43 protein-coding genes, 3 tRNA genes, 1 riboswitch and 1 other annotated feature (1 of these 48 cut by a window edge) are annotated in these 48,135 nt (G+C 55.2%); of the genes, 30 read left to right on the top strand and 16 right to left on the bottom strand.

The window, feature by feature from the left end:
• Positions 1-10: 10 nt before the first annotated feature.
• Positions 11-264: a sequence feature (23S ribosomal RNA rRNA prediction is too short), on the top strand.
• A gap of 280 nt (positions 265-544) precedes the next feature.
• The 12 genes from COHPA_RS0113305 to COHPA_RS0113250 all read left to right on the top strand — a co-directional run bounded on the left by COHPA_RS0113305 (position 545) and on the right by COHPA_RS0113250 (position 11,747).
• Positions 545-1,720: a putative glycoside hydrolase gene (locus COHPA_RS0113305; protein WP_169733266.1), complete on the top strand. Its 1,176-nt coding sequence runs from the start codon at positions 545-547 to the stop codon at positions 1,718-1,720.
• Positions 1,721-1,871: 151 nt separating this feature from the next.
• On the top strand, positions 1,872-3,329 hold the full coding sequence (gene guaB / locus COHPA_RS0113300; RefSeq protein ID WP_027086649.1) for an IMP dehydrogenase: 1,458 nt from the start codon (positions 1,872-1,874) through the stop codon (positions 3,327-3,329).
• A 137-nt stretch (positions 3,330-3,466) separates the two neighbouring features.
• Positions 3,467-4,828, top strand: coding sequence for a D-alanyl-D-alanine carboxypeptidase family protein (locus COHPA_RS0113295; protein WP_027086648.1), 1,362 nt, complete (start codon positions 3,467-3,469; stop codon positions 4,826-4,828).
• A gap of 84 nt (positions 4,829-4,912) precedes the next feature.
• Entirely contained in the window at positions 4,913-5,794 is an 882-nt protein-coding gene (pdxS, locus tag COHPA_RS0113290) for a pyridoxal 5'-phosphate synthase lyase subunit PdxS (RefSeq protein WP_027086647.1), read from the top strand.
• Between the two features lie 93 nt (positions 5,795-5,887).
• The gene (pdxT, locus tag COHPA_RS0113285) at positions 5,888-6,472 is read left to right on the top strand and encodes a pyridoxal 5'-phosphate synthase glutaminase subunit PdxT (RefSeq protein ID WP_027086646.1); all 585 of its coding nucleotides are present in this window, start codon (positions 5,888-5,890) and stop codon (positions 6,470-6,472) included.
• A gap of 6 nt (positions 6,473-6,478) precedes the next feature.
• Entirely contained in the window at positions 6,479-7,765 is a 1,287-nt protein-coding gene (gene serS, locus COHPA_RS0113280; RefSeq protein WP_027086645.1) for a serine--tRNA ligase, read from the top strand.
• 53 nt (positions 7,766-7,818) lie between these two features.
• Positions 7,819-7,907, top strand: a tRNA-Ser gene (locus COHPA_RS0113275).
• A gap of 862 nt (positions 7,908-8,769) precedes the next feature.
• Positions 8,770-9,117 (top strand): hypothetical protein, encoded by a 348-nt coding sequence (locus tag COHPA_RS0113270; RefSeq protein ID WP_027086644.1) that lies wholly within the window; start codon positions 8,770-8,772, stop codon positions 9,115-9,117.
• Between the two features lie 14 nt (positions 9,118-9,131).
• Complete coding sequence (locus COHPA_RS25840; protein ID WP_169733265.1) at positions 9,132-9,308, top strand: hypothetical protein; 177 nt, start codon at positions 9,132-9,134, stop codon at positions 9,306-9,308.
• A gap of 15 nt (positions 9,309-9,323) precedes the next feature.
• Positions 9,324-9,476, top strand: coding sequence for a small acid-soluble spore protein P (locus COHPA_RS25600; RefSeq protein ID WP_156926662.1), 153 nt, complete (start codon positions 9,324-9,326; stop codon positions 9,474-9,476).
• A gap of 197 nt (positions 9,477-9,673) precedes the next feature.
• The gene (locus COHPA_RS0113255) at positions 9,674-10,519 is read left to right on the top strand and encodes a YitT family protein (protein WP_051421846.1); all 846 of its coding nucleotides are present in this window, start codon (positions 9,674-9,676) and stop codon (positions 10,517-10,519) included.
• Between the two features lie 136 nt (positions 10,520-10,655).
• Positions 10,656-11,747: a hypothetical protein gene (locus COHPA_RS0113250; RefSeq protein ID WP_027086642.1), complete on the top strand. Its 1,092-nt coding sequence runs from the start codon at positions 10,656-10,658 to the stop codon at positions 11,745-11,747.
• Between the two features lie 133 nt (positions 11,748-11,880).
• Here COHPA_RS0113250 and COHPA_RS0113245 read toward each other — a convergent pair.
• Positions 11,881-11,957: transfer RNA gene (locus COHPA_RS0113245), tRNA-Pro, on the bottom strand.
• Positions 11,958-12,246: 289 nt separating this feature from the next.
• Between COHPA_RS0113245 and COHPA_RS0113240 the strand changes: the two genes are divergently transcribed.
• Positions 12,247-13,599, top strand: a complete 1,353-nt coding sequence (locus COHPA_RS0113240) for an Nramp family divalent metal transporter (protein ID WP_027086641.1) — start codon at positions 12,247-12,249, stop codon at positions 13,597-13,599.
• 435 nt (positions 13,600-14,034) lie between these two features.
• Here the strand turns inward: COHPA_RS0113240 and COHPA_RS0113235 are convergent, their stop codons facing one another.
• Positions 14,035-14,754: a YebC/PmpR family DNA-binding transcriptional regulator gene (locus COHPA_RS0113235; RefSeq protein WP_035120839.1), complete on the bottom strand. Its 720-nt coding sequence runs from the start codon at positions 14,752-14,754 to the stop codon at positions 14,035-14,037.
• Positions 14,755-14,943: 189 nt separating this feature from the next.
• On the opposite strand from COHPA_RS0113235, the gene COHPA_RS24475 reads away from it, so the two are divergent.
• Together COHPA_RS24475 and COHPA_RS0113225 are read left to right on the top strand one after the other, a co-directional pair.
• Positions 14,944-16,365, top strand: coding sequence for a chitobiase/beta-hexosaminidase C-terminal domain-containing protein (locus COHPA_RS24475; RefSeq protein WP_027086639.1), 1,422 nt, complete (start codon positions 14,944-14,946; stop codon positions 16,363-16,365).
• Positions 16,366-16,637: 272 nt separating this feature from the next.
• On the top strand, positions 16,638-17,495 hold the full coding sequence (locus tag COHPA_RS0113225) for a hypothetical protein (RefSeq protein WP_027086638.1): 858 nt from the start codon (positions 16,638-16,640) through the stop codon (positions 17,493-17,495).
• A 44-nt stretch (positions 17,496-17,539) separates the two neighbouring features.
• On the opposite strand, the gene COHPA_RS0113220 is transcribed toward COHPA_RS0113225, so the two are convergent.
• Both COHPA_RS0113220 and COHPA_RS0113215 read right to left on the bottom strand, forming a co-directional pair.
• Positions 17,540-18,970, bottom strand: a complete 1,431-nt coding sequence (locus COHPA_RS0113220) for a flotillin family protein (RefSeq protein WP_027086637.1) — start codon at positions 18,968-18,970, stop codon at positions 17,540-17,542.
• Positions 18,971-19,006: 36 nt separating this feature from the next.
• On the bottom strand, positions 19,007-19,507 hold the full coding sequence (locus tag COHPA_RS0113215) for an NfeD family membrane protein (RefSeq protein ID WP_027086636.1): 501 nt from the start codon (positions 19,505-19,507) through the stop codon (positions 19,007-19,009).
• A 267-nt stretch (positions 19,508-19,774) separates the two neighbouring features.
• On the opposite strand from COHPA_RS0113215, the gene COHPA_RS0113210 reads away from it, so the two are divergent.
• Together COHPA_RS0113210 and COHPA_RS0113205 are read left to right on the top strand one after the other, a co-directional pair.
• Positions 19,775-20,314 carry an RNA polymerase sigma factor gene (locus tag COHPA_RS0113210; RefSeq protein WP_027086635.1) on the top strand — a complete coding sequence of 180 codons (540 nt, stop codon included), beginning with the start codon at positions 19,775-19,777 and terminating at the stop codon, positions 20,312-20,314.
• Positions 20,311-21,090 carry a hypothetical protein gene (locus COHPA_RS0113205; RefSeq protein ID WP_027086634.1) on the top strand — a complete coding sequence of 260 codons (780 nt, stop codon included), beginning with the start codon at positions 20,311-20,313 and terminating at the stop codon, positions 21,088-21,090. Before COHPA_RS0113210 ends, COHPA_RS0113205 begins: the two co-directional genes overlap by 4 nt.
• 153 nt (positions 21,091-21,243) lie before the next feature.
• On the opposite strand, the gene COHPA_RS0113200 is transcribed toward COHPA_RS0113205, so the two are convergent.
• Together COHPA_RS0113200 and COHPA_RS0113195 are read right to left on the bottom strand one after the other, a co-directional pair.
• Positions 21,244-21,321 (bottom strand) — tRNA-Arg (locus COHPA_RS0113200).
• A gap of 79 nt (positions 21,322-21,400) precedes the next feature.
• Positions 21,401-22,174 (bottom strand): class I SAM-dependent methyltransferase, encoded by a 774-nt coding sequence (locus tag COHPA_RS0113195; protein WP_027086633.1) that lies wholly within the window; start codon positions 22,172-22,174, stop codon positions 21,401-21,403.
• 116 nt (positions 22,175-22,290) lie between these two features.
• Between COHPA_RS0113195 and COHPA_RS0113190 the strand changes: the two genes are divergently transcribed.
• The gene (locus COHPA_RS0113190) at positions 22,291-23,298 is read left to right on the top strand and encodes a LacI family DNA-binding transcriptional regulator (protein WP_027086632.1); all 1,008 of its coding nucleotides are present in this window, start codon (positions 22,291-22,293) and stop codon (positions 23,296-23,298) included.
• A 48-nt stretch (positions 23,299-23,346) separates the two neighbouring features.
• Here the strand turns inward: COHPA_RS0113190 and COHPA_RS0113185 are convergent, their stop codons facing one another.
• The 4 genes from COHPA_RS0113185 to COHPA_RS0113170 all read right to left on the bottom strand — a co-directional run bounded on the left by COHPA_RS0113185 (position 23,347) and on the right by COHPA_RS0113170 (position 28,717).
• On the bottom strand, positions 23,347-25,908 hold the full coding sequence (locus COHPA_RS0113185; RefSeq protein WP_027086631.1) for an ABC transporter permease: 2,562 nt from the start codon (positions 25,906-25,908) through the stop codon (positions 23,347-23,349).
• Positions 25,905-26,609 (bottom strand): ABC transporter ATP-binding protein, encoded by a 705-nt coding sequence (locus COHPA_RS0113180; protein WP_027086630.1) that lies wholly within the window; start codon positions 26,607-26,609, stop codon positions 25,905-25,907. The genes COHPA_RS0113185 and COHPA_RS0113180 overlap by 4 nt, the downstream gene beginning before the upstream one ends.
• 120 nt (positions 26,610-26,729) lie before the next feature.
• Positions 26,730-28,037 (bottom strand): sensor histidine kinase, encoded by a 1,308-nt coding sequence (locus tag COHPA_RS0113175; RefSeq protein WP_027086629.1) that lies wholly within the window; start codon positions 28,035-28,037, stop codon positions 26,730-26,732.
• Positions 28,025-28,717, bottom strand: a complete 693-nt coding sequence (locus COHPA_RS0113170) for a response regulator transcription factor (protein ID WP_027086628.1) — start codon at positions 28,715-28,717, stop codon at positions 28,025-28,027. Before COHPA_RS0113170 ends, COHPA_RS0113175 begins: the two co-directional genes overlap by 13 nt.
• 239 nt (positions 28,718-28,956) lie before the next feature.
• Here COHPA_RS0113170 and COHPA_RS25155 point away from each other — a divergent pair, with 239 nt between their 5' ends.
• Complete coding sequence (locus tag COHPA_RS25155; protein WP_084760658.1) at positions 28,957-29,202, top strand: aspartyl-phosphate phosphatase Spo0E family protein; 246 nt, start codon at positions 28,957-28,959, stop codon at positions 29,200-29,202.
• Here the strand turns inward: COHPA_RS25155 and tadA are convergent.
• Positions 29,158-29,613, bottom strand: coding sequence for a tRNA adenosine(34) deaminase TadA (gene tadA / locus COHPA_RS0113165; protein WP_027086627.1), 456 nt, complete (start codon positions 29,611-29,613; stop codon positions 29,158-29,160). The two genes, COHPA_RS25155 and tadA, sit on opposite strands and share 45 nt — an antisense overlap.
• Before the next feature lie 824 nt (positions 29,614-30,437).
• Between tadA and COHPA_RS0113160 the strand changes: the two genes are divergently transcribed.
• The 4 genes from COHPA_RS0113160 to cuyB all read left to right on the top strand — a co-directional run bounded on the left by COHPA_RS0113160 (position 30,438) and on the right by cuyB (position 34,851).
• Positions 30,438-31,202, top strand: coding sequence for a hypothetical protein (locus COHPA_RS0113160; RefSeq protein ID WP_027086626.1), 765 nt, complete (start codon positions 30,438-30,440; stop codon positions 31,200-31,202).
• 191 nt (positions 31,203-31,393) lie between these two features.
• Positions 31,394-32,578 carry a carboxylate--amine ligase gene (locus COHPA_RS0113155; RefSeq protein WP_027086625.1) on the top strand — a complete coding sequence of 395 codons (1,185 nt, stop codon included), beginning with the start codon at positions 31,394-31,396 and terminating at the stop codon, positions 32,576-32,578.
• 26 nt (positions 32,579-32,604) lie between these two features.
• Positions 32,605-34,086, top strand: a complete 1,482-nt coding sequence (locus COHPA_RS0113150) for a Mur ligase family protein (protein WP_027086624.1) — start codon at positions 32,605-32,607, stop codon at positions 34,084-34,086.
• A 48-nt stretch (positions 34,087-34,134) separates the two neighbouring features.
• Entirely contained in the window at positions 34,135-34,851 is a 717-nt protein-coding gene (cuyB, locus tag COHPA_RS0113145) for a cysteate racemase (protein WP_027086623.1), read from the top strand.
• A 72-nt stretch (positions 34,852-34,923) separates the two neighbouring features.
• On the opposite strand, the gene COHPA_RS0113140 is transcribed toward cuyB, so the two are convergent.
• On the bottom strand, positions 34,924-35,745 hold the full coding sequence (locus COHPA_RS0113140; protein ID WP_027086622.1) for a flagellar motor protein MotB: 822 nt from the start codon (positions 35,743-35,745) through the stop codon (positions 34,924-34,926).
• Entirely contained in the window at positions 35,726-36,532 is an 807-nt protein-coding gene (motA, locus tag COHPA_RS0113135; protein ID WP_027086621.1) for a flagellar motor stator protein MotA, read from the bottom strand. The genes COHPA_RS0113140 and motA overlap by 20 nt, the downstream gene beginning before the upstream one ends.
• Positions 36,533-36,728: 196 nt before the next feature.
• Positions 36,729-36,917, top strand: a riboswitch (cobalamin riboswitch).
• A gap of 289 nt (positions 36,918-37,206) precedes the next feature.
• On the opposite strand from motA, the gene COHPA_RS24470 reads away from it, so the two are divergent.
• The 7 genes from COHPA_RS24470 to COHPA_RS0113100 all read left to right on the top strand — a co-directional run bounded on the left by COHPA_RS24470 (position 37,207) and on the right by COHPA_RS0113100 (position 46,410).
• A complete protein-coding gene (locus COHPA_RS24470) occupies positions 37,207-39,954 on the top strand; it encodes an S-layer homology domain-containing protein (protein ID WP_211237878.1) in 2,748 nt (915 codons plus the stop codon).
• 43 nt (positions 39,955-39,997) lie between these two features.
• The gene (locus tag COHPA_RS24465) at positions 39,998-40,672 is read left to right on the top strand and encodes a DUF4430 domain-containing protein (RefSeq protein WP_027086619.1); all 675 of its coding nucleotides are present in this window, start codon (positions 39,998-40,000) and stop codon (positions 40,670-40,672) included.
• Positions 40,669-41,562: an energy-coupling factor transporter transmembrane component T gene (locus tag COHPA_RS0113120; RefSeq protein WP_027086618.1), complete on the top strand. Its 894-nt coding sequence runs from the start codon at positions 40,669-40,671 to the stop codon at positions 41,560-41,562. Before COHPA_RS24465 ends, COHPA_RS0113120 begins: the two co-directional genes overlap by 4 nt.
• Positions 41,535-43,340, top strand: coding sequence for an ABC transporter ATP-binding protein (locus COHPA_RS0113115; protein ID WP_027086617.1), 1,806 nt, complete (start codon positions 41,535-41,537; stop codon positions 43,338-43,340). The genes COHPA_RS0113120 and COHPA_RS0113115 overlap by 28 nt, the downstream gene beginning before the upstream one ends.
• Positions 43,337-44,053 (top strand): ECF transporter S component, encoded by a 717-nt coding sequence (locus COHPA_RS0113110; protein ID WP_027086616.1) that lies wholly within the window; start codon positions 43,337-43,339, stop codon positions 44,051-44,053. The genes COHPA_RS0113115 and COHPA_RS0113110 overlap by 4 nt, the downstream gene beginning before the upstream one ends.
• 309 nt (positions 44,054-44,362) lie before the next feature.
• Positions 44,363-44,650 (top strand): 4a-hydroxytetrahydrobiopterin dehydratase, encoded by a 288-nt coding sequence (locus tag COHPA_RS0113105; RefSeq protein ID WP_027086615.1) that lies wholly within the window; start codon positions 44,363-44,365, stop codon positions 44,648-44,650.
• Positions 44,651-44,682: 32 nt separating this feature from the next.
• Positions 44,683-46,410 carry an ABC transporter ATP-binding protein gene (locus tag COHPA_RS0113100; RefSeq protein ID WP_027086614.1) on the top strand — a complete coding sequence of 576 codons (1,728 nt, stop codon included), beginning with the start codon at positions 44,683-44,685 and terminating at the stop codon, positions 46,408-46,410.
• A gap of 137 nt (positions 46,411-46,547) precedes the next feature.
• Here COHPA_RS0113100 and COHPA_RS0113095 read toward each other — a convergent pair whose 3' ends face one another.
• From COHPA_RS0113095 to COHPA_RS0113085, 3 genes are all read right to left on the bottom strand, one after another.
• Positions 46,548-47,129 carry a hypothetical protein gene (locus tag COHPA_RS0113095; RefSeq protein ID WP_027086613.1) on the bottom strand — a complete coding sequence of 194 codons (582 nt, stop codon included), beginning with the start codon at positions 47,127-47,129 and terminating at the stop codon, positions 46,548-46,550.
• A gap of 371 nt (positions 47,130-47,500) precedes the next feature.
• The gene (locus COHPA_RS0113090; RefSeq protein ID WP_027086612.1) at positions 47,501-47,704 is read right to left on the bottom strand and encodes a DUF378 domain-containing protein; all 204 of its coding nucleotides are present in this window, start codon (positions 47,702-47,704) and stop codon (positions 47,501-47,503) included.
• Between the two features lie 96 nt (positions 47,705-47,800).
• Positions 47,801-48,135 carry the 3' portion of a GNAT family N-acetyltransferase gene (locus COHPA_RS0113085; RefSeq protein ID WP_027086611.1) on the bottom strand. Its footprint extends 142 nt past the window's final position, so only the last 335 of its 477 coding nucleotides appear in the window; the start codon falls outside the window, past its right edge; it ends in the stop codon at positions 47,801-47,803.

Genomic DNA, 48,135 nt, shown 5'->3' with positions numbered 1-48,135 from the left:
CTGTCGCGGGCGTAGGAAATTTGAGAGGGGCTGTCCTTAGTACGAGAGGACCGGGATGGACGCACCGCTGGTGTACCAGTTGTTCCGCCAGGAGCACCGCTGGGTAGCCAAGTGCGGAAGGGATAAGCGCTGAAAGCATCTAAGCGCGAAGCCTGCCTCAAGATGAGATTTCCCAATTCGTAAGACCCCTTGAAGAACACGAGGTTGATAGGCTCGGGGTGGAAGCGCGGCAACGTGTGGAGCTGACGAGTACTAATCGGTCGAGGGCTTATCCTAATGACACGGATGGCCAAAATGTTTCAAACTTTCACCAACGCTTTGTTTCGCATCCAGTTTTCAAGGCGCAAGCCTACATATGCACACCTTACCACCGCTACCGGTGGTTTTTTGTTTTTATCTCTCAAGTATGGGTTTCCCCGCCTGCAATCCCACTAACTCCAACTCACAACATCAACCGCCTATGCAAACACTACAAGCAATCTTCACTTGCGGGAGGTGTCATCTACTCGCCATGCGGGAATGCCTAAGAACAACGATAGTAAGCATGGCAATGGTTCTCCTATTGAGCGGCTGCGCGTCCGCGAATACTGATTCTACGCACGAGCTCAAGCTGCCAATGGTCAAACCCGTGCCTCAATCGACGACGTCCAAAGCTCCACAGACGCAGCATGCTGACGATACGGCGATCTCAACTGCCGAGGACTCCGAAAAGGTCATTTTGCGTAGGCCGGCCGAACCGATAAGAGGAATTTACGTTTCGTCTCACGTAGCGCGCAGCAAGCGGATGGACGAGCTTATCGATCTCGTGGACAAGACAGAGCTTAACGCGGTAGTCGTGGACGTTAACAGCGGCATGACTTTAACGGCACTGCCGAAGTCGGCGAAATCCAAGTCGTTCACCATCGCGAAGACTCGCTCCGCAGGGCAGATCGCCAATCTCGTGAAGAAGCTGAAGCAACATCGCATTTACACGATCGCTCGAATCGTTACGTTCAAAAATCCGGAGCTTGCTCGCGCCGTACCTGCATGGAGCATAAAGCGTAAGAACGGCCGCACGTGGACCGACAAGAGCGGTACCCCGTGGATCGACCCCTATCGCCAGGAAGCATGGGAATATCCGCTGAAGATTGCGGAGCATGCGGCCCAAATCGGGTTCGACGAGATCCAGTTCGATTATGTGCGTTTTCCGGAAAACGAGAAGAAAGTCGACCAAGAAGTCGCCTACGCGAATCCCAAGCGTTGGTCCAAAAGCGACGCGATTGGCAAGTTTCTGCACCGGGCATCGATCAGATTGCACAAAGCCGGCGTAAGGGTGTCCGCCGACGTGTTCGGACTTGTCGGTTCCTCGAACGGCGATATGGGCATCGGTCAGAACTGGGCAACCATCGTTAAGGAAGTCGACGTGATCTCGCCGATGGTTTACCCTTCGCACTATTCGGACGGAATTTGGGGAGTGAAGCACCCTGATTTATCGCCTAGGCCGATTATCGCCCACGCTCTTATGGATATTAGTCGAAGGAACGAACAATTGAAGGCGAAAGGAATCGATACGGCTAAAGTGCGGCCATGGCTGCAAAGCTTCTCCGCGTCTTGGCTTCGTGCGCATCAGTCATACGGAACGAAGCAAGTGCGCGAGCAAATTTCGGCTGCTGCGGAGGCCGGTTACCCTTCTTATTTGCTGTGGAATTCATCTAGCAGATATCCGCGACTGAATCGTTGAACGGCAATTATGAAAGCGATGAAAACGCCGAAATGGCGCGGTTTTCCACCGTTCCGATTGTGCTTGACAGTCACAAGTGCCTCTGCTAAGATTGCAGATAATCAATCGGAGACAATATGCCGGACTGCAACCGGCAAGGGGGTAATTATTCGTGTGGCATAATAAATTCGCCAAAGAAGGGCTGACGTTCGACGACGTACTGCTCGTTCCTCGGAAATCTTCCATTCTTCCGCGGGACGTCGACGTATCGACGGTGCTCAGCCCTTCGGTGAAGCTCAACATTCCGTTGATCAGCGCGGGGATGGATACGGTCACGGAATCGGCTTTGGCGATCGCGATTGCGCGTGAGGGCGGTATCGGAATCATTCACAAGAACATGTCGGTAGCTCAGCAAGCCCAGGAAGTCGACCGCGTTAAGCGTTCGGAAAGCGGCGTTATTACGAATCCTTTCTCGCTGACTCCCGAACATCATGTCTACGACGCCGAAGAGCTGATGGGTAAGTACCGCATTTCCGGCGTGCCGATCTGCGACGAGAAGGGCAAACTGGTCGGCATTCTGACGAACCGCGATCTGCGCTTCGTGCACGATTACTCCATTAAGATCAAAGAAGTGATGACGCGCGATAACCTCGTTACCGCTCCCGTGGGAACGACGCTTCAACAAGCGGAAGGCATCCTTCAACAACATAAGATCGAGAAGCTTCCTTTGGTCGATGAGACCAATACGCTTAAAGGACTCATTACGATCAAAGATATCGAGAAAGCGATCCAGTTCCCGAACGCGGCGAAGGATCAGCACGGCCGTTTACTCGTGGGCGCGGCAGTCGGCGTATCCAAGGATACGTTCGAGCGCGCCGAAGCTTTGGTGCATGCAGGCATCGACGTTCTTGTCGTCGACTCCGCTCACGGCCACCATATCGACATCGTGTCGATGGTACGCAAGCTACGCGATAAGTATCCGCAGCTTACGATCGTTGCGGGCAACGTGGCGACGGGAGAAGCGACTAGGGATCTGATCGAAGCAGGCGCATCCGTCGTTAAAGTCGGCATCGGACCCGGCTCGATTTGCACGACGCGCATAATCGCGGGGATCGGCGTGCCGCAGATCACGGCAATCTACGATTGCGCCACGGTTGCGCGAGAATACAACGTTCCGATCATCGCCGACGGCGGGATCAAGTACTCCGGCGAAATTACGAAAGCCATTGCGGCCGGCGCAAGCTGCGTCATGCTCGGAAGCCTGTTCGCAGGTACGGAAGAAAGCCCCGGCGAGTCGGAGATTTACCAAGGACGTCGCTACAAATCCTATCGCGGCATGGGTTCCATCGGCGCGATGAAGGAAGGCAGCAAGGACCGTTACTTCCAGGAGAACGAAAGCAAGCTCGTACCGGAAGGAATCGAGGGCCGCGTTGCTTATAAAGGCCCGCTTAAGGATACGATCCATCAATTGCTCGGCGGACTTCGCTCCGGCATGGGCTATTGCGGAACGGCGACGATCGAAGAACTGAAGAACGACACCGCATTCGTTCGCATCACGGGCGCCGGATTGCGCGAGAGCCATCCGCACGACGTTCAGATTACGAAAGAAGCACCTAACTATTCGTTATAAGACGAGATTCGGTAGTCAAGAATTGGAAGCCGCAGCCGGGTAAAACCGGGACCTGCGGCTTTTTCCTTAATGAAAAACTGTGTTACAATAAAGGCTGCATGAAATGCGAAATTTGGAACGAAAAAGGAGAGAATGCGTTGAATCGCCATCATCTATTGTCAGGAATTACGAAACGATTGTCGAAACGGTTCGCGATATATAGCGTGCTTTCCTCTTTCTTGCTTTTATATGTATTAAGCGCGGGTGCATCGGTCGCTTTCGCGGCGGACGAGGCAGATTCTTTAACGACCGGGGCAGTCCAAGTGAGGGCTAAAGCAGCGATTCTTATCGATGCTTCTTCCGGACAAGTTTTGTACCAATACAATGCCGATGAAGCAAGACCGCCGGCGAGCATGGCTAAAGTCATGACGGAGTATCTGGTCAACAAAGCCGTCAAAGAAGGCAAGCTCTCTTGGGATCAAGAAGTTATCGTGGGAGACAACGCAGCCAAGCAAGATCGCAGAGGCAGCATCATTCTGCTGAACACGGGCGACAAGCATACGGTAAAGCAGCTATATCAGGCGATGGCGATATTCTCGGCCAACGATGCCGCGGTTCAATTGGCGGAGACGATCTCGGGTTCCGAAGCCAACTTCGTCGAGCTGATGAACGAGACGGCCCAGCAACTAGGCATGACCAACACGCACTACGTTAACTCGACGGGGCTCGAGCTTTACATGATGCCGGAAGCATATCGTCCTGCGAGCGGCGAGACGATGATGTCGGCGCGCGACACGGCGACGCTCGCGTACACGATCATTAAAGAATTCCCCGAAATTCTAGATACGGCTAAGATCCCAAGTCTCAAGTTCCGCGAGCGCGACAAAGATCCGATGATCAACTGGAACTGGATGCTCGAATCCAATAAAGCGAATGCTAACTTTAAGAAGTTCGCGTACACCGGCGTTGATGGATTGAAGACCGGTAATACCGACTCCGCGGGCAAATGCTTCGTAGGTACTTCGCTTATTAACGGAACGCGCCTCATATCGGTTGTCATGGGTGTCCCGGGCACGACGCAACAGGGCTACCGCTTCATCGAGACGGCCAAAATGTTCGATTACGGATTTAACGGTTTCGAGAAGCAAACTTTGCTTGAGGCGAAGGCCGTCGTACCTGAATACGAAACGCTCAAGGTGAAGAAAGGCAAGTCCAAGAAGGTTGCCGTCGTTACGGCTACGGACCTGACCCTGCTCGTACCGAAAAATTCGAAGACGGTGCCCGAGCTCGTGGAAGCGAAGAGCGCCCAAGATCCCCTGGTCGCTCCGATCAAGACCGGAGATGTAGTCGGTACCGCGACATATAAATACAAAGACCCTTCAACGATGGAAGATAAGACGGTAACGATCGATTTGATCGCATCCGAAGACGTGGGTAAAGCAAGCTGGTGGCAAGCGCTGTTCCGCGCAATCGGAGATTTCTTCAGAAGCTTGTTCAACGGGATCGTGAACCTGTTCTAATCGCGACATTCCGAGTAAAATGGTTGTATTTAACATAAGGTTCATGTAAAATTAATGGTTAGAATCTTTGGGAGGCATGGAAACATGGAAACGGGTACTTCGAGAGTTAAACGCGGTATGGCCGAAATGCAAAAAGGCGGCGTCATTATGGACGTCATGAGCGCCGAGCAAGCAAAAATCGCCGAAGCGGCGGGCGCTACGGCCGTTATGGCTTTGGAAAGAGTTCCATCCGACATTCGTGCGGCAGGCGGGGTTGCCCGTATGGCAAACCCTGAGCTGGTCGAGCAAGTTATGAAAGTCGTTAGCATTCCGGTAATGGCGAAAGCACGGATCGGCCATTACGTCGAAGCGAAAGTACTGGAATCGCTCGGCGTCGACTACATCGACGAGAGCGAAGTGCTTACGCCTGCTGATGAAGTGTTCCACATCGACAAGACATTGTTCACGATTCCGTTCGTCTGCGGCGCGAAAGACTTGGGCGAAGCGCTTCGCCGTATTCAAGAAGGCGCGTCCATGCTTCGCACGAAAGGCGAGCCGGGAACGGGCAATATCGTTGAAGCGGTTCGTCATATGCGCCTGATCAACGGCCAAATCCGCAAAGTACAGAACTTGTCGAAGGACGAGCTTTATAACGAAGCGAAGGTGCTAGGCGTACCTTACGATTTGCTTCTCAACATCCATGAGACGGGACGTCTCCCGGTCGTTAACTTCGCCGCGGGCGGCGTGGCTACGCCATCGGATGCCGCTCTGATGATGCATCTTGGCGCAGACGGCGTATTCGTAGGCTCCGGTATTTTCAAATCGGACAGCCCTGAGAAGTTCGCTCGCGCGATCGTCGAAGCGACGACGCATTACGAAGACTACGAGCTCATCGCGCGCGTGTCCAAAGATTTGGGCGAGCCGATGAAAGGCATCGATATTTCGAAGCTGCACGCAGCTGATCGGATGCAGGATCGCGGCCTGTAAGCCGCCCGCAACACGAATACCATCGAGCGGCTTCCACTCGGTACCGTAACGGACCGAAGGAAGCCGTTTGAGATTAAGGAGAAGGAATTCAGGATGAGAATCGGCGTATTGGCGCTGCAAGGAGCAGTCGCCGAGCATGTTCGAAGCATAGAATTAGCCGGCGGCGAAGGGGTTGCCATCAAGAGAGCGGAACAGCTGGCGGATATCGACGGGCTGATTATTCCGGGGGGCGAAAGCACGACGATCGGAAAGCTCATGCGAAAGTACGATTTCATGGATGCGATTCGGACGTTCTCGGAGTCCGGCAAGCCGGTATTCGGTACGTGTGCCGGCCTGATCGTATTGGCCGAAAGGCTTGAGGGTGCGGAAGAGCCTCATCTCCGTCTCATGAACATGACGGTCGCCCGCAATGCGTTCGGAAGACAACGGGAGAGCTTCGAGACCGACCTGGACGTCACAGGGATCGAGACGCCGCTTCGTGCCGTGTTTATCCGTGCGCCGCTTATTAAGGAAGTCGGAGAGAACGTCGACGTGCTCTCTACCTATAAAGGGGAGATCGTTACGGCGCGACAGGGCAACCTGCTCGCATCGTCTTATCATCCCGAATTGACGGATGATTACCGGCTCCATTCGTATTTCATCGAGATGGCTCGTCAAGCGGCGGGCGAAAGGGGTTAACGTTACATGCTGGATATTAAACTGCTGCGCAATCATTACGATAAAGTTGCCCAAGCCCTTGAGAGCCGCCAAGCTTCCGTGGAGATTATCGCCGAGTTTCCTAAGCTCGACAGCAGCCGGCGGGAGAAATTGACCGAAAGCGACCAGCTCAAGAACCGCCGCAACGTCGTGTCCCAAGAAGTCGCGAAGCTGAAGAAGAGCGGAGGGAACGCCGACGAGCTCATCGCCGAGATGAAGGAAGTCGGCGACCGGATCAAGCAGCTCGACGAGGAAGTGCGCGAGATCGACGTTGCTCTGGATGCGCTTCTGCTGTCTATTCCGAACGTGCCGCATGAAAGCGTGCCGGTAGGCGCTTCCGAAGAAGACAACGTGGAAGTTCGCAAAGTTGGCGAGCCGCGCGCGTTCGAATTCGATCCGAAGGCGCACTACGATCTCGGCAACGACCTCGGTATTCTGGATTTCGAGGCTGCGGGGAAAGTGACGGGTTCCCGGTTTGTTTTCTACAAAGGGTTGGGCGCGCGTCTGGAACGTGCTCTGATTAACTTCATGATGGACCTTCATGCGGACCAGCACGGTTACGAAGAGGTGCTTCCTCCATATATCGTCAATCGGGACAGCCTTGTTGGGACGGGCCAGCTGCCGAAGTTCGCGGAAGATCTGTTTAAGCTCGAAGGAACGGATTATTTCCTGATTCCGACAGCCGAAGTTCCGGTAACGAACATCCACCGCGACGAGATTCTGTCGGTGGAATCGCTGCCGAAACGATTCGTCGCCTTCAGCGGCTGCTTCCGTTCGGAAGCCGGTGCGGCAGGACGCGATACGCGCGGGCTTATCCGTCAGCACCAGTTCAATAAGGTCGAGCTTGTTCAACTCGTGGCGCCGGATCAATCCTACGATGTACTCGAGCAGCTGACGGGCCACGCGGAACGCGTGCTGCAGCTTCTCGGCTTGCCCTATCGCGTGCTTGCGCTCTGCACCGGAGATATGGGATTCGGTTCTGCGAAGACGTACGACATCGAAGTATGGATTCCGAGCGCCGGAACGTACCGCGAGATCTCGTCCTGTACGAACTTCGAGGACTTTCAAGCCCGCCGCGCGGCGATTCGCTATCGTCCGGAGAGCGGCGCGAAGCCTGAATTCGTGCACACGTTGAACGGTTCCGGTCTTGCGCTAGGCCGCACGGTCGCCGCCATTCTCGAGAACTACCAGCAAGCGGACGGCTCCGTTATCATCCCGGAAGCCCTTCGCCCGTACATGGGTGGAATTGATTGCATAAGCCCCCGCAAGGGTTGAACGCGAATATCGCTTGTGATATGATTACGTGGCAGCATTTTGCTGCCACCTATGGAGAGATACCGAAGCGGTCATAACGGGGCGGTCTTGAAAACCGTTAGGGTGCAAGCCCACGTGGGTTCGAATCCCACTCTCTCCGCCATAAACAAAAAACCAAGCCGATTCCGGAAGGAATCGGTTTTTTGTTTATGGTGAGTGGGATGAGAACGGGTCGTAAAGCGGACATGCCCGGGGGGCATGTTCGTAGACCCAGGGACTCGAATCCCACTCTCTCCGCCATAAACAAAAAACCAAGCCGATTCCGGAAGGAATCGGTTTTTTGTTTATGGCGAGTGGGATGAGAACGGGTCGTAAAGCGGACATGCCGGGGGCATGTTCGTAGACCCAGGGACTCGAATCCCACTCTCTCCGCCGAACAATAGAACCTGCGATAGTACAGGTATTTCATAGAACCGGTGGGGCAATAGATCGATAAGTGCAAATGTGCTGGCAATATCTAGTCGCGCGACTCAAATCGAAGGTTTGGAGGACTAATACCTGCATTTTCGCAGTATCAAGGGTATACGTGCGATTTCGGGTAGGATTAACTGCAGAATTGCAGGTGTGGATCGACACAGCGGGAAGACACAGTGTACGACCCCCCGGTGCTGCGACTCAGTAGGAAGACACAGTGTACGACCCCTCGGTGCTGCGACTCAGTAGGAGGAGAAAGTGTACGACCCCCCGGTGCTGCGACTCAGTAGGAGGAGAAAGTGTACGCCCCCCCGGTGCTGCGACTCAGTAGGAAGAGAAAGTGTACGCCCCCCCGGTGCTGCGAAGGAAGTAGGGGAGGTCCGCCATCCTGTTGGGATCCGACGCACGCCGCATTTGGAGTTAAAAACGCGCACCGGGAAATCCGCGGGAAAAGATTGGCAACGGTGTCATAGCGGTTGAGGTGAGCACGCCGACCGATCCGAATAGGATCGGATTTTTTGTGCCACTCTAACGGAGTGGAGGTGCTCATCATGGTAAGCAATGACGAACTTAACGTCCCGCAAGAGGACCTGGTTCAAGCCTGGCAGCAGACGCTCCCTCAGCGGTTGACGGTCGGGGATAAGGCGCAAGTGACGGCTGACGGCGCGGATCCGCGCGGGCTTAGAGTCCATATCGAGACTGCCGGCCATCAAATGATGGAATTCGACTTCGCGGTCCGGTACGTAGATAGCCGCGAGATCGACATCCAAGTCGTCGATGTCGAGAGAGACGGCCAGACGATCGACGAGCGAGCGGACATCCCGCAACAATTAATCGCCGATTATCGGCGGCATCTGCACGAGACCGCCCAAGCGTTGCATCATTTTACCCATAGCTAAGGAGGGTACCCCGCTTGTCTAACGCGAACGGTTATCCGGACAAAAATTTAAGCAACGTCGTCGAGCAGATGGAGGAACGCCCGGTTGACGCGCATCATGCGCAGCAAATACAGCAGCAAAGGAACGATCATAGACACCAAGCTTCGCTTAACCATGACGGGTCTGTCGAACAATCGAATCCGAAAAGCTAAGGAGGCATGAGCCGCATGAGCAAACCGAAATCGGTAGCCGTCAATCAACCCGATGGCTCTAACAATGCCCACGATATCGATGCCAACCCTTTCCCGAACGCGCCGTTATCCGGCAGCAAGAAAGTGAAGAACGCAAACCATGTGAGCCATCGCAATCCGCAAGGTTAACTTTTATATTCGAAGACCCGGTGAAAATCGAATTTCGCCGGGTCTTCTTGTTGTGTCGGATAAAAGCCAATTGGTATAATAAAATGATGGATTTCTCATTAGACGATAAGGAGGAAATACGCATGACAGCACAGAAACAGAAACTTCCTGTACCGCCGAGACCGCCTACAAAGCCGAAGCAAATCCGCCATCACAAAATGACCCGCTTTGAGCTTTTCCGAAGAATATTTTTCATTATTCTCGGTGCTTGTTTGGTAGGGGTCGCCCTTGAGATTTTCCTCGTTCCGAACCAAATCATCGATGGCGGCATAACGGGTATTTCCATTATGTCCTCGCATCTATCCGGAGTACCGATCGGGATCTTCCTGACGCTGCTCAACCTCCCTTTCCTCGTTATCGGTTATCGTACGATCGGCAAGACTTTTGCCTTATCCACGCTGCTTGGCGTTATCGTGCTCTCGATCGCAACGACACTGTTGCATCCTGTTCAAGCTTTTACGGAAGAAATCTTCTTGGCTGCCGTATTCGGCGGTATTTTCCTCGGTGCCGGTACCGGTATCGTAATCCGCGCGGGCGGATCGCTCGACGGTACGGAAATCGTCGCGATTCTGTTCAGCAAGAAAACTCCGTTCTCCGTGGGCGAAGTCGTTATGTTCATTAACGTATTCATTCTTGGCAGCGCCGGGTTCGTCTATTCATGGGACCGCGCGATGTACTCGTTAATCGCCTATTATATCGCCTTTAAAGTCATCGACCTGACGATCGAAGGGTTGAACGAGTCGAAATCCTGTTGGATCATAAGCGATAACTATAGGGAGATAGGGGACGCGATCGTGGATCGCCTCGGCAGAGGCGTCACTTTCCTGGACGGAGAGGGCGGCTATACGGGAGATCAGAAGAAGGTTATTTTCTGCGTCATTACTCGCTTGGAGGAAGCTAAACTGAAGTCGATCGTGAACGAGCTTGACCCCGTCGCGTTCTTGGCCGTAGGCAACATTCACGATGTTAAAGGCGGACGCTTCAAGAAAAAAGACATTCATTAACATTATTGAGTGGGAATTGAAGGTTTTACTGAGTTTTTAACTTAGAAGGGCTTTTCGCATGTGCGAAATTGATATAGAATTAACTCTGTTCGCATGAATCATCTAGGTTATAACATGGTTGAGAGGGGAAAACATTTTGCTTACAAAAAAATTAGGCTATAGCGTTGTCGCGCTACTGCTGGCCGTCGCTCTCGTGTTGAGCGGATGCACCAAAGACAAGTCGCCTAAAGACGCGCTGCAAGCTTCGTTGTCCACGAATAGCGAGCTAAGCTCCTACTCCTTCAAAGGCAGCATGAAGTTCGAGGAGTTTAACTTGAACCTTGCCGAGATGACCGAAGAGGACACGACTACCATGAATATGTTCAAGAACGCCGAGGTTTCTTGGTCGGGTGCATACCAGAAAGATCCGATGCTCTCCGAGGTGGAACTTAAGCTGGAACTGAAGGGCGATCTCGCGATCAACTTCCAGATTCCGATCATCGCAACCGATAAGAAGCTTTGGGTGAAGGTTCCGAATATCGCCATGCTGCCGATTCCGGAAGAGATGGTCGGCAAATATTTGGAGCTTGACCTCGAGCAGCTTGCCGAGCAAACCGGTCAAGAAATTCCGACATTGGATCCGAAGCAGTCCCAGAAGTTCGTCGAAGATTTGATGAACATCGTATTCAAGCATCTGAATGCTGACGAGTACTTGTCTTCCGTTAAAGCGAAAGACGCGGGAATCCCTAGCGACGTGGACGCGAAGCAAGTCGTTCAAATCCATGTTAAGAAGGCCCAAATCGAGCCTTTCTTGACGACGGTCGTCGAGAAAATCGCTCCGGAAGTGCTTGATCTTATCGCGAACAACAAAGATTATCTTGATATGACCGGCATGACCAAAGAAGACATCGACGCGGCTAAGGAAGGACTCAAATCCGCCGATTCGACTACGATCAAAGAAGGCGTAGCGGAGATGAACAAAGTCGTGAAGAACTTGGACATCGTCGCGAACGTAGGCATCGACAAGAAAGACTATCCGGTATACACGGACGCGTCTGTTAAAGCGGCATTCGATTCGGAAGGCAATACGGGCAGCTTCGCGATCAAAGTGGTATCCCAGCTTGGCGATGTCAACGAGAAAGTGGAGTTCAAATACGGTCAGCCTAAAGCCGAAGAAATCGTGTCGTTCGAGGAAGCGTTCGGCGAGCTGGGCGGTCTGCTCGGCGGCGCAAGCATCGACGATCTGTAAGATTCAAGCCGTTCATACGGACATGATCCTACTAGCGGACCCTCGCCAATCGGCGAGGGTTTTTCATTGTTCCGACTTTGCGAATAAACATAAAAAAACCACGGCATGAATGCCGTGGCGATGCGTGTATGAATGGTCGGGACGACACGATTCGAACATGCGACCCCCTGGTCCCAAACCAGGTGCTCTACCAAGCTGAGCTACGTCCCGATGTCGCGTAATGAGCAGCGAACGAATATGATTATAGCACAGCGCCGGGAAAATGCAAAGTCAGTTATTGGATTCAGGGGAGAGAAATGCGGGTGCGGTATTACAAGAGGAAAAAGGGATAAATTGTAAGTTATTTTTCCTTAGGCAAAGTTTCTGTTGTCAAGGCAAATTAACTGATGTAGGATAATACCGTATACGAATATAGCGAACGGCTATCGCGTATATATTTTTTTGCGACTAATGTTGCCCTAGGTCAAAACTATTGTCATAAGGAAAGAAGGGTAAGACGATGGAGCCCGTCATTCAAGAGCAAGCCCCCCCTTCTCAGACCGGTTGGAACAAAGCGCGCATAGCCCCGAGTTTGCCGGAAGTCCATAAATCGATTGCGGTACCGACGAAAGGCAGCTTTATCAGGCGGTTGTTAGCGTTCGTCGGACCAGGGTATCTGGTAGCCGTCGGGTATATGGACCCGGGTAACTGGGCGACCGATCTGGCAGGGGGATCGCAATTCGGCTATACGTTGTTATCCGTCATTCTGATCTCGAACCTAATGGCGATTCTGTTGCAGTCTCTGACGGCGCGACTTGGTATCGCGACGGGCCGGGACCTGGCGCAGGCTTGTCGGGACCATTACGGCAAACGAACGAATATCGGACTTTGGGTGTTGTGCGAGCTCGCAATCGCCGCATGCGACCTGGCCGAGATTATCGGGGCGGCAATCGCGTTACAACTGCTGTTCGGCATGCCGATGCTGTACGGGGTGCTGTTGACGTCGCTCGATGTCATTCTCGTGCTGATGCTGCAGAATAAGGGCTTCCGGTATATCGAAGCGCTCGTCATCTCTCTGCTGGTCACGATCTTCGGTTGTTTCGCCATCGAGATGTTCCTGTCCAAGCCCGACGTCGGCGGTATCGCCCAAGGGTTCATTCCAAGCGCGGAGATCGTCAGTAATCCGGAGATGCTCTACATCGCTTTAGGCATACTAGGCGCGACCGTAATGCCTCACAACTTATATCTGCATTCTTCGATCGTACAGACGCGGAAATACGAGGAGACCGCGCTGGGCAAACGCCAAGCGATTCGCTTCGCGACGATAGATTCGACCGTGGCTCTGATGCTGGCTCTCTTCGTTAATGCGGCGATCTTGATTTTGTCGGCGGCTGCTTTCCATTCCACCGGTCATACGGACGTCGCGGAGATTCAGGATGCTTACTTGCTCCTGGACCCGCTCGTCGGCTCGAGCATCGCCAGCGTACTGTTCGCGGTTGCGTTGCTCGCCTCGGGGCAGAACGCGACGCTCACGGGGACTCTGGCCGGGCAGATCGTCATGGAGGGTTTCCTGAATATTCGGTTGAAGCCTTGGCTCAGAAGATTGATTACCCGGATGATCGCGATCATTCCGGCGGTTATCGTCCTCTCTATCTCCGGCGAGAAGGGCACGGGGGAGTTGCTGATCTTGAGCCAGGTCATTCTGTCGCTGCAGCTTTCGTTCGCGGTGATCCCTCTTGTTAAGTTTACGTCCGATAAGTTGAAAATGGGCGAGTTCGTCGCGCCGAAGTGGCTGTCCTCGCTCTCATGGGCGGTTGCGGTCATCATTGCCGGGCTTAACGTATATCTGCTATACGGCACGTTCTTCCGATAAACGAGCGAGCCGTTAATTGCAACAGAGAAAACGATGCGAAAGACTGTGATAGATGTCCAAAAAGTGCGAATACGTAGCGTAATTGCGCTTTTTTGATAGATTATCGAATATTCTGAAAATTTACTCAATAGGGAATTCGGAGTATGCTTAAGCCAGAAACACAAGCAACACGAAGGACGCAGCGAACGTTACTCGGAGAGGGGATAGTCCAATGGGCTAAGTGAGGCGAAGCGTGAACCGCTTAAGCGCTTGGCGAACACGCGGGTATCCGACAACAAGGCATTAAGGCTATCAACCATCATAGGAGGACGGTCAGAATAAGCGCGGAATACGAAGGAACGGAGTTGCTAGACAATTGAATATGTTCGATGAGAATCAATAAGAGTTCCGGTTATCGTGGATAAGCGGAACTCTTATTTTGCGTTGCGTAGGATGCTATTCTTCGAATTCTACGTTGTGGTACACCTGCTGCACGTCTTCCAAATCCTCAAGCACGTCGATTAATTTATCGAATGGGGCTTGTCCTTCCTCCGGGAGCGTTACGAACGTCTGCGGCAGCATAGTGATCTCCGCCGTCGTAAATTCGGTAACGCCCGCGCTCTTGAACGCCTCCTGAACGACGTGGAACTGATCCGGCGCCGCGTAGACGATGACCGCGTCGTCTTCCTCGAATACGTCGCGTACGTCCGCGTCCGCTTCGATCAGCAGCTCCATCACCTCGTCCGCGGTTTTACCCGTCAGGCCGAAGACGGCCGTCGCATCGAACATGTAAGTGACGGAACCTGCCACGCCCATGTTTCCGCCGTTCTTGTTGAACGCGGCGCGTACGTCGGAAGCGGTACGGTTCACGTTGTTCGTCAGCGCGTCTACGATGATCATCGAACCGTTCGGACCGAAGCCTTCATAACGAAGTTCGGAGTAAGTCTCTTCGCCGCTGCCTTTCGCTTTCTCGAGCGCGCGATCGATGATCGCTTTCGGCACGTTGTACGTCTTCGCGCGTTCGAGAACGACCTTCAGCGCGCGGTTCGATTCCGGGTCCGGCTCGCCCTTCTTGGCGGCTACATAGATCTCGACGCCGAATTTGGCGTAAATGCGGCTCGTATTGGCATCTTTCGATGCTTTCTTTTCCTTAATATTGTTCCACTTGCGTCCCATGATCCGCCTACTTTCCGATATCCTGATTTTCATGCCGAATAAACCTTCTTTGTATACTTTAACTCAAAATCGAGCTAAATCAAAGCGCCTCGAAGTCAAATAACCAATTTCAGGCGGAACCTGGCAGGTATGATGACGGAAGGTGTCGAACGTAATAAACGCTCAACAATCGGCAGGAGGTACGAAGTGATGAAGAAACGCATTATATGTATGTTAATGGCTATGCTTCTGTGTCTTCCGTTCGCCGTTGCGAACGCGGAAACGAAGACTTCTGCGGACTTCTCCGACTTGAAGGACTTGGACGCCGCTACGAAAGCCAAGTTCGACGCCCTGATCTCTGCAGGAGTATTCGACGGGGTCGGCGAGGGGAAGTTCGGAGTTAAAGATGAGATGAACCGCGCGCAGTTCGCTAAAGTCGCCGCGTTGATATTCAATCTACAGGTAGATCCGGCCGTGAAGGCGTCCAGCTTTAAAGACGTCAAAGCCGACGATCCGGCTAACGGCTACGCGTTGCCTTATATCGAAGCGGTTAAGAAAGCCGGAATTGCGGAAGGCGTCGGTCAAGGCAGCTTCGATCCGGCCGGCAAAGTGACCAAGGAGCAGCTCGCCACGTTCTTGGTTCGAGGACTGGGCATGAACGAGGATGCCAAAAAGACGCCGGGAGTTAACGATATTACGGTGTCCGATTGGGCGAAGGGCTATGTCGCGCTTGCGCTGGACAAGAAGATCATGTCCAACGGATCGGACGGCAGGTTCGGCGGTACGTCTAACGCGACGCGCGATTTGCTCGTTACCGGCGCGTACGAAGCGAAGGTGCAGTACGTAGCGCAAGAAGAGCAGAAGACGAAGGAAGAAGAGAGGAAGAAAAAGGAAGAAGAAGAGCAAAAGAAGAAGGAAGAGGAAGACAAGAAACAGGAGGAATCGACACCGCCTCCGTCTTCTTCGCCGTCGTATGAAACCGTCGCGATGCCTTCGGCAAGCGTTGCAGGCGGCGAAGTAGCCTTCGGAACGTCCGTAGCGTTAAGCACGGCTACGTCCGGCGCGGTCATTCACTATACCGATGACGGCAGCATGCCGACGGCGAGCAGCCCGATTTATAGCGAACCGATCCCCATTTTCAATAGCGTTACGATTAAAGCCATAGCCATAAAGTCCGGTGCGAACAATAGTGCGGTAATGACCAAGACCTATACGGTTCCGGGTTCAATCGAGCCGAAGGTAGTAGGCGCCCAAGGTCCTTCGTATTCGGCCGGAAGCAGAACGGTGGATATTGAAGTAACGGCGAGCGTGACCGGGTCCGTATACTCCGTTGTGGTGGAAGGTTCGGCGCCTCCTCCGGGCACGGAACTGATCTTGGACGGGTACGATGCGTATGCCTTGGATGCTCAAGTCCTCGAAGTATCGGCGGGAATGCCGAGGCATGTGTATATCGAGGGTCTGCCAGCGGACGACACGACCTACACCGTGTATTTGATTGTAACGGATGGGACGGCAGTATCCGATCCATTTATATTTATAATAACTACCCCGCCTGCATCCATGATAGGTTCACTGAATCATTACATCTCCATCCGTGCACCGTGGGCTTATAAGACATTAGAAAAAAGTTAATTCAAGCGGGATTTAGCTTTCGAAGAAATCTCAAACAATAATCGCCCCCAATATGGCCTTCTTGGCCATGTGGAGGGCGATCTGCTTTATGTTCTGTACCGATGCCGTCAAGTTCGGTAAAAAGTCTTATGTCGACGGCACTATAGACAAAATATGACATTGTTTATACAATTTAATTTGCAGGATCCACTTATGTATTTTTTTGTAAGGAATTGCGAGAGTCGTGCATCATGCGCCACAATATTTTATCTATGCGAAGGAGAGCACTTGTTATGTTGAAAAGATTCTTATTCACCCTCTCACTCATCGTTTCGTTGATCGTCGCATCCGTACCGGCATATGCGAGCCCTCAAGCCCTCATTACTTATAAAGAAAATATTCGAGTGACGGCATCTTTCGAGTTCAGCAATATGTACAACAATAACCTTGTAACTCCCGTCGTAAAAGTGGAGACATATAAGCCTGTAACAAAGATTGTTGTGAGTCCCGAAATCAATGAAATTGTTGACAACAATTACGAGAATGACAAATTTTTAGAGTATTCCCATAACACGAGTAAGCCGCTTTCAGCGGGTTCAGTATGGAAGTGGTCGTCCAAAAAATCATATAGCTCGGATAAAACCTATTCTTTATGGGCGATTGTCACAGTATATTATACGGATGGTAGCAGGTTCCAAAAACAAGTTGACACGACATGGTACCCTCGCCATAGCCCGCCAGCAAGAGCCAAGGCTTCCACTGTAGCCATTCATTATAACCCGAATAATATGGCTAACATTCAAGCAGAAGCTAATTTTAAGTTGGATTGGGATTTTCCAGAGTGGACAAGGAACGAATTGTTATCCTGTGAAGTAACGTTCACATTCATTTACTTCGAGGGAGGAGCCGTTATCTATGCAGAGCCTCCGCAGACGATCGCGGCAAAGAATTTGAAACATGATCTCATTTCCTGGAAATCGAAGCCGCATCCCGCCAACAAAAAGTACAAATTAATCGTCGATGTACATCAACTGACGAGAGGATTAGATGATCATACTCCTTTTGAAGACTATCAAAAAAGCTTCCAGACGGAATGGAATCCGGTTATAAGTCGCTCAGTCGGTTCAATACCACTACGTAATATCCCATAAAGTCGCAAAGAACCGCTCGATTGAGCGGTTCTTTTTTGTATGATTTATTCATTAGCGGAGGTAATATCCTTCTTCATGCCGGTGCTGCCCTCGGCCAGCCTGCGAAGCAGTTGGTTCACGTCGACGCCGGTCAAGGCGTTGACGGTCTCGGGCATCTTGGCGAGCAAATCCGTCACATAGCCGGTAACTTTGCCTGCGCCGCCGTTCGGCCCGCTGCCGCCGCCGTCGACGATGACGATCTTCTCCGTCTTTGATAACGGCTCGGCGATCGCTTTCGCGATTTCCGGGAACTTCTCCACGATGAGCTCGATAACGGCCGCCTCTCCGTATTTGCGCAAGGCATCGGCGATCTTATCTTTCGCTTCCGCTTCCGCCAAGCCTTTAAGCCGAATGACGTCCGCTTCCGCGGTACCTTCCGCGCGCTCCTTGTCGGCGTTGGCGTTACCCGACAGCCTTACCGCTTCCGCCTCCGCTCTCGCTTTCGCTTCGATCTGGTAGCGATCGGCTTCCGCCTTCTGCTCCTGCGCGAATCTCTCGGCTTCGGCTTGCTTCTTCACCGTCGCGACCAGCTCGCGCTCGCGGCGTTCGATTTCCTTCGCCTCAAGCTCGATCTGCTTCTCGCGTTCGATGACTTGGATCTGCATCTCTTCGGCCTTAACCGATTGCATCGTTTTCGCTTCTTGCAACTTATACGCTTGGTCGGCTTCGGCTTTCTTCTTATCCTGTTCTTGCTTGAAGACCGCCTTCTTCACTTCCATCTCCTTATGAGCTTCCGAGATGTTCGTCTCCGCCGTGAACTCCGCCTTCTTGCCCTCTTCGAGCGCTTTCGACTTCGCGATCTGCTCGTCGCGCTGCGCATTGGCCTTGGCGATCTCGGCGTCGCGCTTGACGGATGCGATCTGCGGCTGGCCGAGCGCGTCCAAGTAGCCGTTCTTGTCCCTAACGTCGCGAATCGTGAAGGATACGATCTGCAAGCCCATTTTATTCAGATCGCTTGCCGCTACTTCCTGTACGTTACGGGCGAACTCCTCCCGGTTCCGGTAGACGTCTTCGACGGTCATCGTGCCGAGAATCGCCCGCAGGTGGCCTTCCATCGTCTGCGTCGCGATGCTCTTCAGCTCTTCATCCGGCTTGCCAAGGAACTGCTCGGCAGCCGTCGCGATCGATTCCATATCGCCTCTGATCTTGATTTGCGCTACTCCGTCGACCATGACGGGTACGCCATGCATCGTATACACTTCGGGAGTATGTATGTCCAGCGTCTGGACTTGCAGCGAGAGGAACGACGAGCTCTGCACGACGGGCCAAATAAAAGTGCCGCCCGCTTTGACGATTTTCATACCGTTGCTCGTAAGCGCCCCGGTGACGATCATGGCCTCGTCGGCTTTAACGGTGCGGTATCTCGAGGCGAATACGACAATTAACAAAATAACAGCGATGATGATACCAACCGGAATATACAGCGTTGTGTCCATTAAATATTCATACTCCTTTGCTTATAAGTGACCTCGTTATAGTTTTTCTACAACGAAGGTTCCCGCAAGTTCATCGAGAATTCTGACTCTCGCGCCGCTCTGTATCTTGGCATCCTCTGCAGATTTCGCCGGCGCGTTATGCCGCATGCCTCCTTGCTCATACACGATTTCCCCTAGACGATCCGCTTCGATCGACGTAATGACCTTAGCCTCTAAGCCGATCATTCCTTTGACCGATAAGGCATCGCCTTTCTGGGCGGCATATAGCGGAAGCACGACGAGAAACAATACCGCGGCCGAGACGCCGAGCGCGCCTATCAAGGCAACTCCGGCGATCGGAAGCGCAGACCATTCGGTATTGTGCAGCAGCAGGTAGCCTAATCCCCCGAAGACCGTTACGAAAGTCGCGATAATGGTAGGGGATAGGAACGGAAGTTCCCCGGTGTGGGCGTCGAGCCCGAACACGTCTCCGAGAATGGCCGTTAATATCGCATAGCCGACGCCTGCCGCGAACAAGACCATCATGAGCGTCTCCATGTTGCACCCCCTTGTGAACCATTCATGCCTTGCTAAATAGTAATACGCAGTAAGCTTTGGGAAGTTTCTCCTAAAGATAATGACTGTACGCTGAACCTATAGACATGGATTAGGTCAGTTAGGTGTCGAGAATGCACGCGCAAACAATAGAACCGTCTTGCGAGGCTATCGGTTGACGGTTTCGTAATCGCGAATCTTTTTTCAAGATATGAACTTACACAGGGAACTATTTGATTGCAGGATTGTCTATTTGATTGGAGGTGATGGATGCGAGTGGCGAACGACTATCTTAAATATGTAGTCCAAGTGAGTCCTTCTAATATGGAGGAGATTGTAGTCGAATACTGGAGCGATATTTGGAATTATGCGTTCTTTCTAACGAAGAAATACGATGCAGCAGACGATATTACTCAGGATACTTTTATCTATGCGTTTCGATCTCTCCAGGGATTTCGCGGACAGTCTTCGATTAAGACATGGTTGCTTAAGATATGTCGCAACCGGGTATTGAATTACCGCAAATCTGCTTTTTTCCGCAAAATCATTCCCGTATCCTCAATAAGACCTGTACCGCAATCAGCTTCAGCAGAAGCCGTTTATTTTAGTAAATTGAAAATGGACGAGGTAGTAGCGCATCTTTTTTCTCTTTCTTATAAGTATCGAGAAGTATTGTTATTGGAAATTCGACATGGATTGTCTATTGCAGAAATATCAATACTGCTTGGAGTTCCGGAAGGGACTGTAAAGTCAAGATTGCATAGAGCCAGACAAGCAATGAGAAAGAAGTTCGGGGAGGAGAATAAATGACGGATACGCGAGACAACTGGGAAAAGAGATTGTTTGAAGCCTTCAACAATACAGGAGTAGGACCCTCGCAAAAACAAATCGAGTATATCAAAAATAAATCGATTATTTCGAGCAGAAGCACGGCAAGAACAATGATCCTTGCAGGATCTGCTCTGGTCGTCATTATGGCATTTGTTGTTTTCGGTAGTTCGTGGTTTAGGCAACAAACTCATTTTACAAGTTCAAATTCAATTTCCGAGCAGCAACTGATGGAGATTCTAAGCCGGCAGGACCCTAACGAGGTTGGAGATATCCTATATCAAGAAAATTGGGGCAACGACGGCGTTCTCGTTTTTTCAAGATATATGCATCGGGACCGAGAAGAAATGGATTGGAGAGCGGACTACGTTAGAACAACGAATGAAAGTCTTAATTGGGTAGGTGGAGGTATATTAAACATCGAGTTGCCAACCCGAATAGAGATGGAGAACGATTTATATCCAACCTTCACATATAGGTATATTAAGCATATAGAGGGGACGCCCTTCCCGCTATTGTACGGCGATTACTTGAATCCAGCCCTATCGAAAATTCGAGTTATACAAGGCAACGGCGATGAGATTCCGGCTCGAATGATTCGGAATGCATCCGGCGGACACTCCTTGTGGTTTGCCTTCTTAAGTGAAGCTCCGGATTCATCAACGGTTATTGAGGGTTTGAACGAGAAGGGAGAAGTTATCGATTCTCAGGAGTACCGTGAACAAATAGACACAAGAGCAGTGAGCGACGGCAAATAAATGATTTGCTTTATAGAATTTTATTGCTAGACCCACAATAGACACATATATCCCTTGGTGCGTGTTCAATGAAGATATTTAGTCTCAGATCGGCTCCATACATGGCCAGAACAAAAAGAACCGCGACGTTACGCGGTTCTTGCATTTTAAGTATGGCGCGCCACGCCGGGATTCGAACCCGGGACGCACAGTTTAGGAAACTGTCGCTCTATCCTGCTGAGCTACGGGCGCGCGGTGCGAGTATCATTTTATCAGAAATAGCTCCGGGAATAAAGCGCGGGATCGAATGACTTTTCGCGCACCCGATCCATTATACCCGTCTTGCCGTGACGATAGGTTGGTAATAACCGCTGGCCTCGGGCATGTGCCAGGCGATGTCAGAGAATCCGGCCTCCCGCAGAAATTCGGTAAGTTCCTTGCGGAGCAGGGCCCTGTAAGGGGTACGGTAATTCCGCGTCTGCCAGCCCGAGCCGTCCGCGCGCAGGATGAATTGATTGGTGTAATAAGTCTTGCGATCCTCGGACCATTCCCAGACTTGGAATACAAGCCGCGTGCCGTTGTCGAGCATGCGGGGGAGCGTGCCGGATTGGGCTTCGAGAACGAGGGCGTCGTAATCCCGAATCGTCGCGACGAGTAGGCCGCCGTCGGCCGTCTTGGCGTAAAGACCGCGTGCCGCAGCCGCTAGATCTTCGTCTCCGAGCAGATGGGGGATGGCGTTGTCCGCCGTGAGAACGACATCGAATCGGCCCTCGACCTGACGGTCCAGATAACGGAAATCCGCGACCCCGAACCGGATCGTTGCGCCGATGGACTCCGCTTCCTTGCGAGCCCGTTCGATCGACTGCGGGCTTAAATCCGTCGCGGTCACCTCGTATCCGCGCAAGGCTAGCCCGATCGCCTGCGTACCGATGCCGCATGAACAGTCCAGCAGGGATATTCCCTTGGCGTCCGCAAACCCCGCCGTTCCGCGAATGAAGGTATCAAGCGCCTCTCCTTGCCATTCGATAGCGTGTCGCCAATCGGTAAACAGGTTATGATACGAATCTGCCAGTTGATCGTAGAACGAGAGAACTTCATCCGACATGTCGATTCCTCCTCTTCATATCACAGAGATTGTACAATATAAGCGGTCGCGTAGCCAGTAAAGCCGTCGATGTGGTAACATGAATGCGTATGTTCGCCAGGAAATGGGGTTTGCTAATGACAACGAACATTCGCGACGTCGCGAAAGCTGCCGGGGTATCGGTAGCGACCGTATCGAAGGTGCTGAACGGATATACGACGGTTAACCAGCAGACGAAGGAAAAGGTGCTGCGCATCGTCAAGGAGACGCGGTTCACGCCGAACTCCGCCGCGCGGGCATTGGTAGGCCGAAGGTCGATGACGATCGGCATGTTCCTGACGACCGGACTGGCGCATCCCTTCTTTGCTCACATTCTGTCGGGGATGGAACAGACGCTGAAGACGATGGGCTACGACTTGATCTACCTGACCCAGATCCAATGGGCCAAGGAGTACAGCTTCGTCCGTCATTGCCAGAGCCGCAACGTCGAAGGCGTCGTCGTGTTCGGCTTCCAAGAGGACGACATGGATTTCAGCGAGCTGATCGCATCCGGAATTCCTACCCTATTCATAGATTTGGACGTCATAGGCGAACGCACCGGCTTCATCAGCTCCGATAACGAGACGAGCCTTCTGGAAGCGGTGAGGTATCTTGCCAACTTGAACCATCGCCGAATCGCCTTCCTATCGGCGATAGAATCCTCTTACGTCACCCGACAACGTCTGCTCGGCTACAGGAACGGGTTGGCGGAAGCGGGCATCGCGCTAGACCCCGGCTACGTCGTCGCCAGCGACTTTACGAAGGAAGGCGGCTACGTTGCCATGAAGCGGCTGCTCGAGCTTCCTTCGCGCCCGTCGGCCGTCATCTGCAGCTCGGACGTCGGAGCCATCGGGGCAATGGAAGCGATTCGCGAGGCGGGGCTGTCGGTGCCGGAAGACATCTCGGTCATCGGCTTCGACGATATCGAGCTTGCCGTCCATATGCAGCCTCCGTTAACGACGGTGCGGCAAGATACGAACACGATCGGCCGCCAGGCGATCGAGCTTCTCGACGCGATGATAACCGACGAGTCGAAACCGCCGCCGGAAGCGATCGTGCCGACCGAGTTGATTATTCGGGACTCGTGCGGGCCGGCCAAATCCTAAATAGATAACCCCCGAACCCAATTGCGAACTTGGTTTCGGGGGTTTGTTCTATTCTTCGCGAAGCCGGTCGATCAGGCTGGCTTTATTCATCCGCCGGAGCGGGCTTTGCACGGACAGCAGGCCGACGGCGATCGCGCAAGCGGTCGCGATCAGCGCGCCGCTCCACGGGAAGACGAACGGAATGCCTTGCACGTCGTTGATCTGTTTGTAGAGAAGATAGCTGATCGCCGCGCCTAGCCCGATGCCCCAGAACCCGCCGATGACCCCGAACCAGACGCCTTCCGCGGAAGCCATTCTTCTGACTTGCCCCAGCGTCATGCCGACGGATTGCAGCAGCCCGATCTCTTTGCGGCGCAGCAGCAGGTTCGTCTGCACCGTGTTGATAATATTCAGGCTGCCGATGGTTCCGATGATGATCAGGAAGCCGTAGACGAAGATTTGCATCTGAAGCGCGAATTGCCGTTCGCGTTGTCTCTCGGAGGCGATGTCGACCAGTTGCGCTCCGCCCGGAAAGCTCCGGGAGATGAAGCTCTCCAGCTCGCTCTTGATCGCTTCCGCGTCCGCTCCGTCTTTGATCGAAATTTGGGCGGAGGTCAATAAGAAATTCGGGTTCCCTTCATCCGGGAAGGCCGCTTGATAAAGCTTGGTAATCGTCGAACGCGTGCCGATCGCGACAAGAACGGATTCCGCGTATGGGGAATCGAACGGAGATTGCGAGAGAATACCCCCGATCTTAACCTCGCGCATGATCGGCGCAGCATCCTCGCCGGGATTCGTCCGCAAGCTCAGCGTATCTCCGACCTTGTAACGGGTGATTTCCAGTTGCTCGCGCTTGTTCGATTGCAGGACGAACGGCTTTACCGTCTGAATGACGAGCACGGCGTCTTCGGCGGCCAACCGATCGGGATCGGCCGTACCGGCTACCAAATATGGTTTCGCTTCTTGGAAGCGGGCCTCGTCATAGATCCGGAACTCCGTGGATATGCCGTAACGCTCGCCGTTCTCATCGGGCTGCGTGGGCGGCGCGAAATCTATTTTATCCAAGTAACGCTCGTTCGCAAACTCCTGAGGCACCCAGGTTTCGGTGCCGAAAGAGCCGTACATCCCGTATACCTCGTCCACGCCTTGGATAGACCTGAGTTGTTCCATTTGTTCCGCGCTTAAGCGGTCTAGATCCTCGGGAATAGAGGAGGTGCGATTCTCCTCGAAGCCGCCGGAATACGGATACACCTCGAAGGCGATCTTCGTGTTCTCCGTCGTGTCGACCGATAGGTTAAGCGATTGCTGCGTAAAATAGTGAAAAACGATGAACAGAGTAATGCTGATGGCGATCGAGAACGTCGTGATTCTGAACTTCGCGCGGTTGCGCCGAATGTTCGAAGAAGCCATCTTGCCTTCCACTCCGATGAGCTGGAGCAAGGAAGGAATCCGCATGCGGCGATAAGATTCGCGTACGATGCTGCCGGCGCCCTTGGCGGCTTCGACCGGCGATACGGTGGAAGCTTTGCGCGCGGGGAGCCAGGCGGCTACGAATACCGCGAACAACCCGACGCCGACGCTCAGGCCCATGATCCACCAATGGAACGTGAGCTTGAAGCTTTCCATCTGCAGCACTTGGAAGCCGTTCTTGATCATCAGCCACAGCGCCAGCCACAGACCTCCCCACCCGACGGCCAACCCGAGGGGTATGGCAATCAGCGATAGCATGGTCGCTTCGCGCAGGACGAGATTGCGAATCTGTCTCGGCGTCGCTCCGAGCGTGCGCAGCAAGCCGAATTGGCGAATGCGCTCGAGCACGGCGATGTGGAAGGCGTTATAGATAACGGCGATCGTCGAAAGCACGACAAGTCCGATCAACGTTCCGAAAATGATAAGCAGCGCTTTGTTCAGACTGTTGTCGGCGGATTGGCCCATCAGGGCAAGAAGCTCGCGGTTCGTCTCGAATTTATCGTCGAGACGCTCGAAATGGACCAATTCGTCTTTGATTTCTACCCCAGGCTTTAAGGTGACGAAGAGCTGCAGGTTTGTCGCCGATTTCGTCGATTCGGCGTTCTCGTCAAGAAGCGAGAACACCTTGGACGCTTGTTCGATCTGGCTTTTTCGTTGATTTTTCAAGATGCCGACGATCGTGTATTCGCGCGGTTTGCCTTCTATGTCGTTCAGCGTAAGCTTGCCGCCCAACGCAGGTTGGCCTTGCAACCCCTCGAGCAGCCATTGCTCGACGACAAGCTCCCTGTCCGATTGGGGGTAGCGCCCTTGTTCCAGGTGAATCGGCAACAAGTCGAAACCGTCCGCATTGACGCCATGGATATAAGCGGAGGCGTTCTCCGACAGCTTCGTCTCGGGACCCTGGAGCATGCCGCCTAATTGGTCGACGAGTACGTTGTTCCGAAGCTGCTCCGCAAGCATCATATCCGCCGTAAGATACCCGAAATGAAAGGAACCGTCCTCGTACTTCGCGTTGCTGATCATGTTGTCTTTAATCGCTTGGCCCATCGTCCCGATCGCGCCGATCAGCGCGACGGACAGGATGATGCCGATAATCGTCAGCAGCGTTCTGCGCTTCTGCTGCTTCAAGTATCTGCCGGAAAGCGCGACGTAGCTTCTCATACGCTCCTCCTGCCGGCCCCGGCTTGAACATGCGAATCGCTGACGAGCTTGCCGTCTTGCAGCTTCAGAACGCGGTCGGCTTCCGCCGCGATGTTCATGTCGTGCGTAATGATGATAACGGTCTGATGGAACTGGCGCACGGCGATCTTAAGCAGCTCGAGCACCTCGCGGCCGTTCGCGCTGTCCAGATTGCCGGTCGGTTCGTCCGCCAGCACGATTGCCGGACGGTAGGCCAGCGCCCGGCCGATCGCGACGCGCTGCTGCTGTCCGCCGGACAGCTCGGACGGCAGATGCTTGCGGCGTTCTTCGAGACCGAGCGTGCGAATGAGGTCCGTAACGTAAGCTCTATCCGGCTCGCGGTGGTCGAGCAGCAGAGGCAGCCGAATGTTCTCTTCGACGTTCAGCACCGGAATGAGATTGTAGGATTGGAATATAAACCCGATTTTGCGACGGCGGAATATCGCGCGTTGTTTCTCTTTCAGCCCGTACAGATCTTCCCCGTCGATATGGACGTGCCCGCCCGTCGGGCGGTCCAGGCCGCCGAGCAGATGCAGCAGCGTGCTCTTGCCCGAGCCGCTCGCGCCGACGACGGCGACGAATTCGCCTTGCTTAATGGAGAAGGAGACGCCGGACAGCGCATCCACCTTCGTGGTTCCTTTGCCGTAGGACTTGCTTAGTCCATCAACCGTTATCACGTTCATAAAGGAATGGATTCCTCCCGAAATTGGATTCAAGGAGCCTAAGCGGATATCGTCCGCCGAGTTCTCCTAATACTGAACCCAGTATATCGGCGCAACCTTACAAGCAACCGCCGTGCAAGATTACAGTTTTGTAAGGTTGGTCGGGTCGTTCGTAAGCCAGGGCTGAAGCGGGAGCGTGAGGTAGAATACGGCGCCGCCTCCGGGACTGTTGCCCGCGGACAGCACGCCGCCGTGTTTCTCGACGATCGATTTGGCCAGCGGCAGCCCTAATCCGACGCCGCTTCCTCCGGAGGAGGTCCGATAAAATTTTTTGAAAATATGGGGGAGATGCTGTTCCGGTATGCCCGGTCCGCGATCGGCGATCTTCAGCCGAACGAAGATCGGCGTCCGTTCCCAGCTCACGGTAATCCGGCTGCCGGAAGGGCTGATCTCGACGGCGTTCTTCAGCACGTTGGAGATCGCTTCGGCCAGCCAGTGGGAGTCGTGGGGAATGAGCAACTCCGGGTCATGCCCGACCAGATCGATTGCCACCCTGCGTTCCTCGGCCAGTCGTTCCACGGCATGCAAGCTTGCGCTAAGCGTGTCCGAGAACCGCGCGGGCACGGCTTGAAGCTCCAGCGCGTCGGCTTCGATGCGAGCCAGCTTCAGGAGCGTCAAGATCAGCCACTCCATGCGATCGAGCTCGCGCCGGCACGTCGCCAGGAATTCCGCGGCGTTAGCCGGATCGGTCTTCCCGCTTGCGAGCAGCTCGATGTAGATCATCAAGGAGGCCAGAGGCGTTTTTAATTGATGCGAGATGTCCGCGACCGTATCTTTCAAGAACGTTTTGTCGCGATTCAACTGTTCGATCGTCTCCCGAAGCCGCAAGGACAGCTCTTGCACGCCGTTCGCCAGCAAGCCGAGCTCCCCTTCGCCATAGTATCGTTCGGCCATCGGAAGATTGTGCTTAACCGTGTCGTCCAGCGCATGAGCCAAGCTTCTGAGCGTCTTGAGCTGGTTTCTGGATTCCCGGAACAGCCACAAGGAGAGCAGCGCCAGGAGCAGCAAAGCAGCGGGAATCAGAAGGATCAAGCTCCAGGATTGGAAGTCGTCGAGGACGGGAAGCCACCTCGCCGACAGCTGCGGCGTTACGCTGTACTGCTCCAGCCAGCGCTTGCCGTCTTCGATCCCTTGCGCCGACGGCGGCTCGGCGAGCAGCGTCGCCCATTGCTGCGCGAGCTCGGGATGATCTCGAGACAAGGCGCCGGCGATGGCATATTCCTGCTCCAGCCAGCGTTGCTTGAGCCGTTCCGTCGCCAAGCCGGCGTACAGCGCCAAGGCGGAGCAAGCGATGATCGTTAGCGCGAGTATCGCCCAAGCCAATCTCCGGACCGACGTATTACGCCACATCGACGGGAAGTTAAGCTTAGGATGCTTTATCCGTTCCATCGGTATCCCGCCCCCCGAACCGTAACGATCCGCCGCGGCTGCTGGGGATTATCCTCGAGCTTCTCCCGAAGCCTGCGCACGTTGACGGCGACCGTATTATCGTCGAGCACCTCCGCTCCGTCCGGCCATACGTGCTGAATGATTTGATCCCTTGAGAGAACGGCTCGAGGGTGCGCCATGAACAAGGAGAGTAATCGGAATTCCGTCATGCTGAGCGGAACGTCTTGTCCGTCCTTCTCAAGGCGCATCTCGCCGAGATGGAGGGTCAGTCCCTCCGATACCAACGTGCCTCTATCGTCCTCGCGCTTAGCGGCCGGGGATCTGCGTCTGAGCACGGCGTGCACCCGAGACAGAAACTCCCGCAGCCGGAACGGCTTCGTGATGTAGTCGTCCCCTCCGATATCGAGACCGTGGACGATGTCGAACTCTTGATCGCTCGCCGTCAGGAAAATAAGCGGAGTGTCGCTCGTCCGGCGGATTTCCGCGCAGAAGTCGAACCCGTTGCCGTCGGGCAAATGAACGTCGAGCAGCACGAGGTCGAACGCCTCGCCGCGAAGCTGCAGCCTGGCTTCTTCCAAGCTATAGGCGCTGCGTACGTCAAAGCCTTCTTGCTGCAGCGTAAACTGGATTCCGCGATGCAGAGATATGTCATCTTCTACCAATAAAATACGCGCCGTCATGGCTTCAATCTCCCTAGATATAGATAGAGGTTAATGGACTTACCGGATATATAGTATTGCAATTGGTACTATTTTCCCAATATTTGTCGGAAAATAAGTTGAATAAATAGGAAATCCTCGACAGGTTTCTACAAAATTCTGAAAAACTTTGTCTTATAATGAATAGAGATTAATGATTCTAGCAATGTATGACGAAAGCTTACGAATTTTACAAGAAAAGGAGCGGTCGGGAGCCCCATATGGAGACATCACAACTGATCCATCGCCTCCAGTTGCTGCAACGTCGATTGTGTGAAATGGCCAACGACCTAGGCAATTTGACCGATCCCGAGATTGTAGCCGTCAGCGAGGAAGCGGACCGACTCATCGTCCAACTTCAACGGATTCGCAAGGAAGAAGCGGAATGCAAGCGCGCGGCGAGCCTGTCTGCCGTTACGATGCTATCGGCTTCTGAGGCGTCTGAAGAAGTCGGTCAGCAGCGATGAGCACTCTTCGCGAAGCACGCCCGATTCCCAGGGCGACACATGATTGAACCGGGTATCCTGCAGCAGATCCATCAGCGTCCCAGCGCAGCCGGCTTTCGGATCGGAAGCTCCGTAGACGACGCGTTCGACTCTCGATTGCAGAATGGCGCCCGCGCACATCGGACAAGGCTCCAAGGTAACATATAGCGTACACCCGAGCAGCCGCCACGCTTGTAAAGCTTCGCTGGCTTGCTTAATCGCGATCATCTCCGCGTGGGCCGTCGGATCGCGCTCCGTCTCGCGCAAGTTGTGCCCTGCGCCGACGATGACGCCGTCCTTGACGATCACAGCGCCGATCGGCACTTCTCCTATCGCTTCGGCAAGACGCGCCTGCTGGATCGCTTCATGCATCCAACGTTCGTCTTCTGTCATCGAGAACACTCCCTTCAACATTACCCACAACCGAACATGCATTCGTTGTTAACATGCTGTGCACAAATCTGTGGATAACCTGGCGGTTGTCCACAGATTTGTGCACATTTTATTATCCGGGGCGTGAATAACTCCATTTCATTGTAACAGGTTGGAAATTAAGGTCAAACCTATCCGGCATGCGGAATAGAGTAATAGAGGACAAACTTTAAGGGTGAGTGAGTTGGGCCATTGGACACCCGGTGGAGAGTCGAAATAGCGTTGCCACATAACGTTACTGCGGCAGACACCCGATGGAGAATCGAAATAGCGTTGCCACGCAACGTTACTGGGGCGGACACCCGGTGAGAGTCGAAATAGCGTTGCCACGCAACGTTACTGAGGCGCGCACCCGGTGGAGAGTCGAAATAGCGTTGCCACATAACGTTACTGCGGCGGACACCCGGTGGAGAGTCGAAATAGCGTTGCCACGCAACGTTACTGAGGCGCGCACCCGGTGGAGAGTCGAAATAGCGTTGCCACGCAACGTTACTGGGGCGGACACCCGGTGGAGAGTCGAAATAGCGTTGCCACGCAACGTTACTGGGGCGGACACCCGGTGGAGAGTCGAAATAGCGTTGCCACATAACGTTACTGCGGCAGACACCCGATGGAGAGTCGAAATAGCGTTGCAACGCAATGTTACTCGGGCGCACATCCGGTGGAGAGTCGAAATAGCGTTGCCACGCAACGTTACTGAGGCGCGCACCCGGTGGAGAGTCGAAATAGCGTTGCCACGCAACGTTACCCGACGAAGATTCAATATAAAACGAGGAGGACGGATTATGGCGTTAGTCAGCCAGGCGTTTCGCCGGCATCCCGATCTCGAGCCGACGGGCAAGCTTACGCTACTCGGCCAGGCGAGGTGCTCCGCGGAACGCATGAATGCTTATTTGAGAAGGAGAAATGCGAAAGCGCCGACGCTGGCCGAATTGTACCTTCGCGTAGGCGGACGGTACGGACTTCGAGGCGACGTCGTCTTCTGTCAGATGGTATACGAGACGAGAGCATGGACGAGAGCGCAATCGGGTCCGTCGTGGTCACCGTTCATGCTCGAACATTGGGCGGACGAACAAGCCGTAGAACGTCTGATGCGAATCTTGTATGCGTTCGCCGGAGGAGAGCCGATGCCCGGTGACGGATCGCAGGCGGACTCCCAAGACGAGGAGCTGCTTCGGCGAGCGGGCTGGCGAGGCACGGTGACATGCTGGGAAGACTTAAACGGCAAATGGTCGGAACGAGGCGACCGGTACGGTCAGGACATCGTGGCGATCTGGCGCAATATGAAGGAATGGCACGGGGAAGGAGAGGTATTCAGGGTGGCGGAAGAGGAGCTCGAACGGGAACGGGGCGAAGAGATTCGGCTGCGAATCGGCGGCAGAGTCGCGAGGGGGCAAGCATCCGACTGGTCGTCGATCCATGGCGAAGAGATGATATGGCTTAAGGAACGGGGGCTTCTCCCGGTCCCGTCGCCGCATCCCGAACGTACAGTCACTTGGGGAGAGCTCGCGGCGTTGCTTCGCCGAATGGAGAAGCAGGGAACGGAATAAGCGCAACCGCATCGCCCGCTCTCGTTCGCCTGATTCGCGCCTCGCAGATCGGGTACCAGGAGCCTTCTCCATGCCTTCGGAAGCTTGTATTATACGGGTTCATCAAGTAAAATTGGGATGAACTTTTGTAGGATATTGTAGAACTTCCGCGGGTCGCTAGCGAACCGAATCAATCAATCGGGATGTGCTTAATGGTGAGCAACAAGGCCGTCATTCTAGGGTGCAATTATTATATCGGGTTAAGCACCATTCGTTGTCTAGGCAAGCAAGGCGTACATACCGTCGGAGTCGATTATACAGACAAGAATACGTACGCTTTCCAATCCAAATACTGTTCCGAGAAGCTGATCGCTCCTTATTATAAGGAAGACGAGGAAGGCTTCATTCGTTTTCTTAAGGAATACGCCGGCAAGCAAAGCGCCAAGCCCGTCCTTATTCCCTGCCACGATAACTATGTCGAAGTGATCGATGCTCATCTGGACGAGCTGAAGGAATATTACTTGATTCCGCAGACCGAGCAAGGTCTCTACACGAAGCTGATGAACAAAGAGACGCTTCAGAAGATCGCAAGCGACCTCGGCGTTCCGACGCCGGAGACGGTTCGCGTCACCGACGAAGATTACTTAGAGCAAGTCGATCGGATCATTCATTATCCTTGTATCGTCAAACCTACCGATTCCCCGGCGTTCGTCGCCAAATTCCGTAAGAAGCTGTTCAAGGTCGCGAATCGGCAGGAGCTCTTGGATGCCGTCGGACAAGCCCACGCGGCCGGGCTGGAAGTTATCGTGCAGCGTATTATCCCGGGCTTCGACGACCACATGTACACGTTCGACGCGTACATGAACCAAGACGGCAAAGTCGCGCATTGGATGACCGCCCGGAAGTACCGCCAATATCCGATCAACTTCGGCGCTTCCGTCTATACGGGGCAGAAATACGTACCCGAGCTCTACGAGATCGGGGCACCCTTTTTCGAGAAGGTCGGGTTCAAAGGGTTCGCCGAGATCGAATTCAAGAAGGACGCGGAGACCGGCAGATTCTATCTGATCGAGATCAACGTCCGGATTACGAACTTCAACAACTTGATCTACAAAGCGGGACTTAATATTCCGTACATCACTTACCGCGAGCTGACCGGCAATCCGCTGCCTCCGTCCGCCATCGAGAAGGACACGGGCATCGTGTTCTGGTACGCGTACGAAGACTTGCTGGCGATCAGAGGGTATCTGAAGACGAAGCAGCTAACGTTCGGGCAGGTGTTCCGCTCGCTCTTCAAGCGCAAAGCGCACGCGATCTGGAGCTGGAGCGATCCGAAGCCGTACTTCACCTTCCTTCGCCTCCTGGCGGGCAAGTATATGCGGAGATCGGCGAGATAGAGGTTCTAGGAAGGGGTTAAGCGAAGATGTCATCTCTCAAGGAGCTTCTCGCATCGATTGCAACGATAGATTCGCGCGGCGAAATCGATATACAGGTGTCGGGAATCGCCTATCATTCCAAGAAAGCAACCGAGGGTAAAGTGTTCGTCTGCGTCACCGGCTACAAGGTAGACGGGCATCAATATTTGGCGAGCGCGGCAGCGAACGGCGCGGTGGCGGCGATCGTCGAGCGATACGAAGACGACGTCGCCATTCCGCAAATCCGCGTGGCGAACAGCCGCATCGCGCTGGCGCAGCTAGGCGCTGCCTTCTACGGACGTCCCGCGGACAAGCTGAAGATGATCGGCATTACCGCGACGAACGGCAAGACGACAACCTCATACATGGCGAACGCCATGCTCGAGAATCATGGATTAAAGACGGGTTTGATCGGCACCGTCGTCATCAAGATCGACGACACGTCGATTCCCGCCGAGCTGACGACGCCGGAATCGCTCGATCTGCAGGCGTATCTAGGCCAGATGGTCGACCGCGGCGTCTCCCACGTGTGCATGGAAGTGTCGTCCGCCGCGCTTGAGACGCATCGGGTCGAGCAGGTCGACTACGACATCGTAACGTTGAATAACGTGAGCCGCGAGCATATCGACTCGCACGGCTCGTTCGAGGCGTATTTCGAGGCGAAATCCAGCTTGATTCGAAGTGCGGGCTCGCATGCCGCGGCGATTCTTAACCTCGATGATACGTACTCCGCATCGTTGGTCGAGGAGACGAAGGCGCAAGTGATCACCTTCGGCGTGAAGAGCAGAGAAGGGCATATCCATTGCAAGGATCTCGATCTGTCCACGGGCCGGGCGAGATTCAAGTTCGAAATCGTGAAGCCGTTCAGCGTGAACGGAGTCGAATTCGCGCCGAGCGAATTCGAGGTATCTCTGGGCGTGCCGGGGCTGCACTCGGTCTATAATTCGATGGTGGCGACGATCATTGCGCTGCTGTGCGGCGTATCTATCGAGACGATTCAGAAGACGCTGCTGGAGTTCAAGGGCGTCGAGCGCCGGTTCGAGTTCGTGCACGAAGGCGAATTCTCGATCATGGACGATCACTTCGCCAATCCGGGCAACATCAACGTGACGCTCGAGACGTTGCGGTTCATGACTTACGAGCGTCTGCACCTCGTGTACGCGATTCGCGGCGACCGCGGAGTGACGGTCAACCGCGAGAACGCCGAAGCGATCGTGGAGTGGTTGAAACGGCTGGAGCTTAACGAGGTTACGGCGACGAAGAGCGTGTCGCACGTGACGTCCAAGGATAAAGTGTCGGACGAGGAAGAGCGGGTGTTCCTGGAAGTGATGGGGGCCGCCAACGTCAAAGTCAACCTGTACGACGAGCTGCCGGACGCGATCGCTCATGCGCTTAACCGCGCCGGCCGAGGAGATTTAGTGTTGCTGGCGGGCTGCCAAGGGATGGATCCCGGCGCTGCGATCGCCCGCGAGCTATTGCTCCGCAAATAAGGCGCCGCAAGCTTGCGCGTACCGGCGCCCAGAAAAGTAGGTTAAGCGATGGAACAGATACGGTTAGGCATCATAGGCGGCATGGGGCCGAAAGCGACCGCCGTCTTCATGGATAAGCTCGTCGACCACACGGCGGCCGTACGGGATCAAGACCATATCGATATGGTCGTGTTGAACCATGCGTCGCTGCCGGATCGGACGGAAGTGATTCTATCGGGAGAGAAGGTTCGCTTCCTTAGCGCAGTAGAGAAGGATATTCGGCTGCTCGAGCACGTAGGCGTCGCGAACATCGCGATTCCTTGCAACACTTCGCACTACTTCTATCAAGACATGCAGGCGATGACGAGCATCCCGATCATCCATATGGTGGATGAGACGCTGCGGGAGATCGCGCGCCGGTACGAGACGGGCAGCAAGGTCGGCGTGCTCGCGACGAACGGCACGCTTCGCAGCGGTATCTACCGCGACACGTGCGCCAAGTACAGCATGCGGTACCACGATATCGACGACGCGATGCAAGCCGAAGTCATGCGGATCATCTACGAGGACGTGAAGCGGGACAACAACGTGAGCCCGGACAAGCTCGAGGCGATCATCTTCGACTTGATCGAGCGCGGCGAGTGCCAGTGCGTCGTTCTCGCGTGCACGGAGCTAAGCTGCATCGCGATCAGCGAAGCGGCGAAGGCGCATAGCATCGATGCGATGGCGATGCTGGTGAAGCGTTCGATCGAACTGTCGGGCAAGAAGACGGTGAACTTGGATTAATTCATAACGGCAATAGAAGAGCCTTCAATCCGCTTTATGATTCGTTAGCGGGTTGAAGGCTTTTGCGTTCTCTTATTGCGCGGCGGCGACTGCCGTATCTGGAACGGAAATTTGATTCGCGCCGGTGTCGTCCGGTTCGACGTACTTCCGCAGAATCGAGATTTCGACGCGGCGGTTCTTGGCGCGGCCAGTCACCGAATCGTTCGAATCGACCGGGCGGTATTCGCTGTACCCTGTCGCGCTGAATAGCTTCGGTTCGAACTTCGGATTCTCGAGCAGAATCTTCATGAAGTTCGTCGCGCGTTTGGTACTGAGCTCCCAGTTGGACGGGAATTCGGCCGTATTGATCGGCTGGTTGTCGGTATGCCCGGATACTTGGATCTCGAAGTCGGGATAGCCGACGAGCATCTGGGCGATCGCCGCGGCTAGCTTCTGCGCCTCGGGCTTCACGGTCGCGCTGGCCGATGCGAACAGCGCGTTGTCGCGGATCGTAATCAGCAATTGCGACTGGTTCAGCTGCGTATCCAGCTGAGACGATAGTCCGTTCGCTTGAATGTATTCTTTGAGTTGCTGCTGCAGGTGCTCAAGGTTCGCTTGTTCCTCCTGCTGAAGCGTGGCGCGCGTCTTGGTGTTATCCCTGCGCGAGCTGATATCTTCCGAACGGCGGACGCGGTCGGAATCGTCGGTAATCGACGAGTTCTCGAATACGCTGACGCCGCTGCTGAAGGCGGATTTGAACGCTTTGCTAAGCTCCTCGAGCTTGGACGTGTTCACCGCGCTCACCGAGTAAAGCACGATGAACAAGGCGAGCAACAGCGTCATTAAGTCGGAATAGGGAAGCAACCAGGATTCGTCCGCATGCTCTTCGTGGTGCTCATGCCGTTTTCTGCTCACCTTGTCCGTCCTCCTTCTCATTGAAAGCTAGGCGCTCTGTCGGAGTCAGGAATACCATAAGCTTCTGTTGGATGGCGATCGTGGATACGCCGGATTGGATGGACAGCAAGCCTTCGACCATCATGAGCTTCAGGTCGATCTCGCGCTTCGACAGACGCTTCAGCTTGTTCGAGATCGGATGCCACAGCACGTATCCGCTGAAAATACCGAGCAAAGTCGCGACGAACGCGGCGGCTACGGCATGGGCGAGCTTACTCATGTCGTCAAGGTTCTGCAGCGCGGCGATCAGGCCGATAACGGCGCCGAGTACCCCGAGCGTCGGCGCGTACATCCCCGCTTGGGAGAAGATTTGGGCGCCGGAACGGTGACGGTCTTCGGTCGCGGAGATGTCCTCGAGGAGAACGTCGCGGACGAAGTCTTGGTCGTTGCCGTCGATGATCATGCGCATGCCCGTCTTCAGGAAGTCGTCTTGAATTTCCTCGACGCGCGCTTCGAGCGCCAGCAAGCCTTCGCGGCGGGTGATCGTCGCCCATTCCATGAACATATAGATGAGCTGTTCGCGCGGCAGTAGCTTAGGTTCGACGAACGTGATCTTAAGTAGCTTCGGAATTTTCTTCAGATCGGACATAGGGAACGCCACGAGAATGGAAGCGGCAGTTCCGACGAAAATGATGACGTACGCTGCCGGATTGTTAACGAGGCTGATAATCGGCGCTCCTTTAAGAAACATACCGAAGATCAGAGCCGCAATACCGATCGTTAACCCCAAGATTGTTGAGTTTTTCATGGTACACCCCATATATGTAAGGATAAAAGAAAGACAAGTAGAGAACGCGCGGTTGAAGCGACACGTTATTAGGTTTATCGACAGATTGCGGGCAAAGCTTTAGAGGGAAACTAGATTTTCTGCGCGATTCAGCATTTATTACCGAGCGCGGGCTTATGGACAGTGCCAAGCCCGCATGATAAGATGGCAACACAAGTGAATTCGGCGGAAAACAGGTGCTCGCAAGAGCTTAATAGAGAAGTTCGGTGCAAAACCGACGCGGTCCCGCCACTGACCATGGGGAGCGAACCGGATTAGCCACTGCGCGCGTCTAGCGACGCGAGCGGGAAGGCCCGGCAAGCGATGATCCAGGAGCCAGGAAACCTGCCTGTTTTCGACAAACACCCGATAACCTACGAGGAATAGGGGAGGTGTGGCGGCATTCGCCGCGATCACTAGGCTGGCAGAATCATGCGGCTCAGGCGATAGCGGCGAAGCACGAGGCAAGAAGAGTCCTTAGCGGGCTGTTCGATTGCCGTCCGCGTATGATGCGCGGTACGATGCGTATGCCTTCACGCAAGCATCCCTCTGACTTACGGGGGATGCTTTTTGTGTTGTTACGGATATGGGAAGCCGAGGGTTGCTTAGATGCGGTTGAGTCGAGGCAGACGGAGCGAATCGAGGAGGAGATCGGATTGGGAACGGGAGTACGGGGGACGATGGGTAGAATGCGGCGAGTATGGCTGAGCGCCGTGCTGGCCTTGGCGGTCGTATTACAGGGCGGGTTAGGCGCATTCGCTGGAAGCGCGCATGCCGAGGGCGTTGATGCGGCTCCGACGAAGGCGCAGGTCGCGCAGGCTTTGGGTCAACTGCAGGAGTTATTGGGGCAGACGGAGCCGGCCGGCGAATGGACCGCGTTCGGGATGGCGCGCTCGGGCAAGCCGATCGCGGACCGGTATATGAAGGTTGCGGAGAAAAGCGTGACGGACGGAAGCCTTCGCTTAGTTACGGACTACGCCCGCGTTGCCCTCGCGGTTAACGCCAGCGGCGGAGACGCGACGAGCATTGGAGCAGCGAAGGTTAACCTATTGGATACAATCGCGACATTCGGGAAAATGACGGCGCAAGGACCGAACGCTCCGGCGTACGCGCTAATGGCGTTCGATGCGACGGGGTACGAGCCCGGTCAAGATGCCGCATGGACCCGCGATAAGCTGATCGAGTGGCTGATCGACAATCGCGGCGCGGAAGGCGGTTGGTCTCTTGCGTCAGGCAAGAGCGACGTAGACGTAACGGGTATCGTGCTGACGGCGCTTGCGCCATATCAAGATCGTACGGAAGTTAAGGCGGCTGTTGATGCGGCGCTAGCCTGGCTGTCCTCGGCCCAGTTGGCGACGGGAGGCTTCGGCAAGCCGACGGAATCGAGCGAAAGCTCGGCGCAGGTCATTATCGCGCTGACCTCGCTCGGCATCGATCCGGCGAACGACGCGCGATTCGTGAAGAACGGCGTATCGCCGCTGGCGCGGTTGCTGGAATTCCGCTTGGCGGACGGACGGTTCGCGCATACGGCCGGCGGCAAAGCGGACACGATGGCAACGTTCAACGCGATGCTCGCCCTTGCGGCAGTCGACCGCTGGATGGACGGTCTGCCGGGATTGTATGCGGGCGCGGGAGTCGGAGCTTCGGGAAAAGCTTCGGTTGAGGTAACGGGGTTGAACGGCACGCTGGCAGGCGGGCCGGCGATGGGGAAGACGGCGCTCGAGGCGCTTGTGAACGTATTGAAGGCCGCGGGTACGGAATATACGGTTACGCGGGATCCGTCGCTCGGATTCTATGTGACCGAGGTTGCCGGATTGAAGAACGGCGAGCTAGGCGGCTTTGATGGTTGGAACTTCGCGGTTAAACGCGACGGCTCGTGGGTTACGATCATGGAAGGCATGGCGACATTCTCGCTTAAAGCCGGAGATCAAATTCACGTCTATTACGGAGACGTCGGCACGCAGCTCATTCATTCCGTGGCGTTCGAGCCGGCGATGCCGAGAGCGAATCTGCCGGTGACCGTGAAGGTCGAGAAAGAGACGTACGATTGGGAAAGCGGCAAAACGGTCGTAAGTCCGGCGGAGAATGCGACGGTTAAGATCGGCGATCAGGTCGCGGTTACGGACGACAAGGGCTTTGCGAGCTTGACGCTGCACGATGCTGGAACCGTTGCCGTCGAGGTGACGGGGTACGCGAACGGCAAGGCGCCGGCTTATGTCGCTTGGGAATCCAAGCTGGACGTCGATTCTTATACGAAGCATGTGAACGTGCGGGTAGAGGGCGATGCTGGCGTTATCGCTTCCGGTCAGGCAAGCGGCGGTCTTGCGCTTGAAGCGGTGGAAGCTTTGCTGAAAGATAAGGGCGTCGAATACCATGTGAATAAGATGGATTTCGGCAGCATAATCGATTCGATCGGCGGAGTGGCCATTGCGAAGTTTGGCGGGTTTGACGGATGGTATTATGCGGTATTGCGCGGCGGTCAGTGGATTTATCCTTCCGTAGGTATCGATTCGTACCTGTTGGAAGACGGAGACGAAGTTGTCGTCTATTACGGCGGGGACGCAACGAAGCTCGCGGAGCCGGTTACGGTGAGCCCCGCCCGGCCGTTGCCGGGACAGGATGTTGCGGTTAAAGTAACGAATCGTCCGTGGAACTGGGAGACGGGCGGCTTCGATCCGGAGCAGCCGCTGGTCGGCGCAACCGTGAAGGCAGGCGCAAGCATGGCGGTGACCGATGCGAACGGCAAGGCCGTATTGAAAGGCGTGCAAGAAGGCTTCTACGGGCTCGAAGTTACGGGCTACGCGACAGACGCGGCGCCTAACGTAGTGCGCAGCGTGCAGCCGCTGGCGGTAACCGGAAGCTACTCGGACGAGAATTCGGTCGCGACATGGGCGCTATCGTCGGTACGCATCGCGAGAGCATCGGGCGCGATGCTAGGCGTCGGCGACAGCGCGAAAGCTGGTTTTAAACCGCAGCAAGCCGTCACGCGCGCGGAGTTCGTGTCGGCGCTCGTACGGGCGCTTGGTTTGAAGGCCGACGAGGCTGCGCCGACGCCGTTTAAGGATGCGCCCGCGAAGGCTTGGTACGCCGAAGAAGTCGCGGCAGCGGTCAAAGCCGGATTGGTGAGCGGCGTGTCGAAGACGCAGTTCGCGCCGGATGCGACGCTGACCCGCGAGCAAGCGGCGATGCTGCTGACCAGAGCGCTGAAACTGGAGGCTTCGGAGACCATCGTGCTGAAGGATGAGAAGAAAGCGAGCGCAGGCGCGTCGGAATCGATTCAAGCGGCGATGTCCGGCGGCTGGATGACGGCGTATGAAGGAAACTTCTCGCCGAAAGCGACGCTTACGCGCGAGCAAGCGGCCGTAATCTCCGCGCGCATTCTCGTTGCCAATCTCGCGAAATAAAAGGCTTAAACATAGAGTAGGATGAAAGAAAGGAGGGGAAGCGATGAAAGCGTTGCGCGGTTTAGCGGCTATTGTAATCGCATTGTTCGTTCTTGCGGGATGTTCGGGCGTTAACGGCAACGACGTAAGTCCGTCATCGCCCCCGGCCGCTGCCTCGGCATCGCCGAAGCCGTCGGCTCCGGACGCCGCGACTGCCGTTCCGTCGGCATCGCCGGTCGCTTCTTCCTCCGCCGCTGCGGAGACACCGGAAGTAGAGGCATCGCCTGCGCCTAGCGCGAGCGCCGCTGCGCCAAGCTCAGGACGGGCAGCCACGGGCGAGGAAAAGCCGGAAGTCGAGGCATCGGCGGAACCTTCGGAGCCTGTTGCGCAGAGAGTTGTATTTTCCATCATGGGGAATGAGGAATGGGGTACGATCGTCGATAACGAGCAGGTGGACCTGAAGGACGGGGATACCGCGGCCTCCGTGCTGAAGCGGGTAGCTAAAGCGCACCGGCTGGCCTACGAAATTCGGGGCAGCGGCGCGTTCACTTATATAGAAGGAATCGACGGGCTGTACGAGTTCGACAACGGTCCGACCAGCGGGTGGAAGTTCAGGGTGAACGGCGTCGTGTCTGATCTAGGGGCGGGCGTGTACGAGCTGGAGCCGGGAGATCGGCTCGAGTGGATCTATGTGAATAGCGACGAGCTTGCCGCATCCGGAGAGGAGTCTGCGCCATGAGCGAAGGCTTCGGCTTCCGGTCGCTGCATCCGACCGTCGTGTTCGTCTACTATGCCGGGGGGATAACCTTCGGCATGTTGCTGTTTCACCCGGTATTGCTCGCTGCGGCTTGGCTGGCGGCTATCCTCGTGAACGTTCATCTGGACGGGGGGCGGGAGTGGCGCAAGTGGAGCATCCCGATGGTCGCCGGATTCATCCTGATCCTGGTGACGAATCCGATTCTGTCTCACAGGGGCCGGACGGTTATCGCCTATTGGGGGGATATGCCGTTGACGCTGGAATCGGTCGTCTACGGGGTGACGCTCGCGATGTCGATTGTGTTCGTGTTAACGCTGTTCGTCTCCTACCGTTTGGTCATGACGGAGCAGAAGTTCCTGTTCCTGTTCGCCAGGGTATCTCCCAAGGTTGCGCTCGTCGCCATGATGGCCATCGGTTTGGTACCTCGGCTTCGCCGAAGGATGGGAGAGTTGATGCTCGTTCAGAGAACGCGGGGCGTGACGGTTACGGAAGGCCCATTGGCGGTTCGGGCCAGGAACGGTGCGAGAATCGTAGTCACGCTGCTGGCGTGGGCGCTGGAGGATGCGCTTCAGACGGCCGATTCGATGCAGGCAAGAGGGTACGGAACGGGAACGCGGAGCTCGTACTTTGGCTACCGGTTCCGGGCGCGGGACGGCTGGACGCTGGGCGGATTGCTCTTCTGCGCGGCCGGAGTCGTCGCGGCGTGGGGCGGCGGCCACGGGATCATGGACATTTATCCTCGGCTAGGCAGCTTCCGGTTGTCGGCGGGAGACGTCGCGGCAATGGTTGGCTATATTGGATTTCTTATTATGCCGCTAGGCTTGGAATGGAGGGATCGCAGAGCATGGCGCATCTTAGCCTCGAACAATTGACTTTCGCCTATCCGGATGCCGCTAGCCCGGCGATCTCCGCCGTCTCGCTGGCGGTCGAACCCGGCGAATTCGTCGTGCTGTGCGGACCGTCCGGCAGCGGGAAATCGACGTTGCTGCGGCTGTTGAAGCGGGAGGTATCGCCGGGCGGTCGGGTTAGCGGCGCGATCGCGCTCGGCGGCGTGCCGCTGCAAGACTGGCCTGCTCGGGAGCTGGCCGCGCAGGTCGGGCTGGTTATGCAGCATCCGGACAATCAGCTCGTCGTGGATACGGTCGAGCATGAGCTGGCGTTCGGCATGGAGAATTTCGGCTTGCCGCGCGACGCGATGCGCCGGCGGCTCGCGGAGATGTCGGGCTTCTTCGGCTTGGAGCCGTTGCTCGGGAGGCGCACGGATGAGCTGTCCGGCGGGCAGAAGCAGCTTGTGAACTTGGCGGCGGCGATCATGCTGCAGCCGCGGGTGCTACTGCTCGACGAGCCGCTCGCGCAATTGGATCCGTTAGCGGCACGGGAGCTGCTGGGGATGATCAAGCGGCTGAACGACGAGTGGGGCATCACGGTTATCATGAGCGAGCATCGCGTCGACGATCTGCTTCCGATTGCGGACCGCGTTGTCCGCATGGAGCGAGGAAGAATCGTCTACAACGGCGATTCGCGGACATTCGCGCGCGAAGCGTGGCGGCGACGAGACGAGCATTGGGACGCTTGGCTTCCGTCGGTTACTCGCTGGGCGCTGGAGCATAATGCAGGCGAGTTAGGTCGGCCGCCACTGACGGTGAAGGAGGCGCGGGCGTGGATTGTGTCGGAGCAAGCAAGCGTGCGGGCTTCGGCCTCTTCTGTCACGCACCTGAGCGGAGGGGATAGCGGTCAACGACAACGTGCGGGAGTTCCCCTGACCAGAGGGGATAGCGATCAATGGCAGAGCACGGAAATTCTCCTGAGCAAAGGGGATAGCGATCAATGGCAGCATGCGGAAATTCCCCTGACCAAAGGGGATAATGGCCATAAGGCTGCCGGGACACCTCCTATACTCCGGGCCGACGAGCTGTTCTTCGCCTATGACAAGAAATCCCCCGCCGTGCTGCGGGGATTGGATTGGCGTATCGAGCGCGGCGACTGGGTCGCGCTGTTCGGCGGCAACGGCAGCGGCAAGTCGACGCTGCTTCAGCTGCTCGCGGGGCTGCGCGACCCGCTGCGGGGCAGCGTCCGCCTCGAGGGCGCGCCGCTCGCCCGTCTCAAACCGAGGGCCAGGTTCGCCGCCATCGGCTACTTGGCCCAGAACCCGCTGCTGCACTACGCGCACGAGACGCTGCTCGCCGACCTGACGGCGGCGGCAGCACGCGCCGGGGCAGCGAATGCGGACCAAGCCGCGCGCGACATTGCCGGCCGCTTCGGCTTGGCTGAGCTGCTGCGACGTCATCCGCACGATCTGAGCGGCGGCGAGCAGCAACTGGGCGCGCTCGCGATGACGTTGCTCGGCCAGCCGCAGTTGCTATTGCTCGATGAGCCGACGAAAGGGCTCGACCCGTATCTGAAGGCCGCTCTCGGCGCCCATCTCGCCGACATCCACCGCCAAGGCACGACGCTGCTCATGGCGACGCACGACGTGGAATTCGCCGCGGCCTACGCGAACCGTTGCGCGCTGCTGTTCCACGGGGAGATCGTCGCGGACGGCGAGCCCGAACCATTCTTCCAAGGCAACGTGTTCTACGCGCCCCCGATCCATCGGCTAATCGCAGGCAACGGAACAACACGCCAAGCAGCGGAGGTGACGCCGCGATGAATAGGAACCTATCCGCCAAATGGCTTATCGCGCCTATAGCCGCAGCCTACGTCGCGCTTGCTTACGTCGCGCTGGAGCGGGGCAACTCGCTGCTCATCGGCCTCGTGCTGGTGCTGCTGTCGATGATCCCGTTCGCGCTGCGTTTCGAGCGGCGCGAGCGCAAAGCCCGCGAGCTCATGCTGATCGTCGTTATGGCGGTGGTCGCGACGGTGAGCCGCATCCCGTTCGCCCCGCTGCTCCCCGGCTTTACGCCGGTAACGTTCGTCGTCATCGTCTCGGGCGTCGTGTTCGGCGCGGAAGCGGGCTGGATGGTCGGCGCGACGGCTGGACTCGTATCGAATTTCTTCCTCGGCCAAGGGCCGTGGACCCCGTGGCAGATGTTCGCTTGGGGATTGGCCGGTTACACGGCCGGACTGTTCGCGCACCGCAGCGAATGGCGCAGACGACGGGTTCCGCTCGCTTTGTTCGGGCTTGCGTGGGGCTTTATTTTCGGATGGATCATGAATTTGACGCTCGCGCTCGACCAATGGATGCAGACGCAATCGTGGAACGCGGTCGTTGCCAAGTACGCGCTCGGCTTGCCGTTCGATTCGATTCACGCGGTGGCCAACGTGTTCTTCCTGACGGCGTTCGCGCCTTCGTGGATACGGCTATTGGAGCGCTACCGGCGTAAATACGGGGCGCTGGAGCGGGTCGCCGCGACTGCCGAGTAAACCGCACCCTCTAGGGGGTGCGGTTATTTGCGCATGCGCCCCCAGATTGTCGCAGAGCGACAATAACGGGCCTGAACGGCACATGCGCCGCCAGATTGTCGCAGAGAGCGACAATAACGGGCCAGAACGGCACATGCGCCCCCAGATTGTCGCAGAGAGCGACAATAACGAGTCGGATCGGCGCATGCGCCCCCAGATTGTCGCAGAGAGCGACAATAACGGGCCTGAGCGGCGTACGCGTGCTATTCTATTATTAACGGAACGCGAGTGCGAGCAACGGATCGCATATAAAGGAGGCATTCCCTACGCATGCCCAAGCACGAATTACTACACGAACAGGAACTGCAAGCCCGTCTTGGCGAGCTCCAAGGCTGGAAGCTGGAAGAGGACGGCCGCACGATCGCGAAAAAGTACATGTTCCCCTCTTTTCCGGAGGCGATCGCGTTCGTGAACAAGGTGGCGAGCATCGCCGAGGCACAGGTGCACCATCCGTTCATCTCCGTCGACTATCGCAAAGTGACGCTGAGACTGACGACCTGGCACTCCGGCGGGCTCACCCTACTAGACATCGAAGCCGCAAAGGCTTACGATACTTAGAATATCGCAAGTAAGTCGAGGTGTTTTTCGGAATGATGCGTCGCTTTTTAGTACTCTACAAGCCTTACCGCAAGCTGTTCATGCTCGACTTTAGCTGCGCGATCGCGGTCGCCTTGCTGGAGCTCGCGTTCCCGATGGGCGTTCAGTGGATGATCGATACGCTGCTTCCTACGGAAAATTGGGGGAAGATCACGTGGGTATGCGCGACGCTGCTCGCGATGTACCTGCTCAGCATGGGTTTGCAATTTATCGTTAACTATTGGGGGCATATGCTCGGGATCAACATCGAGACCGACATGCGGCGCAAACTGTACGAGCACGTGCAGAAGCTGTCGTTCCGGTTCTTCGACAACACGAAGACGGGGCAGATCATGAGCCGGATGACGAACGATTTATTCGATCTCGGCGAGATGGCGCACCATGGTCCCGAGGATTTGTTCATCGCGCTCATGACGCTCGCGGGCGTATTCGGCATCATGTTCATGGTGAACTGGGAGCTGGCGCTCATTACGTTCGTCGCGGTTCCGTTGCTCGCCTGGATTATCGTCTACTTCAACCAGAAGCTGAACAAAGCGGCGACCAAGATGTTCGAGCAGATCGCCGAAGTGAACGCGCGCGTCGAAGACAGCGTCCAAGGCATCCGCGTCGTGAAGTCGTTCAGCAACGAGAAGTTCGAGATGGAGCGTTTTACGGAGAATAACCGGGGATTCCGCCTCGCGAAGCTGAGTTCGTACCTGACGATCTCCTATACGTCGGCAAGCATCTATATGTTGACACGGCTCATTCAGATCATTGTGCTCGTGTTCGGCGCGTGGTACACGTACCAAAACCGGCTGACGCCGGGCGAGCTGGTCGGGTTCCTGCTGTACGTGAATATCTTCATGAAGCCGATCGAGAAAATCAACGCGCTCTTGGAGCTGTATCCGAAAGGGATGGCGGGCTTTAAACGGTACTGCGAGCTGATGGATACGGTGCCTGACGTGAAGGACGCGCCGGATGCGGTGGAAGTGGAGCGCCTCAGAGGGGACATCGCGTTCGAGAACGTGACGTTCGGGTACGAGAACCACGCGCATGTGCTGAAGAACATCGATTTGCGGATTCGCGCGGGCGAGACGGTGGCGCTGGTCGGCCCTTCGGGAGCGGGCAAGTCGACGCTGTGCAGCTTGATTCCGCGATTCTACGAGATCGACGAAGGCGCGGTCACGATCGACGGCATGGACATTCGCGGCATGACGCAGCAGTCGCTGCGCGGCCAGATCGGCATCGTGCAGCAGGACGTATTCTTGTTCAACGGAACGATCCGCGAAAATATCGCCTACGGACGCCTCGGTGCGACCGAAGAGGAAATTTGGGAAGCGGCGCGCAAAGCGAATCTCGAGCAGATGTTGAAGGCGTTGCCGGAAGGGCTCGACACGTTCATCGGCGAACGCGGCCTCAAGCTGTCCGGCGGGCAGCGGCAACGGCTGTCGATCGCGCGGATTTTCCTGAAGAACCCGCCGATCCTCATCCTGGACGAAGCGACATCGGCGCTCGACACCGAGACGGAGCAGCAGATTCAGCAGGCGCTCGAGGAGCTGTCGCATAACCGGACGACGCTCATCATCGCGCACCGCTTGGCGACGATTCGCCACGCCGACCGCATCATCGTCGTCACCGAGGAAGGCATCGAGGAGGACGGCACGCACGAAGCGCTCATCGCCAAGGGCGGCACGTATGCGCGGCTTAACGCGGCGCAGTTCGGGAGCGCGGTTTCTGTTTAATAGCAGTTTACAGTTCATTTCTTTGAGGAGACCATTAAAGCCAAAAGAAGTGACTGGACTGATCGTGTATAGCGATCAATCCAGTCACTTTCCATTTGCGTCACGATATCAATGATGCCGAAAGGTTGGTGATCGAATCAGTTTTGATGATAACCGTTTACAAAATCTTTTTCCTTGTGTCTCTTCACCAAATCCGATGTAGTTTGGTTTTTGAGCGCAACGGTGTATTCTTTTATTACCTCGGTCATCGTTGCTTCACTTATTTTTACTTCACCATATACAGGAACTGTATTATGCCAACCGATTCTTTCGTCATGCATAGTAGCAAACAAGTAGATTTTCCCTGGCGCAAGAAGTTCCTGATCTTCATACTTAATAAATTCTTGTTCGCCCTCGGAATTCGTGATGTAACCGATTGATTGGTTTACTATTACATCCTTTTTTAATGTACCCTTAATATTTTTGATTATCTCTACTTTAAATTGTGAATAAGGACGATCTCCTTTATAGGGATTTCCATTTCCTACTTGTTCGATTACCTTTGCAACAAACACATTTTCTGAGTTACCCACAACCTCATTTTTTTTCGTGACATCCATAGCGAAGTCGCCGTGAATGATTGATACTTTCTCGTTGCTGTCGTTTAAGCTGTAGTAACAAGCAATAGCTACTACAAATATTGAAAGCAATGAAGCGAAAGCTATTAATTTCTTCTTCATCAATTATCCCTTCTAGTTCGACCACAGCGCAAAGTAATCATCTTGCGTGTGGGAATCGATTGTTGTCATTGAGAATTTTCCTTGTTTCATAAGTCCAGCATCATGATGTCCAATGCCTAAAGCATGGCCCATCTCATGTAGAGCTGTTTTTTTCTGTTCGCCGTCCGACATTAAGTCATAGTTGTACTCATTATATCCTATTTTGTCTGCACCGCCGCTAATTTCGCCGCTGTCAACTGCATCGTATCCATTTTCCGGAGTTTTATGATCTCATGTCGTTCTTTGTAAAAAAATCGTCGAAAGTGAAAACCCGCCTGGGTAGCCCCAGGCGGGTACTTAGGGGACACCCCCTTTGCACTTGCTGCGGATCGTCAGTCGTCCTTCGCGACGTCCCTGAGCACGGCAAGCGACAGAATCGAGGCTACTCCGACGATAATGTAGATAATCTTGGAGCCTACCTCATCCGCCCCTCCGAAAATCTCGCTAACCACATCGTACTCGAACGCACCGACCGATAACCAATTCAGACCGCCCAAGATGGTAATAATCAGACTCACTAGCTTTAGCGCTTTCACTTCGGAATTGCCTCCTTTGCGGGGATACGCCCCATGAATGGCAACACTTCCTAACGCTATCTAGCTGATTCTGGTTGGCCATTATACATGTATGACTTAATCCCGGGCGTTATGCCAGACCATGCAATAAAGTTGGACGGGGCCGTGAGTGGCTCTGCGCACATATTCGTCGGTAATCGTGAATCCGGCTTTCTCGTAGGCGCGGATCGCCCGCTTGTTCCATTGCTCGACCTCAAGGTCGATCTCGGCTTCGGGCTGCCGACGGGCGGCTTCCGCTACCGCAAGCTTAATGATCGGCGTGCCCAGTCCTCGGTCGCACAAGTCGGGGCGTAACCCGATGCCGATGCGAATGGCGCGATCCAGCGGAAAAAGCTGCACATACCCGATAAGCGATCGGTCCCGTGAGTCTAGTACGGATAAGTACTGCGCAG

The organism is Cohnella panacarvi Gsoil 349 (genome assembly GCF_000515335.1).
Lineage (GTDB): Bacteria > Bacillota > Bacilli > Paenibacillales > Paenibacillaceae > Cohnella > Cohnella panacarvi.
Note: the sequence above shows the minus strand (reverse complement) of the source record. Positions and strands in the feature narration are given on the sequence as shown.

What these genes read in the sequence shown, in the direction of transcription:
- COHPA_RS0113305 (WP_169733266.1), top strand. Translation starts at nt 545, where the DNA reads ATGGCAATGGTTCTCCTATTGAGCGGCTGCGCGTCCGCGAATACTGAT.
- pdxS (WP_027086647.1), top strand. Translation starts at nt 4,913, where the DNA reads ATGGAAACGGGTACTTCGAGAGTTAAACGCGGTATGGCCGAAATGCAA.
- pdxT (WP_027086646.1), top strand. Translation starts at nt 5,888, where the DNA reads ATGAGAATCGGCGTATTGGCGCTGCAAGGAGCAGTCGCCGAGCATGTT.
- serS (WP_027086645.1), top strand. Translation starts at nt 6,479, where the DNA reads ATGCTGGATATTAAACTGCTGCGCAATCATTACGATAAAGTTGCCCAA.
- COHPA_RS0113270 (WP_027086644.1), top strand. Translation starts at nt 8,770, where the DNA reads ATGGTAAGCAATGACGAACTTAACGTCCCGCAAGAGGACCTGGTTCAA.
- COHPA_RS25600 (WP_156926662.1), top strand. Translation starts at nt 9,324, where the DNA reads ATGAGCAAACCGAAATCGGTAGCCGTCAATCAACCCGATGGCTCTAAC.
- COHPA_RS0113255 (WP_051421846.1), top strand. Translation starts at nt 9,674, where the DNA reads ATGACCCGCTTTGAGCTTTTCCGAAGAATATTTTTCATTATTCTCGGT.
- COHPA_RS0113240 (WP_027086641.1), top strand. Translation starts at nt 12,247, where the DNA reads ATGGAGCCCGTCATTCAAGAGCAAGCCCCCCCTTCTCAGACCGGTTGG.
- COHPA_RS0113235 (WP_035120839.1), bottom strand. Translation starts at nt 14,754, where the DNA reads ATGGGACGCAAGTGGAACAATATTAAGGAAAAGAAAGCATCGAAAGAT.
- COHPA_RS24475 (WP_027086639.1), top strand. Translation starts at nt 14,944, where the DNA reads ATGAAGAAACGCATTATATGTATGTTAATGGCTATGCTTCTGTGTCTT.
- COHPA_RS0113225 (WP_027086638.1), top strand. Translation starts at nt 16,638, where the DNA reads ATGTTGAAAAGATTCTTATTCACCCTCTCACTCATCGTTTCGTTGATC.
- COHPA_RS0113220 (WP_027086637.1), bottom strand. Translation starts at nt 18,970, where the DNA reads ATGGACACAACGCTGTATATTCCGGTTGGTATCATCATCGCTGTTATT.
- COHPA_RS0113215 (WP_027086636.1), bottom strand. Translation starts at nt 19,507, where the DNA reads ATGGAGACGCTCATGATGGTCTTGTTCGCGGCAGGCGTCGGCTATGCG.
- COHPA_RS0113210 (WP_027086635.1), top strand. Translation starts at nt 19,775, where the DNA reads ATGCGAGTGGCGAACGACTATCTTAAATATGTAGTCCAAGTGAGTCCT.
- COHPA_RS0113205 (WP_027086634.1), top strand. Translation starts at nt 20,311, where the DNA reads ATGACGGATACGCGAGACAACTGGGAAAAGAGATTGTTTGAAGCCTTC.
- COHPA_RS0113195 (WP_027086633.1), bottom strand. Translation starts at nt 22,174, where the DNA reads ATGTCGGATGAAGTTCTCTCGTTCTACGATCAACTGGCAGATTCGTAT.
- COHPA_RS0113190 (WP_027086632.1), top strand. Translation starts at nt 22,291, where the DNA reads ATGACAACGAACATTCGCGACGTCGCGAAAGCTGCCGGGGTATCGGTA.
- COHPA_RS0113185 (WP_027086631.1), bottom strand. Translation starts at nt 25,908, where the DNA reads ATGAGAAGCTACGTCGCGCTTTCCGGCAGATACTTGAAGCAGCAGAAG.
- COHPA_RS0113180 (WP_027086630.1), bottom strand. Translation starts at nt 26,609, where the DNA reads ATGAACGTGATAACGGTTGATGGACTAAGCAAGTCCTACGGCAAAGGA.
- COHPA_RS0113175 (WP_027086629.1), bottom strand. Translation starts at nt 28,037, where the DNA reads ATGGAACGGATAAAGCATCCTAAGCTTAACTTCCCGTCGATGTGGCGT.
- COHPA_RS0113170 (WP_027086628.1), bottom strand. Translation starts at nt 28,717, where the DNA reads ATGACGGCGCGTATTTTATTGGTAGAAGATGACATATCTCTGCATCGC.
- COHPA_RS25155 (WP_084760658.1), top strand. Translation starts at nt 28,957, where the DNA reads ATGGAGACATCACAACTGATCCATCGCCTCCAGTTGCTGCAACGTCGA.
- tadA (WP_027086627.1), bottom strand. Translation starts at nt 29,613, where the DNA reads ATGACAGAAGACGAACGTTGGATGCATGAAGCGATCCAGCAGGCGCGT.
- COHPA_RS0113160 (WP_027086626.1), top strand. Translation starts at nt 30,438, where the DNA reads ATGGCGTTAGTCAGCCAGGCGTTTCGCCGGCATCCCGATCTCGAGCCG.
- COHPA_RS0113155 (WP_027086625.1), top strand. Translation starts at nt 31,394, where the DNA reads ATGGTGAGCAACAAGGCCGTCATTCTAGGGTGCAATTATTATATCGGG.
- COHPA_RS0113150 (WP_027086624.1), top strand. Translation starts at nt 32,605, where the DNA reads ATGTCATCTCTCAAGGAGCTTCTCGCATCGATTGCAACGATAGATTCG.
- cuyB (WP_027086623.1), top strand. Translation starts at nt 34,135, where the DNA reads ATGGAACAGATACGGTTAGGCATCATAGGCGGCATGGGGCCGAAAGCG.
- motA (WP_027086621.1), bottom strand. Translation starts at nt 36,532, where the DNA reads ATGAAAAACTCAACAATCTTGGGGTTAACGATCGGTATTGCGGCTCTG.
- COHPA_RS24465 (WP_027086619.1), top strand. Translation starts at nt 39,998, where the DNA reads ATGAAAGCGTTGCGCGGTTTAGCGGCTATTGTAATCGCATTGTTCGTT.
- COHPA_RS0113120 (WP_027086618.1), top strand. Translation starts at nt 40,669, where the DNA reads ATGAGCGAAGGCTTCGGCTTCCGGTCGCTGCATCCGACCGTCGTGTTC.
- COHPA_RS0113115 (WP_027086617.1), top strand. Translation starts at nt 41,535, where the DNA reads ATGGCGCATCTTAGCCTCGAACAATTGACTTTCGCCTATCCGGATGCC.
- COHPA_RS0113110 (WP_027086616.1), top strand. Translation starts at nt 43,337, where the DNA reads ATGAATAGGAACCTATCCGCCAAATGGCTTATCGCGCCTATAGCCGCA.
- COHPA_RS0113105 (WP_027086615.1), top strand. Translation starts at nt 44,363, where the DNA reads ATGCCCAAGCACGAATTACTACACGAACAGGAACTGCAAGCCCGTCTT.
- COHPA_RS0113100 (WP_027086614.1), top strand. Translation starts at nt 44,683, where the DNA reads ATGATGCGTCGCTTTTTAGTACTCTACAAGCCTTACCGCAAGCTGTTC.
- COHPA_RS0113095 (WP_027086613.1), bottom strand. Translation starts at nt 47,129, where the DNA reads ATGAAGAAGAAATTAATAGCTTTCGCTTCATTGCTTTCAATATTTGTA.